Source organism: Streptomyces sp. AHU1 (genome assembly GCF_045343905.1).
GTDB lineage: Bacteria > Actinomycetota > Actinomycetes > Streptomycetales > Streptomycetaceae > Streptomyces > Streptomyces triticiradicis.
On sequence record NZ_CP174283.1, the window covers coordinates 2,624,221 to 2,681,891 of the forward strand.

The 57,671-nt window shown below is 71.7% G+C and carries 50 protein-coding genes (2 of these 50 only partly in view); 15 read left to right on the top strand and 35 right to left on the bottom strand.

Annotated elements, in window-relative coordinates:
• The 8 genes in view from hisF to hisD are tightly spaced (each overlapping or abutting the next) and all read right to left on the bottom strand, a layout consistent with a single transcriptional unit that may run on beyond the window.
• Nucleotides 1-692: the 5' portion of an imidazole glycerol phosphate synthase subunit HisF gene (gene hisF, locus ACICHK_RS11955; protein ID WP_151469767.1), read on the bottom strand. 64 nt of this gene lie to the left of the window's left edge; the window shows 692 of its 756 coding nt (coding positions 1-692); it begins with the start codon at nt 690-692; the stop codon falls past the left edge of the window.
• Nucleotides 689-1,123, bottom strand: coding sequence for a RidA family protein (locus tag ACICHK_RS11960; protein ID WP_406836879.1), 435 nt, complete (start codon nt 1,121-1,123; stop codon nt 689-691). Before ACICHK_RS11960 ends, hisF begins: the two co-directional genes overlap by 4 nt.
• Nucleotides 1,120-1,845 (bottom strand): bifunctional 1-(5-phosphoribosyl)-5-((5-phosphoribosylamino)methylideneamino)imidazole-4-carboxamide isomerase/phosphoribosylanthranilate isomerase PriA, encoded by a 726-nt coding sequence (priA, locus tag ACICHK_RS11965; RefSeq protein WP_151469765.1) that lies wholly within the window; start codon nt 1,843-1,845, stop codon nt 1,120-1,122. The genes ACICHK_RS11960 and priA overlap by 4 nt, the downstream gene beginning before the upstream one ends.
• A complete protein-coding gene (gene hisH / locus ACICHK_RS11970; protein ID WP_151469764.1) occupies nt 1,842-2,489 on the bottom strand; it encodes an imidazole glycerol phosphate synthase subunit HisH in 648 nt (215 codons plus the stop codon). The genes priA and hisH overlap by 4 nt, the downstream gene beginning before the upstream one ends.
• Nucleotides 2,480-2,644, bottom strand: coding sequence for a hypothetical protein (locus ACICHK_RS11975; protein WP_037623340.1), 165 nt, complete (start codon nt 2,642-2,644; stop codon nt 2,480-2,482). The genes hisH and ACICHK_RS11975 overlap by 10 nt, the downstream gene beginning before the upstream one ends.
• Nucleotides 2,641-3,234 (bottom strand): imidazoleglycerol-phosphate dehydratase HisB, encoded by a 594-nt coding sequence (gene hisB / locus ACICHK_RS11980; RefSeq protein WP_266757720.1) that lies wholly within the window; start codon nt 3,232-3,234, stop codon nt 2,641-2,643. The genes ACICHK_RS11975 and hisB overlap by 4 nt, the downstream gene beginning before the upstream one ends.
• Complete coding sequence (locus ACICHK_RS11985; protein ID WP_406836880.1) at nt 3,231-4,367, bottom strand: histidinol-phosphate transaminase; 1,137 nt, start codon at nt 4,365-4,367, stop codon at nt 3,231-3,233. Before ACICHK_RS11985 ends, hisB begins: the two co-directional genes overlap by 4 nt.
• Nucleotides 4,364-5,689 carry a histidinol dehydrogenase gene (gene hisD / locus ACICHK_RS11990; protein WP_406836881.1) on the bottom strand — a complete coding sequence of 442 codons (1,326 nt, stop codon included), beginning with the start codon at nt 5,687-5,689 and terminating at the stop codon, nt 4,364-4,366. Before hisD ends, ACICHK_RS11985 begins: the two co-directional genes overlap by 4 nt.
• 175 nt (nt 5,690-5,864) lie before the next feature.
• Here hisD and ACICHK_RS11995 point away from each other — a divergent pair, with 175 nt between their 5' ends.
• From ACICHK_RS11995 to ybaK, 4 genes are all read left to right on the top strand, one after another.
• Nucleotides 5,865-7,445, top strand: a complete 1,581-nt coding sequence (locus ACICHK_RS11995) for an oxidoreductase (RefSeq protein ID WP_406836882.1) — start codon at nt 5,865-5,867, stop codon at nt 7,443-7,445.
• A 381-nt stretch (nt 7,446-7,826) separates the two neighbouring features.
• A complete protein-coding gene (locus ACICHK_RS12000) occupies nt 7,827-8,870 on the top strand; it encodes a hypothetical protein (protein ID WP_406836883.1) in 1,044 nt (347 codons plus the stop codon).
• An 11-nt stretch (nt 8,871-8,881) separates the two neighbouring features.
• Nucleotides 8,882-9,622: an LON peptidase substrate-binding domain-containing protein gene (locus ACICHK_RS12005; protein WP_406836884.1), complete on the top strand. Its 741-nt coding sequence runs from the start codon at nt 8,882-8,884 to the stop codon at nt 9,620-9,622.
• 17 nt (nt 9,623-9,639) lie between these two features.
• Nucleotides 9,640-10,137 carry a Cys-tRNA(Pro) deacylase gene (gene ybaK / locus ACICHK_RS12010; RefSeq protein ID WP_406836885.1) on the top strand — a complete coding sequence of 166 codons (498 nt, stop codon included), beginning with the start codon at nt 9,640-9,642 and terminating at the stop codon, nt 10,135-10,137.
• Between the two features lie 330 nt (nt 10,138-10,467).
• Here ybaK and ACICHK_RS12015 read toward each other — a convergent pair whose 3' ends face one another.
• From ACICHK_RS12015 to ACICHK_RS12030, 4 genes are all read right to left on the bottom strand, one after another.
• On the bottom strand, nt 10,468-11,169 hold the full coding sequence (locus ACICHK_RS12015; RefSeq protein ID WP_406836886.1) for an AAA family ATPase: 702 nt from the start codon (nt 11,167-11,169) through the stop codon (nt 10,468-10,470).
• Between the two features lie 34 nt (nt 11,170-11,203).
• Complete coding sequence (locus ACICHK_RS12020; RefSeq protein ID WP_406836887.1) at nt 11,204-12,025, bottom strand: ABC transporter permease; 822 nt, start codon at nt 12,023-12,025, stop codon at nt 11,204-11,206.
• Between the two features lie 89 nt (nt 12,026-12,114).
• On the bottom strand, nt 12,115-13,089 hold the full coding sequence (locus ACICHK_RS12025; protein WP_406841203.1) for an ABC transporter ATP-binding protein: 975 nt from the start codon (nt 13,087-13,089) through the stop codon (nt 12,115-12,117).
• Between the two features lie 149 nt (nt 13,090-13,238).
• Nucleotides 13,239-14,456, bottom strand: coding sequence for an NYN domain-containing protein (locus ACICHK_RS12030; RefSeq protein WP_151469755.1), 1,218 nt, complete (start codon nt 14,454-14,456; stop codon nt 13,239-13,241).
• Nucleotides 14,457-14,680: 224 nt separating this feature from the next.
• Between ACICHK_RS12030 and ACICHK_RS12035 the strand changes: the two genes are divergently transcribed.
• Nucleotides 14,681-14,860: a hypothetical protein gene (locus ACICHK_RS12035; protein ID WP_151469754.1), complete on the top strand. Its 180-nt coding sequence runs from the start codon at nt 14,681-14,683 to the stop codon at nt 14,858-14,860.
• Between the two features lie 141 nt (nt 14,861-15,001).
• Here ACICHK_RS12035 and dnaE read toward each other — a convergent pair whose 3' ends face one another.
• Complete coding sequence (gene dnaE / locus ACICHK_RS12040) at nt 15,002-18,541, bottom strand: DNA polymerase III subunit alpha (RefSeq protein WP_151469753.1); 3,540 nt, start codon at nt 18,539-18,541, stop codon at nt 15,002-15,004.
• 267 nt (nt 18,542-18,808) lie between these two features.
• On the opposite strand from dnaE, the gene ACICHK_RS12045 reads away from it, so the two are divergent.
• The 4 genes from ACICHK_RS12045 to ACICHK_RS12060 all read left to right on the top strand — a co-directional run bounded on the left by ACICHK_RS12045 (nt 18,809) and on the right by ACICHK_RS12060 (nt 23,804).
• Nucleotides 18,809-20,140 carry a DUF2252 domain-containing protein gene (locus ACICHK_RS12045; protein WP_151469752.1) on the top strand — a complete coding sequence of 444 codons (1,332 nt, stop codon included), beginning with the start codon at nt 18,809-18,811 and terminating at the stop codon, nt 20,138-20,140.
• A gap of 120 nt (nt 20,141-20,260) precedes the next feature.
• The gene (locus ACICHK_RS12050) at nt 20,261-20,947 is read left to right on the top strand and encodes a hypothetical protein (protein ID WP_406836888.1); all 687 of its coding nucleotides are present in this window, start codon (nt 20,261-20,263) and stop codon (nt 20,945-20,947) included.
• A 172-nt stretch (nt 20,948-21,119) separates the two neighbouring features.
• The gene (locus tag ACICHK_RS12055) at nt 21,120-21,968 is read left to right on the top strand and encodes a DsbA family protein (protein ID WP_151469750.1); all 849 of its coding nucleotides are present in this window, start codon (nt 21,120-21,122) and stop codon (nt 21,966-21,968) included.
• 168 nt (nt 21,969-22,136) lie between these two features.
• Nucleotides 22,137-23,804, top strand: coding sequence for an alkaline phosphatase D family protein (locus ACICHK_RS12060; protein ID WP_406836889.1), 1,668 nt, complete (start codon nt 22,137-22,139; stop codon nt 23,802-23,804).
• 9 nt (nt 23,805-23,813) lie between these two features.
• Here ACICHK_RS12060 and ACICHK_RS12065 read toward each other — a convergent pair whose 3' ends face one another.
• Nucleotides 23,814-24,383, bottom strand: a complete 570-nt coding sequence (locus ACICHK_RS12065; RefSeq protein WP_103552161.1) for a dienelactone hydrolase family protein — start codon at nt 24,381-24,383, stop codon at nt 23,814-23,816.
• 99 nt (nt 24,384-24,482) lie between these two features.
• Here ACICHK_RS12065 and ACICHK_RS12070 point away from each other — a divergent pair, with 99 nt between their 5' ends.
• Nucleotides 24,483-25,610: a mechanosensitive ion channel family protein gene (locus ACICHK_RS12070; RefSeq protein ID WP_406836890.1), complete on the top strand. Its 1,128-nt coding sequence runs from the start codon at nt 24,483-24,485 to the stop codon at nt 25,608-25,610.
• A 386-nt stretch (nt 25,611-25,996) separates the two neighbouring features.
• Here the strand turns inward: ACICHK_RS12070 and ACICHK_RS12075 are convergent, their stop codons facing one another.
• From ACICHK_RS12075 to ACICHK_RS12095, 5 genes are all read right to left on the bottom strand, one after another.
• A complete protein-coding gene (locus tag ACICHK_RS12075; protein WP_406836891.1) occupies nt 25,997-27,583 on the bottom strand; it encodes a Na+/H+ antiporter in 1,587 nt (528 codons plus the stop codon).
• Between the two features lie 78 nt (nt 27,584-27,661).
• A complete protein-coding gene (locus ACICHK_RS12080; protein WP_406836892.1) occupies nt 27,662-28,165 on the bottom strand; it encodes a GNAT family N-acetyltransferase in 504 nt (167 codons plus the stop codon).
• Nucleotides 28,162-29,106: an RluA family pseudouridine synthase gene (locus ACICHK_RS12085; protein ID WP_151469744.1), complete on the bottom strand. Its 945-nt coding sequence runs from the start codon at nt 29,104-29,106 to the stop codon at nt 28,162-28,164. Before ACICHK_RS12085 ends, ACICHK_RS12080 begins: the two co-directional genes overlap by 4 nt.
• A gap of 157 nt (nt 29,107-29,263) precedes the next feature.
• Nucleotides 29,264-29,887 carry a signal peptidase II gene (gene lspA / locus ACICHK_RS12090; RefSeq protein WP_406836893.1) on the bottom strand — a complete coding sequence of 208 codons (624 nt, stop codon included), beginning with the start codon at nt 29,885-29,887 and terminating at the stop codon, nt 29,264-29,266.
• 126 nt (nt 29,888-30,013) lie between these two features.
• Nucleotides 30,014-30,910, bottom strand: a complete 897-nt coding sequence (locus ACICHK_RS12095; RefSeq protein WP_406836894.1) for a TraR/DksA family transcriptional regulator — start codon at nt 30,908-30,910, stop codon at nt 30,014-30,016.
• 582 nt (nt 30,911-31,492) lie between these two features.
• Between ACICHK_RS12095 and ileS the strand changes: the two genes are divergently transcribed.
• Entirely contained in the window at nt 31,493-34,636 is a 3,144-nt protein-coding gene (gene ileS, locus ACICHK_RS12100; RefSeq protein ID WP_406836895.1) for an isoleucine--tRNA ligase, read from the top strand.
• A gap of 410 nt (nt 34,637-35,046) precedes the next feature.
• On the opposite strand, the gene ACICHK_RS12105 is transcribed toward ileS, so the two are convergent.
• From ACICHK_RS12105 to rsmH, 16 genes are all read right to left on the bottom strand, one after another.
• Nucleotides 35,047-36,336: a DivIVA domain-containing protein gene (locus tag ACICHK_RS12105; RefSeq protein ID WP_151469740.1), complete on the bottom strand. Its 1,290-nt coding sequence runs from the start codon at nt 36,334-36,336 to the stop codon at nt 35,047-35,049.
• Between the two features lie 55 nt (nt 36,337-36,391).
• Nucleotides 36,392-36,679 (bottom strand): YggT family protein, encoded by a 288-nt coding sequence (locus ACICHK_RS12110; RefSeq protein ID WP_103552149.1) that lies wholly within the window; start codon nt 36,677-36,679, stop codon nt 36,392-36,394.
• A gap of 53 nt (nt 36,680-36,732) precedes the next feature.
• The gene (gene sepF, locus ACICHK_RS12115; RefSeq protein WP_103552159.1) at nt 36,733-37,374 is read right to left on the bottom strand and encodes a cell division protein SepF; all 642 of its coding nucleotides are present in this window, start codon (nt 37,372-37,374) and stop codon (nt 36,733-36,735) included.
• Between the two features lie 129 nt (nt 37,375-37,503).
• The gene (locus ACICHK_RS12120) at nt 37,504-38,223 is read right to left on the bottom strand and encodes a YggS family pyridoxal phosphate-dependent enzyme (RefSeq protein ID WP_151469739.1); all 720 of its coding nucleotides are present in this window, start codon (nt 38,221-38,223) and stop codon (nt 37,504-37,506) included.
• Between the two features lie 6 nt (nt 38,224-38,229).
• Nucleotides 38,230-38,967 (bottom strand): peptidoglycan editing factor PgeF, encoded by a 738-nt coding sequence (pgeF, locus tag ACICHK_RS12125; protein ID WP_406836896.1) that lies wholly within the window; start codon nt 38,965-38,967, stop codon nt 38,230-38,232.
• A complete protein-coding gene (ftsZ, locus tag ACICHK_RS12130; RefSeq protein ID WP_406836897.1) occupies nt 38,964-40,160 on the bottom strand; it encodes a cell division protein FtsZ in 1,197 nt (398 codons plus the stop codon). The genes pgeF and ftsZ overlap by 4 nt, the downstream gene beginning before the upstream one ends.
• 275 nt (nt 40,161-40,435) lie before the next feature.
• A complete protein-coding gene (locus ACICHK_RS12135; RefSeq protein WP_406836898.1) occupies nt 40,436-41,221 on the bottom strand; it encodes a cell division protein FtsQ/DivIB in 786 nt (261 codons plus the stop codon).
• Nucleotides 41,222-41,246: 25 nt separating this feature from the next.
• Nucleotides 41,247-42,338: an undecaprenyldiphospho-muramoylpentapeptide beta-N-acetylglucosaminyltransferase gene (gene murG / locus ACICHK_RS12140; protein WP_151469735.1), complete on the bottom strand. Its 1,092-nt coding sequence runs from the start codon at nt 42,336-42,338 to the stop codon at nt 41,247-41,249.
• A 6-nt stretch (nt 42,339-42,344) separates the two neighbouring features.
• On the bottom strand, nt 42,345-43,703 hold the full coding sequence (ftsW, locus tag ACICHK_RS12145) for a putative lipid II flippase FtsW (protein WP_406836899.1): 1,359 nt from the start codon (nt 43,701-43,703) through the stop codon (nt 42,345-42,347).
• Between the two features lie 68 nt (nt 43,704-43,771).
• On the bottom strand, nt 43,772-45,199 hold the full coding sequence (gene murD, locus ACICHK_RS12150; RefSeq protein ID WP_406836900.1) for a UDP-N-acetylmuramoyl-L-alanine--D-glutamate ligase: 1,428 nt from the start codon (nt 45,197-45,199) through the stop codon (nt 43,772-43,774).
• Nucleotides 45,181-46,254: a phospho-N-acetylmuramoyl-pentapeptide-transferase gene (gene mraY, locus ACICHK_RS12155; protein ID WP_192582406.1), complete on the bottom strand. Its 1,074-nt coding sequence runs from the start codon at nt 46,252-46,254 to the stop codon at nt 45,181-45,183. Before mraY ends, murD begins: the two co-directional genes overlap by 19 nt.
• Nucleotides 46,251-47,657, bottom strand: a complete 1,407-nt coding sequence (gene murF, locus ACICHK_RS12160) for a UDP-N-acetylmuramoyl-tripeptide--D-alanyl-D-alanine ligase (protein ID WP_406836901.1) — start codon at nt 47,655-47,657, stop codon at nt 46,251-46,253. Before murF ends, mraY begins: the two co-directional genes overlap by 4 nt.
• A gap of 4 nt (nt 47,658-47,661) precedes the next feature.
• Nucleotides 47,662-49,329: a UDP-N-acetylmuramoyl-L-alanyl-D-glutamate--2,6-diaminopimelate ligase gene (locus ACICHK_RS12165; RefSeq protein ID WP_406836902.1), complete on the bottom strand. Its 1,668-nt coding sequence runs from the start codon at nt 49,327-49,329 to the stop codon at nt 47,662-47,664.
• A gap of 56 nt (nt 49,330-49,385) precedes the next feature.
• Complete coding sequence (locus ACICHK_RS12170; RefSeq protein ID WP_406836903.1) at nt 49,386-51,338, bottom strand: peptidoglycan D,D-transpeptidase FtsI family protein; 1,953 nt, start codon at nt 51,336-51,338, stop codon at nt 49,386-49,388.
• A 5-nt stretch (nt 51,339-51,343) separates the two neighbouring features.
• Nucleotides 51,344-51,826: a hypothetical protein gene (locus tag ACICHK_RS12175; RefSeq protein WP_406836904.1), complete on the bottom strand. Its 483-nt coding sequence runs from the start codon at nt 51,824-51,826 to the stop codon at nt 51,344-51,346.
• A 215-nt stretch (nt 51,827-52,041) separates the two neighbouring features.
• Nucleotides 52,042-53,049 (bottom strand): 16S rRNA (cytosine(1402)-N(4))-methyltransferase RsmH, encoded by a 1,008-nt coding sequence (rsmH, locus tag ACICHK_RS12180; RefSeq protein WP_406836905.1) that lies wholly within the window; start codon nt 53,047-53,049, stop codon nt 52,042-52,044.
• Between the two features lie 362 nt (nt 53,050-53,411).
• On the opposite strand from rsmH, the gene ACICHK_RS12185 reads away from it, so the two are divergent.
• The 4 genes from ACICHK_RS12185 to ACICHK_RS12200 all read left to right on the top strand — a co-directional run.
• On the top strand, nt 53,412-54,023 hold the full coding sequence (locus ACICHK_RS12185) for a beta-class carbonic anhydrase (protein WP_406836906.1): 612 nt from the start codon (nt 53,412-53,414) through the stop codon (nt 54,021-54,023).
• Between the two features lie 264 nt (nt 54,024-54,287).
• Nucleotides 54,288-55,322 (top strand): MoxR family ATPase, encoded by a 1,035-nt coding sequence (locus ACICHK_RS12190; protein ID WP_151469727.1) that lies wholly within the window; start codon nt 54,288-54,290, stop codon nt 55,320-55,322.
• Complete coding sequence (locus ACICHK_RS12195) at nt 55,322-56,683, top strand: DUF58 domain-containing protein (protein WP_406836907.1); 1,362 nt, start codon at nt 55,322-55,324, stop codon at nt 56,681-56,683. The genes ACICHK_RS12190 and ACICHK_RS12195 overlap by 1 nt, the downstream gene beginning before the upstream one ends.
• Nucleotides 56,680-57,671: the start of a DUF3488 and DUF4129 domain-containing transglutaminase family protein gene (locus ACICHK_RS12200; protein ID WP_406836908.1), read on the top strand. It continues 1,396 nt past the right edge of the window; the window shows 992 of its 2,388 coding nt (coding positions 1-992); its start codon is at nt 56,680-56,682; the stop codon falls past the right edge of the window. Before ACICHK_RS12195 ends, ACICHK_RS12200 begins: the two co-directional genes overlap by 4 nt.

Here is a 57,671-nt window from a genome sequence, read left to right on the forward strand (position 1 = left end):
AAGTGGAAGACGGACGCGGCCAGCACCGCGTCGGCGCCCGCCCCGATGGCCGGCGGGAAGTGGTCGAGCCGGCCGGCGCCGCCGCTGGCGATCAGCGGAACGGTGACGTGCTTGCGTACGGCCTCGATCATCTCGATGTCGTAGCCGTCCTTCGTGCCGTCGGCGTCCATCGAGTTGAGCAGGATCTCGCCCGCGCCCAGCTCGGCGGCCCGGTGGGCCCACTCGACGGCGTCGATGCCGGTGCCCGTGCGACCCCCGTGGGTGGTCACCTCGAAGGAACCGCCCTCGGTCCTGCGCGCGTCCACCGACAGCACGAGCACCTGCCGCCCGAACCGCTCCGCGATCTCCCGGATGAGGTCGGGCCGGGCGATGGCGGCCGTGTTGACGCCCACCTTGTCGGCGCCGGCCCGCAGCAGCTTGTCGACGTCCTCGGCGGTGCGGACACCGCCGCCGACCGTCAGCGGGATGAAGACCTGCTCGGCCGTGCGGCGCACCACGTCATAGGTGGTCTCACGGTTGCCCGAGGACGCGGTGATGTCCAGGAACGTGAGCTCGTCGGCGCCCTCGGCGTCGTACACCTTGGCCATCTCGACGGGGTCGCCCGCGTCACGCAGGTTCTGGAAGTTGACGCCCTTGACCACCCGGCCGTTGTCCACGTCCAGGCAGGGAATCACTCGGACCGCCAGCGTCATGACTGCGCTTCTCCCTGCTGTGTACGGTCTGCCCGCCGCGTGTGGTCCGAGCGGAACGCCTCCACCTCGACCTCGACCACCAGACGCGGGTCCACCAGACCCTCGACGATGATCATGGATGCCGCGGGGCGGACGTCGTCGAACAGCGCCTTGTGGGCGCGGCCGACCTCGTCGACGTCCCGGGCATGGGTGATGTGCATATGGGTGCGGACCACGTCCTCGCGGCCCAGGCCGAGCTGCCCCAGCGCCTCGAACGCGACGCCGAAGGCGTTGACCGCCTGCTCGTAGGGGTCGCCCTCGACGACCTCGCCGTTGATGATCGAGCTGCAGCCGGACACCAGCACCAGGCCGTTCGGCAGCTCCACCGCGCGGGAGTACCCGAAGGCCTCCTCCGAGGGCGAGCCGGTCGAAAGACGGCGTACGGCGCTCACCGGGCTACCGCCGCCAGCGCCTCTTCGAGGGTGAACGCCTTGGCGTACAGGGCCTTGCCGACGATCGAGCCCTCGACGCCGAGCGGCACGAGCTCGGCGATGGCCCGCAGGTCGTCCAGCGACGACACCCCGCCGGAGGCGACCACGGGGCGGTCGGTCGCCGCGCACACGTTGCGCAGCAGCTCCAGGTTCGGGCCCTGGAGCGTGCCGTCCTTGGCGATGTCGGTGACCACGTAACGGGCGCAGCCCTCGGAGTCGAGGCGCGCCAGCGTCTCGTAGAGGTCGCCGCCGTCGCGGGTCCAGCCGCGGCCGCGCAGGGTGGTGCCGCGGACGTCGAGGCCCACCGCGATCTTGTCGCCGTGCTCGGCGATGACCTTGGCGACCCAGTCGGGGGTCTCCAGGGCGGCGGTGCCGAGGTTGACGCGGGTGCAGCCGGTGGCGAGCGCGGCGGCGAGGGTGTCGTCGTCGCGGATGCCGCCGGACAGCTCGACCTTGATGTCCATCGCCTTGGTGACCTCGGCGATCAGGGCGCGGTTGTCGCCGGTGCCGAACGCGGCGTCCAGGTCGACGAGGTGCAGCCACTCGGCGCCGGCGCTCTGCCACGCCAGGGCGGCCTCCAGGGGGGAGCCGTAGGAGGTCTCGGTCCCGGACTCGCCGTGCACGAGACGGACGGCCTGGGCGTCGCGGACGTCGACGGCGGGGAGGAGTTCGAGCTTGCTCACAGTGTTCCGATCCAGTTGGTGAGGAGCTGGGCTCCGGCGTCGCCGGACTTCTCGGGGTGGAACTGGGTGGCCCACAGGGCGCCGTTCTCGACGGCCGCCACGAAGGGCTTGCCGTGCGTGGACCAGGTCACGAGGGGGGCGCGCAGCAGCGGGTTGCCGACTTCGAGCGACCAGTCGTGGACGGCGTAGGAGTGGACGAAGTAGAACCGCGCGTCGGCGTCGAGGCCGGCGAAGGCCTCCGAGCCCTCCGGGGCGTCGACGGTGTTCCAGCCCATGTGGGGCACGACGTCGGCCTCCAGGGGCCCGACCGTGCCCGGCCACTCGTCCAGGCCCTCGGTCTCCACGCCGTGCTCGATGCCGCGGCTGAAGAGGATCTGCATGCCGACGCAGATGCCCATGACGGGGCGTCCGCCGGACAGCCGGCGGCCGATGATCCAGTCGCCGCGCGCCTCCTTGAGGCCCTGCATGCAGGCGGCGAAGGCGCCGACGCCCGGCACGAGCAGTCCGTCCGCGTTCATCGCGGTGTCGAAGTCGCGGGTGATCTCCACCTCGGCGCCCGCGCGGGCGAGGGCGCGCTCGGCGGAGCGTACGTTGCCGAAGCCGTAGTCGAAGACGACGACCTTCTTGGTCTCGCTCAACTCCACACCTCCAGCCGCATGACGCCCGCGACGAGGCACATCGCGGCACCGATGGAGAGCAGCACGACGAGGCTCTTGGGCATGTCCTGCTTGACGAAGGAGTAGATCCCTCCGGCGAGGAAGAGACCGACGACGATGAGGATGCTGGAGAGGCCTGTCACAGTGCGCCCTTAGTGGAGGGGAGGATGCCGGCTGCGCGCGGGTCGCGCTCGGAGGCGTAACGCAGGGCCCGGGCCAGCGCCTTGAACTGGCACTCCACGATGTGGTGCGCGTTGCGTCCGTAGGGGACGTGCACGTGCAGGGCGATCTGGGCCTGGGCGACGAAGGACTCCAGGATGTGCCGGGTCATCGTCGTGTCGTACTCGCCGATCATCGGCGCCATCTTCTCGGGCTCGGTGTGCACGAGGTAGGGGCGGCCGGACAGGTCGACGGTCACCTGGGCGAGCGACTCGTCCAGCGGGACGGTGCAGTTGCCGAAGCGGTAGATGCCGACCTTGTCGCCGAGGGCCTGCTTGAAGGCGGCGCCCAGGGCGAGGGCGGTGTCCTCGATCGTGTGGTGCGAGTCGATGTGGAGGTCGCCCTCGGTCTTCACGGTCAGGTCGAACAGACCGTGCCGGCCGAGCTGGTCGAGCATGTGGTCGTAGAAGCCGACACCGGTGGCCACGTCGACCTTGCCGGAGCCGTCGAGGTCGATCTCGACGAGGACCGAGGTCTCCTTCGTCACCCGCTCCACGCGTCCTACGCGGTTCATGCGCTCTGCTCCTTCGGGGTTGCGGGGCCGTCCCCCGCAGTGCCCAGTAGTTCACGTACCGCGTCGAGGAACGCGTCGTTCTCCTTCGGGGTGCCGGCGGAGACCCGAAGCCACCCCGGTACGCCGTTGTCCCGGACCAGGACCCCCTGGTCGAGGATCTTCCGCCAGGCCGCGTGGGTGTCGGCGAACCGCCCGAACTGCACGAAGTTCGCGTCCGACTCGGTCACCTCGCAGCCCATCGCGCGCAGTTCGGTGACCAGCCGGTCCCGTTCGGCCTTGAGCTGCTCCACGTATCCGAGCAGGGTGTCGGTGTGCTCCAGGGCCGCCAGCGCGGTCGCCTGCGTCACGGCCGACAGGTGGTAGGGCAGCCGGACGAGCTGGACGGCGTCCACGACCGCCGGGTCGGCGGCGAGGTAGCCCAGGCGCAGCCCCGCCGCGCCGAAGGCCTTCGACATCGTCCGGGAGACGACGAGATGCGGCCGTCCCTCCAGCAGGGGCAGCAGCGAGTCGCCGTGGCTGAACTCGACGTACGCCTCGTCGACCACGACCATGGACGGCTTCGCCGCCTGCGCGGCCTCGTAGAGCGCGAGGACCGTCTCGGGCGGGACCGCGTTGCCCGTGGGGTTGTTGGGGGTGGTGATGAAGACGACGTCCGGCCGGTGCTCGGCGATCGCCCGCTCGGCGGCGGCGAGGTCGAGCGTGAAGTCCTCGCCCCGGGGGCCCGAGATCCAGGTGGTGCCCGTGCCGCGCGCGATGAGCCCGTGCATCGAGTACGACGGCTCGAAGCCCATCGCGCTGCGGCCGGGTCCGCCGAAGGTCTGGAGCAGCTGCTGGATGACCTCGTTGGAGCCGTTGGCGGCCCAGACGTTCTCGGTGCCCACCGGGTGCTTGCCGGTCTTCGTCAGATAGGCGGCCAGCTCGGTGCGCAGTTCCACCGCGTCCCGGTCGGGGTAGCGGTTGAGGCCGCGGGCGGCCTCGCGGACCCGCTCGGCGATCCGCTCGACGAGCGGCTCGGGCAGCGGGTACGGGTTCTCGTTGGTGTTCAGGCGTACGGGGACGTCGAGCTGGGGTGCGCCGTAGGGGGTCTTGCCGCGCAGTTCGTCCCGTACGGGGAGATCGTCGATGCCGGTCACTTGCCCTCGGGTACCTTCCAGCCGAACCTTGCCTTGATCGCCGCGCCGTGCGCGGGCAGGTCTTCCGCCTCCGCCAGCGTCACCACGTGGTGGGCCACGTCGGCGAGCGCGTCCTTCGTGTAGTCGACGATGTGGATGCCGCGCAGGAAGGACTGGACGGACAGGCCCGAGGAGTGACAGGCGCAGCCGCCGGTGGGCAGGACGTGGTTGGAGCCCGCCGCGTAGTCGCCGAGCGAGACCGGGGCCCAGGGGCCGACGAAGACCGCTCCGGCGTTCCTGACCCGGTCGGCGAGGGCCGCCGCGTCCGCGGTCTGGATCTCCAGGTGCTCGGCGCCGTAGGCGTTCACGACCTTGAGGCCGTCCTCGACGCTGTCGACGAGGACGATCGCGGACTGCCGGCCGCCGAGGGCCGGGACGATCCGGTCGTCGATGTGCTTGGTGGCCGCGGCCTGCGGCTCCAGCTCCTTCTCCACCGCGTCGGCGAGGGCGGGCGAGTCGGTCACCAGGACGGCGGCGGCGAGCGGGTCGTGCTCGGCCTGGCTGATCAGGTCGGCGGCGATGTGCGCCGGATCGGCGGTGTCGTCGGCGAGGACCGCGATCTCGGTCGGGCCGGCCTCGGCGTCGATGCCGATCCGGCCGGTGAAGTAGCGCTTGGCCGCGGCGACCCAGATGTTGCCCGGGCCGGTGACCATGTCGGCGGCGGGGCAGGACTCGGTGCCGTGCGCGAACATCGCGACGGCCGTGGCTCCGCCGGCCGCGTACACCTCGTCGATGCCCAGCAGCGCGCAGGCGGCGAGGATCGTGGGGTGCGGAAGGCCGCCGAACTCCTTCTGCGCCGGGGAGGCCAGCGCCATGGACGGGACGCCCGCCTCCTGCGCCGGGACGGCGTTCATGATCACGGACGAGGGGTACACCGAGCGGCCGCCGGGCGCGTACAGCCCGACGCGGTCGACCGGCACCCACTTCTCGGTGACCGAGCCGCCGGGCACGACCTGGGTGGTGTGCGTCGTACGGCGCTGTGCGCGGTGGACGAGACGGGCGCGGCGGATGGACTCCTCCAGGGCCGCGCGCACGGCGGGGTCGAGCCGCTCCAGGGCCTCGGCGACGGCCCCGGCCGGAACGCGCACGGACTCCAGCCGTACTCCGTCGAACTTCTCCGCGTAGTCGATCAGCGCCGCGTCGCCCCGATGATGCACGGCCTCGCAGATCGGCCGCACCTTCTCCAGGGCGGCCGAGACGTCGAAGTCGGCTCGGGGCAGCAGGTCGCGCAGGGCGGGGCCCTCGGGGAGGGCGTCGCCGCGCAGATCGATTCGGGAGATCACGGACTCAATTCTCTCAGACCGCGGCCGGGCGCCGGACGCCCGTATCAATGGCTGATACGAGTCGGCTCCGGCTCCCGCGGAAGATCCCCTTCACCAGGAGCGTTCGGTCCGTCACTGAGCGGGCATTGCACGGACGTATGAACCCACGAGCAGGCCGGGAAGGGAGTGACGTGCCGTGACCGAGGGTGCCGACCTGCGCACCGGGGACCTGCCTGACCAGCTGACCGCCGCCGAGGCCGGGATGTGGCAGGCCTTCCGCAACGGCAGCGTGTACGACCTGCGCAGCGGGGACGCGGCCGTCGACGATCCGCACGGCGGCCACCCCTGGGGCTCCGAGCGCAGCGTCCGGGCCCGGACGGTGGCCTGGCTGCTGCTCGACGGGCCGCCCGCCCTCCAGGGCCGGGTCGCCTCCCTGAAGCTGACGGGCGTGCGGATCACCGGTGTGCTCGACCTCGCGGGCGGCACGGTGGTGCCGTACGTGGAGCTGAAGGGGTGCCGGTTCGAGAAGGAGGTGCTGCTGCCGGAGTCCCGGTTCACCACGCTGCGGCTGGAGGACTGCGCGGTGCCCCGGCTGGAGGCGGCCCGGCTGCACACCGAGGGCGATCTGCATCTGCCGCGCTGCCGCTTCCACAACGGGGTACGGCTGACCGACGCGCACATCGGCACGGATCTGCTGCTCAACCAGGCCGTGGTCCACCAGGACCGGCGCGGGCGCTCGATCACCGGGGACGGCATGACCGTCGGACAGGACCTCCAGGCCGAGATGCTGGAGTCGCACGGCGAACTCAGCCTGCGCAGCGCGACCGTCGGCGTGTCGCTGAGCCTGCGCGGCAGCAGGCTCAGCAACCCGTACACGCGGCTCGCCCTCAACGCCCCCCAGCTGACCGTCAACCGCACGCTCTACATGACCCCCGCGGGCCTCGGCAATCCGCCGGCGACCAGCGGCACCACACCGGCACGCGGCACCCTGGTGCAGCGGTTCGAGTGCCAGGGCGGGATCCGCCTGGACGACGGGCGCTTCGGCGACGCGGTCGACTTCGACCGGGCCCGCTTCACCTTCGACGACGACCAGGGGCTGTCGCTGCTGCGGATCCAGACGCCCGAACTGCGCTTCCTCGGCGAGCGGCCCGAGCGCGGCAAGGTCGTGCTGTCCGGCGCGCGGGTCGTCAACCTGGTCGACCGGGCGTCCAGCTGGCCGGGCCCCGGCAGCCTGCACATGGGCGGTTTCACGTACGAGAACCTGGTCCCGCAGGGCGCCTTCCCGCTGACCCGGCGCCTGGAGTGGGTGGCGGCGGCCACCGCCGAGTACGCCCCGGAGCCCTACGAGCGCCTCGCCTCCGTGCTGCGCGACTCCGGTGAGGACGAGGACGCCCGCGAGGTGCTGCTCGCCAAGCAGCGCCGCCGCCGCGAGACCCTGCCGCTGGCCGCCAAGCTCTGGGGCTACGCCCAGGACTGGACGGTCGCCTACGGGTACCGTCCGGGGCGCGCCGCCCTGTGGATGGCGGTGCTGTGGGCGGCGACCTCGGTCGCCTTCGCGCACGCCGGCCACCAGTCGGTCAACGGCGACGGGCACCCCGCGTGGAACGCCTCGCTCTACGCCCTGGACCTGCTGCTGCCGGTCATCGACCTGGGCCAGGCCGGCAACTGGCAGCTGCGCGGCGGCTGGCAGTGGACGGCCGCGGTGGTGGTCCTCCTCGGCTGGATCCTGGCGACGACGGTGGCCGCCGGGGCCACCCGGCTGCTGCGCCGCGGCTGACGCACGGGAGTGACGGCACCCGGGCGCCCCCGCGAGGGACACGGGAGCGGGGCGCCCGGGCCGCGGCGGTAGGGGGGCACCCTCGCCGTCCGCCCGCCGGACCGGGAGCGCCCTCGCCGTCCGCCGGACCGGGACCGCCCTCCCCGTACCGCCGGACCGGGAGCGCCGCCGGCGCGAGGGTGTCGAGACGTGGGGCGCACGGCGTCAGTCGTGCGCCGCGCCATCCTCCGGGCGAGCCCCCTCGCACAGCCGTCGCACACCTGACCCACATCACGCCTTTACTCGCCCTTGGCCTCACGGCGCACAACCAAACGGCTTTACCAAAGCGTCACCGAGCGCCTCTGGCACTGCTCCGACCTGCGGTTTTCAATGGGCGTCACCATGGCACTACTGAGCGCGTTCCTCCGTACCGCCCGGATGGCACGGCACACCTCACGCCTCGCCGCCGCCGGACTGCCGGCCGACGAGGAGGTGCTGCTCGACGCCCCCGACCACAGACTGGGCCCCGTGCTCGTCGCGGCGGCCCGGGGCGAGTACGCCCCCGCGGCCGACCTGCTGGCCGCCACCCGGGAGTCCGCCGAGTGGGAGGACCGCGACCGGTACGCCGTACGCCTCGCCGCCTTCGCGCGCTCCCGCGACGAATGGCTCAGGCAGTGGCAGGCCGCCGGCCCGCACGACCCGGACCTCCTGCTCGTCAGGGCCGAACTGGCGGTCCGGCGCGGATGGGAGTCGCCCGCGCGGGTGGAACTGCTGCGCGAGGTCGGCCCGCTGATCATGTCCGCCGCCCAGGGCGACCCGCACGACCCGGTGCCATGGCGGATCGCGCTCGACCACGCCCGCGGTACCAACGCCCGGCACACCGAGTTCGAGCGGCTGTGGGCCCAGGCCGTCCGGCGCTCCCCGCACCACTACGGCTGTCACGTGGCCGCCCTCCAATACCTCTCCGCCGCCTGGTACGGCTCGCACAGGGAGTGCTTCGACTTCGCCGAGACCGCCGCGCAGGACGCGCTGCCGGGCTCCCTGGTGCAGGCGCTTCCGGTGCGCGCGGCCTTCGCCTACCTGACCGAGGGCGGCGGTCCCGAGGTGCCGCGCGAGCGCCTGGACGCCGCCGCCGACCTCGCGGTCTCGGTCTCCGCGGCCTACGCCGCCGCCGACCCGTGGCCCGCCGAGGTGCGCAACCTGCTGGTGTACGTCCTGGTCCGGCTGGAGCGCCGGCAGGACGCGCTGGAACAGCTGCGCCTCATCGGCCCGTACGTGACCTCGTTCCCCTGGGCCAAGGTCTCCGACGACCCGCTCGGCCGGTACCTGGAACTGCGCGACGGAGTCCGTCGGGAGGCCGCCTCGGGGCTTCCGCCGCGGGATCGGGCCCCCGGCCGGCTCCCACGGATCGGGTACGGCGGACTCGTCCGCTCCGTCGACCATTAGGCTTTCCCGTCGTGACCACCGTCCGGCTCCCGCTCTTCCCCCTGAACTCGGTGCTGTTCCCCGGGCTCGTGCTTCCTCTGAACGTGTTCGAGGAGCGCTATCGCGCCATGATGCGCACCCTGCTCAAGACGCCCGAGGACGAATCCCGCCGATTCGCCGTCGTCGCCATCCGCGACGGCCATGAGGTCTCGCCCAGCGCGCCCGGCATGCCCGACCCGACCGCCGTGCCCGAGCGCGGGCCCGCCGCCGGCTTCGGCGACGATCCCCTCAAGGCCTTCCACGAGGTGGGCTGCGTCGCGGACGCGGCCACCATCCGGGAGCGCGCCGACGGCAGCTTCGAGGTGCTGGCGACCGGCACGACACGGGTCAGGCTGCTGTCGGTGGACTCCTCGGGGGCGTTCCTGACGGCGGAGCTGGAGGAACTGCCGGAGGACCCGGGCGACGAGGCCGGGGCGCTCGCCGAGGGTGTCCTGCGGGCGTTCCGCCAGTACCAGAAGCGGCTGGCCGGAGCGCGCGAGCGTTCGCTGTCGACCGGCGCGGACCTGCCGGACGAACCGGCGGTCGTCTCCTATCTCGTCGCCGCGGCCGTGATGCTGGACGTCCCCGCCAGACAGCGGCTGCTGCAGGCTCCCGACACGGCCTCCCGGCTGCGCGAGGAGCTGAAGGTACTGCGCGCCGAGACGGCCATCATCCGTAATCTGCCGTCGTTGCCCGCGTCGGACCTGACGCGCGGCCCGACGAGCCTGAACTGACGTTTGCGAGAAGACCGATGGCCAAGAAGGCGAAGAAGCAGTCCGGCGGCACACCGGCCACGGTGGCGCTGACGGAGGCGGGCGTCCCGTTCACCGTCCACGCCTACGAGCACGACCCCTCCCACCCGTCCTACGGCGAGGAGGCGGCCGAGGCGATGGGCGTGTCGCCGGAGCGGGTCTTCAAGACCCTGGTGGCGGACGTGGACGGCGCGCTCGTGGTCGCGGTCGTCCCGGTGGCGGGCTCCCTCGACCTCAAGGCCCTCGCCACGGCGGTGGGCGGCAAGCGGGCGGCGATGGCCGACCCGGCGGCGGCCGAGCGCACGACGGGGTACGTCCGCGGTGGCATCTCGCCCCTCGGCCAGCGCAAGAAGCTCCGCACCGTGCTGGACTCCTCGGCCTCCGGACACGCCACGATCTGCGTCTCGGCGGGCCGCCGCGGCCTGGAGGTCGAGCTCTCCCCCACCGACCTCTCGAAACTCACGGAGGCGGTGTCCGCCCCCGTCGGACGGACCTGACCGACCGCCGGGCACCGGCCCTCGCCGTACCACCGACGATGGCCCTCGGCGCGAAGGGCCCGTCGTACCGATGGCGGGCTCTCGACGGCGGCTGCCGTCATGGCCTGCGCGGCCCCTCGACGGATGCCTCTTCCTCGGTTAAGCACGAATGGCATGTCGAAGAAGACGCGGAAACGCAAGTGGCGCATCAAGAAGGGCCGCTCCAACCACGGCCGCCGTCCCGCGTGACCCACACCCCGCACCCGTGAGCCACGCACGCAGCGAAGGGCCGGCCGGACAGCCGGTCTCCCGGCGTCCGGCCGGCCCCGACTCCTTCGCGTCCGGCAGGACCTACGCGGCCGGAGGCCCCGGCGGCACGGCCGGGTAGGGGTGCTGCTGGTACGGGTCGGGGTCCCGGGGGCCGAACAGGGCCATGAGGCCGAGGTGGACCACCAGGGCGCTCAGGGACCACGCCAGCAGCGCGCCCTTGGCACCGAGCTTCAGCGGCGCGGAGAACGTCACGCCCTTGCCCACGGCCTTGGCGTGCGCGACCACGTTCTGCGCGGGACCGAGCCAGATCCCGACCCGCCAGGCGAGCAGCGATCCGAGCAGGCCCCCCAGGGCCAGCCCGATCACCAGGGGCACACCGCCACGCCGTCGTACGAGGAACACGACCAGGGCGCTCAGCGCTCCGAAGCCCAGCGCGAGCAGGGTGAAGGTTCCGTCGACCCCGATCGCCTGCTCCCCCTCGGTGTCCTTGATGTACACCGCGGTGCCGTCCGCGATCAGCGGCACGTGCGGCGTCAGCCACGACCAGAGGACCCCGAGCAGGGCACCCGCGAGGGCGAGCGCGACCGTGATGACGGCGGCCTCCCGCACTTCGGTCTTCATACCGGGGCCGTCCTGTCCGTAGGAGACCTCGTACGCGCCCGGGTACACGGGATGGCCCGCGGGGCCGGCGGCGGGACGGGTCCCCCAGTCGGGGTGCGGTTGCCGCCGGTCCTCGGGGGACTGTTCGTGCGGGGGCGGGGGTGGAGTCAGCGGAGCGGTCACCCTGCCATCGTGCCAGGCCCCGTCGGCGGCCGCGTCACCGGACGGCCGCCCTGCGGTAGGCCCAGGCCGCCAGCGCCAGCGAGACCGCCCCGACTCCGGCGCAGACGGCCAGATCACCGAGGACGGCGGCCCAGTCGGGACGCGCCCCGAAGGTGCGGGCGAAGGCCTCGACCCCGTAGGTCGAGGGCAGCAGGTCCCGGAGGTACTGCACCGGGGCCGGCATCCGGTCCGCCGGCAGGACGCCCAGCAGCAGGGCCGCGGACATGCCCATCTGGCCGAGCAGGGTGGCGAGCTCGGGCCGCGGCGCGAGCAGCCCGAACGCGGCCCCGAGCCCGGCGAGGGCCGCACCCGCGAGCGGGACGACCGCGGCCAGCACCCACAGATGGGCCAGCGGCAGCCCGAAGAGCAGACACCCGAAGACGGCGGTGACGACGGTGCCGGGCACCGTGAAGGACGCGTACGCGGCCGCGGCCCCGAGCACCACGGCCGCCGGCGGCACCGGCAGCGTCGCGTAGTGGTCGAGTCCGCCGCTCGCCCGCAGCTGCCCGAAGTACTGCGCGAGCAGGTTGAGGGCGACGAAGGCGACGACCAGGACCGTGGACCCGGCCACCACCGCACGCGCCTCGGCGCCGCCGTCCACCACCCCGCGCATCATGATCATGATGCCGAGGGACTGGAAGGTGGCCACGAACAGCAGCGGGATCCGGGCGACGCGGGCGCGGGAGAGCTGCGCCCGGTACACGGCGGCCAGCGAGGGCCACAGCCGCGCACGCGGTCCCAGCTCCGCGGCCGCGCCGGCGTCCTCGGCCAGGGGCAGCGCGCCGCCCGGCAGGACTCCCGCGGGTACGGCACTCACGTCGAACTGCTCCCCTTCGCTCCGGCGGCCGTCCGGATTCCGCACCCGCACGACGCCTCTGTCCCGTACGGATTCCACGCCCCGGGCGCTCACGCCTTCACCAGTCCCTGCGTCGCGTGGCCGCCGAGCGCCAGGTACACGTCCTCCAGGCTCGGCGTGGCCAGCGTGAAGTCGTCGAGCGCGGCGAAGGCGGCCCCGCCGGTGACCGTGGCCACCGCCGCGCGGGCCTCCTCCGGCGCGAGCCGCAGGGTCCAGCGGCGGCCCGACTCGACGGCGCGTGCGCGCAGCGCCGCGACCTCGGGGACGTGCAGCGGGGCGTTCTCGCGCCAGACGAGTTCGACCCGGACCTCGCCCGCCACCTGTTCCTTGAGCCCGGCCGGGGTGTCGCAGGCGATGACCCGTCCCTCGTCGAGGACGGCGACCCGGTCGAGGACCGTCTCGGCCTCGATGACGTTGTGGGTGACGAGCAGGACCGTGGTGCCCTGTTCCGCGCGGCGCCGGTCCACGGCGGCCCACACGGCGCGCCGGGCGACGGGGTCCATGCCGGTGGTGGGCTCGTCGAGGACCAGCAGCGGGCGCCGTCCGACGAGCGCCGCGGCGAAGCAGGCGAGCCTGCGCTGTCCGCCGGAGAGCTTCTTCAGCGGGCGGGAGGCGAGCGCGGTCAGGCCCAGTTCGTCGAGGACGGCGTCCCGCTCGGCCCGCGCCGTGCCCAGGTGGAGCCCGCGCAGCCGCCCGGTCGTCTCGGCGGCGAGGGACACGGTCAGCTCGTCCAGGGCGGTGGACTCCTGCCCGAGGTAGGCCAGGAGGCGGGCCGCCCGCTCGGGGTGGCGCACGATGTCGTGGCCGAGGATCTCGACGCTGCCGCTGTCGGGACGCATCAGCCCGGTCAGCTGGCGCACGAGGGTGGACTTGCCGGCGCCGTTCGGCCCGAGCAGCCCGAAGATCTCGCCCCGGCGGATGTCCAGCCGTACCCCGTCGGTGGCCCTGACCTCGGGCGCCGCCGGGGTGCCGCGACGGCCGCGGACGGCCGGGTAGGTCTTGGTGAGACCTCGCACGGCGCACACGACATCGCCCCTGTGTCCCGTCGGGGCCGCCTGTGCCGTGCTCGTACTCACGAAGGACGAGAGTACGTGGTCCGATGCCCTGTTATGCGCCCGGGGCCGTGGCGGACACCGGGCGAAGACCCCCGCGACCCCCTTCCGGCGGCCCCGGATCACTCCCCGACCGGCGCGTGCTCCGTCTCCGTGCGCACGTCGATCTCCCGCCAGAACCCGGCCCGGATCGCATAGCGGTCGTGCTCGTCGATCTGGTCGTCCTTGTGCGCGAGCAGGCCGAAGCGGGCCGCGTAGCGCAGCAGTTCGCCGTCCACCCGATGGGGGACCCGCGGATACATCGCCGACAGCTTCTGCAGATGGGCCGGGTCGGTCAGGCGTCCCATCCAGCGGCGCGCGAAGACCTGTCCGACCTCGTAGGGGTCGCCGCCGACCGTGGTGATGTCCTCCTCGCGGTCCGCCCACCGCTGCTCCGCCGAGGTGAGCTGGGCGAGCGTGGGCAGCGCGGCGGCCTCCGGGGACTCCGTGGCGGTGCCCGGCCGGTCGACCCAGCCCTTGTCCGAGGACCAGCGCAGCGTCGCGTTCGCGGGGTGCTGGGCGGGCTGGGTGCCCGGCCCGCGGAGCGCGGCCAGGTCCTTCGGGGTGGGGACCCCCTTGGAGGCGGGCACCCGCTCCTGGGAACCGTTCTGCGTCTCGGCCGCCTGGTGGTGCTCGGTCTCCTGGACGGAGCGCTCGGCCGCGGCGGCGAGCGCCGACTCGGGCAGCGGCGCGGAGAGGATGGCGGCGATCTCGGGGCGGGGCACCGGCGGCGGGGCGCAGATCCCGCTGACCTCCTTGGCGCGGACCGCCTTGGTGATCCAGGCACGGTCGAGCACCCGCCGCTCGTCGGCCTCGGCCACCAGGTCCTCGGACTGGTTGTAGTCGCCGTCCGCGGCCTGCACGGCCCACAGGTGGACGGCCACGCCGTGTTCCTTGGCGGCCATCATGCCCGGCAGCAGATCCCCGTCGCCGGTGACGAGGACGACGTCGGAGCAGGCGCGGTTGCGCGCCAGCTCGGTGAGCTCGGCGTGCATGGCCGCGTCCACGCCCTTCTGCGCCCACCGCCCGTCGCTGCGGGTCAGCGCGCCCAGCCGCACCGTCACCCGCGGCATCACGCGCAGCCTGCGGTGCTCGGGCTGCGGTACGCGGTCGGGGGCGCCGTCGAACCAGTAGATGCGCAGCAGGGGCCGCTCGGTGTCGGACTCGGCGCGCTCGCGCAGGCCCTGGACGAGGGCGGTGTGGTCGACGGTGATCCGGGATCGCGACGGCTCCCCGGCGAGGAGGCTGGCGGCGGCCCCGAGCAGATACCCGGCGTCCACCAGGACGATGCAGCGGTCCACGCGGTCCACCCTCTTTCCGGGAGGTTTGCTTCGGGCTTCCTTGGAGTCTGCCCGACCGCGCGGAGGTTAACGGCCGGAACTCGATCTTCGGCGTGGCGGATCGTAGGAACACCTGCCGAGAAGCCTTATTACGCACAGTAATTCTACGAAATGCGCCACTTGTCAGCCTATGTGAATCTGGTCGCGGCCCTGGCCCCTAGATCACCCTCAGGAGGCAGATCACCATGGCCAAGAACAAGAATCGCAAGCAGGGCGGCCATCAGGACCGCTCCTCGCCGGCAGAGCGTGCGCAGGAGCAGGCCCAGCGGTCATCGGCGCAGGCGCAGCAGTCGCCGATCTCGCAGGCCCAGGGCAGCCCCGCTGATGTTGCCCGTAAGCATCAGAGGCGTTTCGGCCACAACTGAGGCCGCCGCGCGGGCTGTCGAGGCCCGGTAACGCACCGAGGGGCGCATCCGGTACCGGATGCGCCCCTCGGTGCTTCTGCGTGTCCGCGTCGGTGTGCCCGCGTCAGTGTGCCCCCACGGCCCCCGCCGGGCCGTACGGCCTCAGCCGGCCAGGCAGGACGGGCCGAGCAGCACCTTCAGGTCGCCGAAGAGGGCCGGGTCCGGCTTCACCCGGTGGCGGTCGAGCCGCAGCACCGTGGTCCTGCTCGGGCCCTGGAGCCTGATGCGGACCTCGCTCTCCCCCTTGTGGTGGCTGAGGATCTCGCCGAGACGGCTGACCATCGGCGGGGTCACCTTGAGCGCCGGGATGGTGAGGATCACCGGTGCGTTGGTGCCCGCGTTCGACAGGTCCGGGACCTGGAGTTCCATCGCCACCAGCCGGGGCACGTCCTCGCGCTTGTCGAGGCGCCCCTTGACGAAGACGACCGCGTCCTCGACCAGCTGGGTCGACACCAGCTGGTAGGTCGCGGGGAAGAACATGCACTCCATGGAGCCCGCGAGGTCCTCCACGGTGGCGATCGCCCAGGCGTTGCCCTGCTTGGTCATCTTGCGCTGGAGGCCCGAGATGATGCCGCCGATCGTGACGACCGCGCCGTCCGCGTGCTCGCCGCCGGTCAGCTGGGAGATGCCCGCGTCGGCCTTGTCGGACAGGACGTGCTCCAGACCGAAGAGCGGGTGGTCGGAGACGTACAGACCGAGCATCTCCCGCTCCTGGGCGAGGAGGTAGGCCTTGTCCCACTCGTCGGTGGTGAACTCCACGTCGAGCCCGAAGCCGGGCTCGCTGGTGTCCTCGTCCCCCATGCCGCCGAAGAGGTCGAACTGGCCCTCGGCCTCCTTGCGCTTGACCGCCACCACGTTGTCGATCATCGGCTCGAACTGCGCGGTGAGGCCCTTGCGGGTGTGCCCCATCGTGTCGAACGCGCCCGCCTTGATCAGCGATTCCGTGGTGCGCTTGTTGCAGGCGACCGCCTCGACCTTGTCGAGGTAGTCGGGGAAGGAGGCGTACTTCCCCTTGGCCTTGCGGCTGCGGATGATCGATTCCACCACGTTCGTGCCGACGTTGCGGACGGCCGAGAGGCCGAAGAGGATCACGTCGTCGCCCTGGGCGGCGAAGTTCTGCTCGGACTCGTTCACGTCGGGCGGCAGCACCTTGATGCCCATGCGCCGGCACTCGTTGAGGTAGACGGCCGACTTGTCCTTGTCGTCCTTGACCGAGGTGAGCAGCCCGGCCATGTACTCGGCGGGGTAGTTCGCCTTCAGGTAGGCGGTCCAGTACGAGACGAGTCCGTACGCGGCGGAGTGGGCCTTGTTGAAGGCGTAGCCGGCGAAGGGGACGAGCACGTCCCACAGGGCCTGGATGGCCTCGTCGCTGTAGTCGTTCTTGCGGGCGCCCTCCTGGAAGAGGACGAAGTTCTTCGCCAGCTCCTCGGGCTTCTTCTTGCCCATCACGCGGCGCAGGATGTCGGCCTCGCCGAGCGAGTACCCGGCGATGATCTGGGCGGCCTTCTGGACCTGCTCCTGGTAGACGATCAGGCCGTAGGTGACCGCCAGCACCTCTTCGAGGGGCTTCTCCAGCTCCGGGTGGATCGGCGTGATCTCCTGGCGGCCGTTCTTGCGCTCCGCGTAGTTGATGTGCGAGTTCATGCCCATCGGGCCCGGCCGGTACAGGGCCGAGACGGCGGAGATGTCCTCGAAGTTGTCGGGCTGCATCTGGCGGAGCAGCGAGCGCATGGGGCCGCCGTCGAACTGGAAGACGCCGAGGGTGTCACCGCGGCAGAGCAGTTCGAAGGTCTTCGGATCGTCCAGCGGCAGCGCCAGCAGGTCGAGGTCGACGCCCTTGTTGGCCTTCACCATCTTGACGGCGTCGTCCATGATCGTGAGGTTGCGCAGGCCCAGGAAGTCCATCTTGAGCAGGCCCAGCGACTCGCACTGGGGGTAGTCCCACTGGGTGATGGTCACGCCGTCGGTGTGCCGCACCCAGATCGGGGCGTGGTCGACGATGGGCTCGCTGGACATGATCACGCCGGCGGCGTGCACGCCCATCTGCCGGACCAGGCCCTCGACGCCCTTGGCGGTGTCGATGACCTTCTTCACGTCCGGCTCGTTCTCGTACATGCTGCGGATCTCGCCCGCCTCGTTGTACCGCGGGTGCGAGGGGTTGGTGATGCCGTCGAGGTCGATGCCCTTGCCCAGGACGTCGGCGGGCATCGCCTTGGTGAGCCGGTCGCCCATCGCGTACGGGTAGCCCAGCACGCGCGCGGAGTCCTTGATCGCGTTCTTGGCCTTGATCTTGCCGTAGGTGCCGATCATGGCGACCTTGTCGGCGCCGTACTTCTCGGTCACGTACCTGATCACCTCGACGCGCCGACGCTCGTCGAAGTCGATGTCGACGTCGGGCATCGAGATGCGCTCGGGGTTGAGGAACCGCTCGAAGATCAGGCCGTGCGGGATGGGGTCGAGGTCGGTGATGCCCATGGCGTAGGCGACGATCGAGCCGGCCGCGGAGCCTCGGCCGGGGCCGACCGCGATGCCCTGCTTCTTGGCCCACATGATGAAGTCGGCGACCACGAGGAAGTAGCCCGGGAACCCCATCGAGATGATGGTGTCCATCTCGTACTCGACCTGCTTCATCCGGTCTTCCGGGATGCCGCCGGGGAAGCGGCGCTCCATGCCGCGCATGGTCTCCGCCCGGAACCAGGTGACCTCGGTGTAGCCCTCGGGGATGTCGAACTTCGGCATGAGGTTCTTCGCCTCGAACATGCCGGTGGTGTCGATCTGCTCGGCCACCAGGAGGGTGTTCGCGCAGCCCTCCTGCCAGGCGTCCGAGGAGTCGACGGCGTACATCTCGTCCGTGGACTTCAGGTAGTAGCCGGTGCCGTCGAACTTGAAGCGGTCGGGGTCGGAGAGGTTCTTGCCGGTCTGGATGCACAGCAGCGCGTCGTGCGCGGTGGCCTCGTGCGCGTAGGTGTAGTGCGAGTCGTTCGTCACCAGCGGCGGGATGCCGAGCTTCTTGCCGATCTCCAGCAGTCCGTCACGGACCCGGTGCTCGATCTCGATGCCGTGGTCCATCAGCTCCAGGAAGTAGCGGTCCTTGCCGAAGATGTCCTGGTACTCGGCGGCCGACTTCAGGGCCTCGTCGAACTGGCCGAGGCGCAGCCTGGTCTGGAGCTCGCCGGAGGGGCAGCCGGTGGAGGCGATGAGGCCCTCCGACCACTGGGAGATCGTCTCCTTGTCCATCCGGGGCCACTTCTGGAGCCAGCCCTCCGCGTACGCGTCCGAGGAGAGCTTGAAGAGGTTGTGCAGGCCCGTCCGGTTCGCCGCCCAGATCGTCTTGTGCGTGTAACCGCCCGAACCGGACACGTCGTCACGCTTCTGGTGCGGCTGGCCCCACTGGATCTTGCGCTTGTTGCGCCGGGACTCCGGGGCGACGTACGCCTCGATGCCGATGATCGGCGTGACGCCGGCCTTCTTCGCCGTGTGGAAGAAGTCATAGGCCCCGTGGAGGTTGCCGTGGTCGCTCATCGCGATGTGGGTCATGCCCATCTCGTTGCACGCGTTGAACATGTCCTTGAGCCGCGCGGCACCGTCCAGCAGCGAGTACTGGGTGTGGACGTGCAGGTGCGTGAACGGCGGCTTCGACACGGTTTCGGCCTCCAGGAAGAACCATCGGTTACAGGCTGCGGACAGTCTGGGGGGTCAGCGTCGAAGTCTATGCCGCGGCACTGACACCCGGCGGCGGATCATCCGTACCGTCGTACGGGGTGTGCTCCCCGGGGGTGAACGTTCGCCGCCGGGACCCGGGCACTCCCGCGTATGTTCGTCCGTTGGAAGTGGACGGACCCTTCGTCCCGGGGGCGGCGCGCCCGTCCCGTCATGTCACGCACCACCTGCACCAGGAGGCACCCAGCGATGTCGGTCCCGCAGCTCAGCGCCGAGCAACGCGGCGAGCAGATCCTCGCCGTCTTCGACACCGCCTTCGGCGAGCTCCTGGCCGCCGACCCGGCCGCGTTCCGTGTGAAGTTCCGCAAGATGGCGGCCTCCGCCTTCGCGTTCTACCGCGGCACCGCGGCGCTCTTCTACCACGACCTCGACCAGGAGCGGCGGGGCGGCCCGTACCTGGACGAGCGCACCTCGCGCGTGTGGATCCACGGCGACCTGCACGCCGAGAACTTCGGCACCTACATGGACTCCCAGGGCCGGCTGATCTTCAACGTGAACGACTTCGACGAGGCCTACGTCGGCCCGTTCACCTGGGACCTCAAGCGCTTCGCCGCCTCCGTGGCCCTCATCGGCTACGCGAAGGCGCTCAGCGACGGACAGATCACCGAGCTGGTGCGGGTGTACGCGGCCGCCTACCGCGAGCGCGTCCACGCGCTGGCCACCGGCGCCAAGAGCGACGAGGTGCCGCCCTTCACGCTGGACACCGCCCAGGGCCCGCTCCTGGACGCGCTGCGCGACGCCCGCTCGCTGACCCGTTTCGGTCTCCTGGAGTCGATGACCGAGATCCGTGACTTCGAGCGCCGCTTCGCGCCGGGCGGCGGCTCCATCGAGCTGGACGCCGCGACCCGGTACAAGGTCCTCGCGGCCTTCGACGGCTATCTGGAGACGCTTCCGGAGTCCTCGCTGGCCCGCCCGGACTCGTACCGCGTGAAGGACGTCGTGGGCCGCCGCGGCATCGGCATCGGCTCGGCCGGCCTGCCGTCGTACAACATCCTGCTGGAGGGCAACAGCGACGCCCTGGAGAACGATGTGGTGATCTACATCAAGCAGGCCCAGACCCCGGCCGTCTCCCGGCACGTCACGGACCCCGCGATCCGCGGCTACTTCCGGCACGAGGGCCACCGCACGGTGATCTCGCAGCGTGCCCTGCAGGCGCACGCCGACCCGTGGCTGGGCTGGACCGAGCTGGACGGCGCGGGCCAGCTGGTCGCCGAGGTCTCGCCGTACGCGGTGGACCTGGACTGGGGTGACATCGACGACCTCGAGGAGATCGCCTCGGTCGTCGCCGACCTCGGCCGGGCCACCGCCACGATGCACGCGGCGGCGGACGACCAGTCCGGCGAGTCCCTGGTGCCGTTCTCCACGGAGCGGGCCATCGACGCGGCCATCGCGGCCGACGAGGAGGGCTTCGCCGACCTTCTGGTGGACTTCGCCCACGACTACGGCGCCCGCGCCCGCACCGACCACCAGATCTTCGTGGACCTGTTCCGCAACGGACGGATCCCGGGCCTGGGCCTGTAGGGCACACGGCCGGTCACGGGGCCTCACGCCCCGCGACCGGCCCGCCCCACAACGCTCCCGTAACGCACAGGCCCCCTTTAGGGGGCGCTTACGGGAGCACGTGGGAGACTCACCTCCGCCATGGAGATATCCGGGATCCAGCTCAGAGCCGTACGCGCGGCGGTGTTCACGGCTGTCGTCGTGACGCTCTCCGCCGCGTCGCACGTGCTGCTCTCCCAGGTACCGCTGCCGCTCACCACCGTGGCCGCGATCGGCGCCGCCGTCTTCGTCCTCGCCTTCGCGCTCGCGGGCCGGGAGCGGGGCTTCGGCCACATCGCCGCCCTGCTCGTCCCGCTGGAGCTGGCCGCCGACACCGTGTTCACGACGGGCCAGCACGTCTGTTACGGCAGGGTGGGCGGCCCGGTCACGGGCCCGCTGCGCTCGGTCGGCCTCGATGTGCTGTGCGGCGGCGGCAGCGTGGGGACCCCGCTGTCCCGGGTGACCGGCGGCGCCCCCGACCGCGCCGCCGCCCTGCTCGCGCACGCCGATCCGGCCGCGGCCTGGCTGCTGCTCGGCGCGCACGTCGCCGTCGGCCTGCTCGCGGCCGCGTGGCTGCGCCGGGGCGAGCGCGCCCTGGACCAGCTGCTGCGCGCGGTGGCCGCCTCCACCTTCCGGCCGCTGCTGCTCGCCGTCGCCGCGGTCACCGTGCGGCTGGTCCCGGCCCGCCCGCTGCCGCGCACCGCGCACCGGCCGGCCGCCGCCCGGACCCTCCTGTTCGTGCACTCCCTCGGACGACGCGGACCTCCCCGCCCGGCCGTCACCGCCTGAGCCGCCCCGCACGGGCGACGGCCCCCGGGCCGACCGCCCCGGGCCGCGGCTCACCGGTCATCGCTTCCGGGCGACCGCGTGGACGGACGTTCCCCGGACAGCCCTGAGCACCAGCAGTCCCCCTTACGTATTCCGCGTACACGTGTGCGCGTCCCCGATGGAGAACACCACTATGAGCAAGCGGAACAGCCAGTCGGCCAAGACGGCGGCGCGCGAGAGGCTGCGCGTGGAGCGCGAGCGCCAGGCCAAGCGCGACAAGATCAAGCGCCAGGGGATCGTGGCCGGTTCCCTCGTCGCGGTCCTCGCGATAGCGGGCGGCGTCGGCTACCTGGTCGTGCAGAACAACAAGCCCTCCCACTGGGAGGCCGTCGCGAGCGACAAGGTGGTCGCCCCGGCCAACACCACGGGCAAGGACGGCGCGACCGTCGTCATCGGCAAGGACACCGCGAAGAAGACCCTCAAGCTGTACGAGGACCCGCGCTGCCCGATCTGCGCCACCTTCGAGCAGACCGTCGGCCCGACGCTGAAGAAGGACCTCGACGCCGGCAAGTTCAAGGTCCAGTACATCGGCGGCACGTTCCTCGACGGCGACTCCGACAAGAGCGGGAAGATCCAGATCGGCTCCCGCGGCGAGGGCTCGAAGAACGCGATGAGCGCCATGGGCGCCGCGCTGAACGTGAGCCCGGAAGCCTTCCTGGAGTACAAGAGCGCGCTCTACTCGGCGAAGTACCACCCCGAGGAGACGGCCGACAAGTTCAAGAGCGACGACTACCTGATCAAGGTGGCGAACACGGTCGACGCCCTCAAGAACAACACCGGCTTCCAGAACGCCGTCAAGAACGGCACGTACGACGCCTGGGCGCTGGCCATGTCCGAGACCTGGAACAACAACAAGGACGGCGTCAACGGCACGCCGAGTCTGGTCATGGACGGCAAGAAGCTCACCGGCTCGGACGGCCAGAACGCCCCGATGACGGCCGCCGACTTCACCAAGGCGATCGACGCGGCCCTCAAGGCCTGACCGGCGCCGCGGCGTCCCCCGGACCGTCCGGCGCGGCGGACGGGAGGGCGCGAGCGGCCCCTGTGACCTGTGCGACCCGTGTTACCCGAGCGGCGAAAAGCCGAAGAGCGGGCGAACTTTTCCAGTTCGCCCGCTCTTGGCTTGTACTGGTCGGTAGCCTCATCGCCCGTGACCAGTCGACACAGATCATCCGACCCCGCGGGCGCGCTCGACTCCCGCGCCCCGCGCCGCCGTTCGGTCGTCAAGGCCGCGGCCGCCACCGCCGTGCTCGCCGCCCCGCTCGCGGCCGCCCTGCCCGCCCGCGCCGCCGAGGCGCCCGTGTTCCTGCACGGAGTCGCCTCCGGCGACCCGCTGCCCGACGGCATCCTGTTGTGGACCCGGGTGACCCCGGTCCCGGAGGCGATACCCGGCTCCGGGCTCGGCCCGGACACCGAGGTGAGCTGGACCGTCGCCAGGGACAAGGCGTTCACCTCCATCGTCGCCAAGGGCTCCACCGTCGCGACCGCCGCCTCCGACCACACCGTCAAGGCGGACATCCGCGGTCTGCAGCCGGCCACCGACTACTGGTTCCGCTTCTCCGCGGGCGGCACCGACTCGCCCGTCGCCCGCACCCGCACCACCCCGGCCGCCGACGCCTCCGTGGCCGGCCTGCGCTTCGGCGTGGTCTCCTGCGCCAACTGGGAGGCCGGCTACTTCTCGGCGTACCGCCACCTCGCGGCGCGAGGCGACCTCGACGCCTGGCTGCACCTCGGCGACTACATCTACGAGTACAAGTCCGGCGAGTACGGGACCCGCGGCACGGTCGTACGGCCGCACGCCCCGGCCAACGAGATCCTCACCCTCGCCGACTACCGCACCCGGCACGGCCGTTACAAGACCGACCCCGACCTCCAGGCGCTGCACCACAAGGCGCCGGTCGTCGCGATCTGGGACGACCACGAGTTCGCCGACAACTCCTGGTCGGGCGGCGCGGTCAACCACACCGAGGGCGCCGAGGGGGCCTGGTCGGACCGTCAGGCGGCCGCGAAGCAGGCCTACTTCGAGTGGATGCCGGTCCGTCCGGCCATCGCCGGCACCACCTACCGCAGGCTGCGCTTCGGCAAGCTCGCCGACCTCGCGCTGCTCGACCTGCGCTCCTTCCGGTCGCAGCAGGCGTCCACCGCCAGCGGCTCGGTCGACGACCCGGACCGCACGATCACCGGCCGCGCCCAGCTCGACTGGCTGAAGTCCGGGCTCAAGGCCTCGGACACCACCTGGCGCCTGGTCGGCAACTCGGTGATGATCTCGCCGTTCGCGGTGGGCTCCCTCTCCGCCGACCTGCTCAAGCCGCTCGCCAAGCTCCTCGGGCTGCCGCAGGAGGGCATCGCCGTCAACACCGACCAGTGGGACGGCTACACCGACGACCGCCGCGAACTGCTCGCGCACCTGCGGTCCAACGCGATCCGCAACACGGTCTTCCTGACCGGCGACATCCACATGGCGTGGGCCAACGACGTGCCGGTGGACGCCGGGACGTACCCGCTGTCGGCCTCCGCCGCCACGGAGTTCGTGGTCACCTCGATGACCTCGGACAACCTCGACGACATCGTCAAGGTGCCCGAGGGCGTCGTCTCGGCGGTCGCCTCCCCGGTCATCCGCGCGGCCAACCGCCACGTCCACTGGGTCGACACCGACCGCCACGGCTACGGCGTCCTCGACATCACCGCCGACCGCGCGCAGATGGACTACTACGTGATCTCCGACCGCAAGGACCCCGGCGCGACCTCGTCCTGGGCCCGTTCGTACCGCACCCGCAGCGGCACGCAGACGGTGGAGCGGACGTACGACCCCGTGTAGGTCCCGGGGCTACAGCGTGTCGAGGAAGCCGAGTGCCACCTTCCAGGTGGCCTCGGCCGCCTCGGCGTCGTAGTCGGGCAGGTCCGGGTCGGTGTAGACGTGCCCCGCGCCCGGGTACCGGTAGATCTCCACGTCGGCTCCGGTCCTCTGCATCTGCAGGTACCAGGCGCTCAGCCAGTCGTCCGTCTCGAACTGGTCGGGCTCGGCGACGTGCAGCTGGACCGGCAGTTCGTCCACCGACGCGCTCTCCGCGATGTCCGACGTGCCGTGCAGCAGGAGCAGTCCGCGGGCCTTCTCGTCGCCGAGGGCCAGGGTCTGCCCGATCGAGGCGCCGAGGGAGAAGCCCGCGTAGACCAGGCCGCGCTCGGAGTAGGGCGCGGCGGCGAGGACCGCCCGCTTGAGCAACTCGTCCTTGCCGATCCCGTCACTGAAGGCCATGCCCTCCTCGACGGTCTCGAAGGTGTGCCCCTCGAAGAGGTCGGGGGTCCACACCTCGTGTCCCGCGGCCCGCAGCCGGTCCGCCGCCGCGCGCACCGCCGGCCGGAGACCGTAGGTCGAGTGAAAGAGCATGATGTTCATGGACTCCATGGTGCCAGCCCTGGAGCGGGTCCCTGGGATACCCCGTTCCGTCCCGAGAACACATGTTCATGACGTCGATGGCCGGTTAGCTTCTCAGGCATGGAGAACGTACTGCGCCCGGTGATCGTCGTCGGTGGCTCGGTCGTGCTCGCCCTGTTCATCGGATGGTCCGTGGACCGTCTGTTGCGCCGGGCCGCCGACCGGCACAGCGAGACCTCCCTGTGGAGTCTGCTCCGCCGCGGCCGTGTCCCCTTCCAGCTGGTCCTGTTCGCGGCCCTGCTCAGAGGCTCCTACGACCAGGCGAAGCTGCTGGTCGATCACCGGATCGGCATCGGCCGGACACTGACCCTGATCCTCATCGGCGCGGCCGCCTGGCTGGTGGTGGGCATCGCCACGGCGGTCGTCGAGACCTCGTACAACCGCTACGCGCACGCGCACCGCGATCCGGCCCGGATCCGCCGGGTCCGCACCCAGGTCACGCTGATCCAGCGAGTGGTCACCGCGGTCGTCGGCGTCGTCGCGGCCGCCGCGATGCTGCTCACCTTCCCCGCGATGCGCGCGGCCGGTGCCTCGCTGCTGGCCTCGGCCGGGATCCTCGGCATCGTCGCCGGTGTCGCCGCCCAGTCAACCCTCTCGAACCTGTTCGCCGGACTGCAGATCGCCTTCGGCGACATGGTCCGGCTCGGCGACACCGTGGTGGTCGACGGCGAGTGGGGCACCGTCGAGGAGATCACCCTGACGTTCCTGACGGTGCGGACGTGGGACGAGCGCCGGATCACCATGCCGGTCTCATACTTCACCTCCAAGCCGTTCGAGAACTGGTCGCGCGGCACGCCCCAGATGACCGGCATCGTCTTCCTGCACCTCGACCACACCGCCCCGGTGGAGGCGATGCGCGGGAAGCTGCGCGACATCCTGCGCGAGTGCCCGGCCTGGGACGGCCGCGACTACGGCCTCGCCGTCACCGACTCGACGCCCAACACCATGCAGGTGCGCGCCCTGGTCACCGCGAAGGACGCGGACGACATCTGGACGGTACGGGTCACGGTCCGCGAGCAGATGATCCGCTGGCTGGCCGAACAGCACCCCTACGCGCTGCCCCGCGTCAACACCGCCGAGGCGGTGCCGCTCCCCGGGCAGGGCCCGCGCACGGGCCGCTCGGAGCCGGCCCGCTCCCACACCCGCCCCACCCACGAACCACCCCGCACGGGCCCGGGCCGCGGCTGAGCCCGCCGACCTACCGGGCCGTGCCGGGCCTGCGTGGCATGCCTGGCCCGCCCGGCGGTGGCCGCCGTGTCGACGGGACCGTCGACACGGGTCGGGCCTGCCAGGCCGCCGGACCACGCCGAACCCGCCGGGTCCGCGTGGCGTGCCAGGTCCGCCCGGCCGGTGGCCGCCGGACCGACGGGACCTCCGGGTCCGTCCGGCCCGCGGCCACCGGACTCGGCGGGCGTCTCCCGTACGTCCGTCCCAGCTCGCCCTGCCGGGTCCAGGAGCCTGCCGAGCCGCCCTCCTCACGGCGGGACGCGGGCGGCCCGGGCAGCGCGCCCGGCGCCGGGCACAGGGAGGGGCGCCGGTGTGCAGGGCGCCGGGGGGGGAAGCGCCGGCAGGCGTCAGCGGAGGCTGCGGACGTCCAGGTGTCTGAGGACGCGGTCCACGATCTCCGGGTCGGCTCCGGGCTCGCTCCGCGCGGACAGCACCTCGTGCCGGGCCGCGCTCAGCATCTCCCCCTGGATCCGCCGCATCCGCTTCATCCGCCGGACCCGCTGCACGTGCGCCTCGCGCCGCTCCTCGTCCCCCATGTCGGGGCTGATCCGCACACCGATCTCGAAGGCCCGGCGCAGCAGCTGCTCGGACACCTCCTCCGGCAGCTCCTCCACCGCCTCGATCTCCCTGAGCCTGCGTCTCGCGGCCTTGGCGGCCCGTACCGCGAGTTCCTTCTCGAGGGCCTTCTCGACGTCCTCGTCGGCCCGCACCCCGAGTTTCCTGACCAGCCACGGCAGGGTGAGCCCCTGGAGCACGAGGGTCGCCATGATCACCCCGAAGGCGATGAACACGATCTCGTCCCGGTCGGGGAACGGCGACCCGTCGTCCATCTCCAGCGGGATGGCGAGCGCCAGGGCCACGGAGGCGACCCCGCGCATCCCCGCCCACCACATGACGACGGTCTCCCGCCACGAGGTCGGGATCTCCTCGTCGTAGTCGCGCTTGGCGTGCAGGCGCTTGGTCAGCCAGGTGGCGGGCAGCAGCCAGGCCAGGCGTACGAACACGACCACCACCACGATCGTGGCGGCCCAGCCCAGCATCTCGCCCCATCGTCCCGACGCCGTGCGGATCGCGTTGTGGAGTTCGAGGCCGATGAGCCCGAAGGCGACGCCGGTGACGAGCGTGTCCACGACCTCCCAGACGGTCGCCCCGGCGAGCCGGGTCATGACGTCGTCGGCGTCGGTGGCGTACTCCGCGAGGAAGAGGGCGGTGACGAGGACGGCGAGCACGCCCGATCCGTGCAGTTCCTCGGCGAGCACGTACGAGACGTACGGCACCAGCAGGGTCAGCCCGACCTGGAGGGAGGCCTCGCCGACCAGCGTCATCAGCTTGTTCGCGGCCCATCCGAGGGCCAGCCCGACGACGAGCGCGACCACGGCGGAGAGCACGAAGTCGAGTCCGGCCTTCCACGGCGAGAACGTCCCGCTGACGGCGGCGGCGATCGCGACGTGGTACAGCACGATCGCCGTCACGTCGTTGAAGAGCCCCTCCCCCTCCAGGATCGACACCAGACGGCGCGGCAGCCCGAGCTGCCCCGCGACGGCGGTCGCGGCGACCGGGTCGGGAGGCGCCACGAGGGCGCCCAGCGCGAAGGCGGCGGCGAGCGGCAGGCCCGGCACGATCGAGCTCGCGACGGCCGCGACGGCCAGGGTGGTGACGAACACCAGGGCCACGGCGAGCAGGAAGATCGGGCGCCTGTTCGCGGCGAACTGTCTCCACGAGGTGCGGCGCACCGCGGCGTACAGCAGCGGCGGCAGCAGCGCGGGCAGGATCAGCTCGGGCGGGATGTCCACGTTCGGGACGAATCGCAGCACCGCCAGCACCATGCCGAGCAGGGTCATCAGGACGGGTGCGGGAAGTCCCCACCGTTCTCCGACCGGGACGCTGATCACGGCCCCGAGCAGCAGCACGAACAGCAGGGCCAACTGATCCACGGGCAGCGCTCCGGCAGGTCTGGACGATCAAGGGCGAACCAGACCTCAAGCCTGCCACGCCTCGTGCCGGTACCCCGGTTACAGCGCCTTGCGCATCGCGCGGTGCGGCATTCCCGCGTCCGCGAACTCCGGGCCGTAGGCCACGTACCCGAGCCGCTCGTAGAACCCCAGCGCGTGGGTCTGCGCGTGCAGGTCCACGGCGGTCAGCCCCCGCGCGCGTGCCGCGGCCTCGATGGCCCCGACGAGCGCGGCGCCGACGCCGAGCCCGCGCGCCTCGCGCGTCACGGCGAGCCGCCCGAGCGAGCCGACGGCCGGATCGCCGCCGACCTTCGCCGCGGCCGCCTCGCCCTCGAGGAGGCGCCCGGTGCCGAGCGGCACGCCGTCCTCGGTGACCGCCAGCACGTGCAGGGCGCCGGGGTCGTGGGCGTCGTACTCGATGTCCTCGGGCACGCCCTGCTCGCCGACGAAGACGTCCTTGCGCACCGCGAAGCAGGCCTCACGGTCTCCGGCGCGCTCGGCGACCCGTACCTCGTAGACACCCGCCGGGGAGGCGCCGGCCGCCCCGTCCGGACCGCCGCTCACGCCCAGCTCTCCTCACGGACCTTGTCCAGCGCCCGCTGGAGGTCCTCGGGGTAGTCGGTCTCGAACTCCACCCAGCGGCCGTCCGCGGGGTGCTCGAAGCCGAGCCGCACCGCGTGCAGCCACTGGCGCTTGATCCCGAGGCGCTTGGCGAGCGTGGGGTCCGCGCCGTAGGTCAGGTCGCCGACGCAGGGGTGGCGGTGGGCGGACATGTGGACGCGGATCTGGTGGGTGCGCCCGGTCTCCAGCTTGATGTCGAGCAGGGAGGCGGCGCGGAACGCCTCGACCAGGTCGTAGTGCGTGACCGAGGGCTTGCCCTCGGCCGTGACCGCCCACTTGTAGTCGTGGTTCGGGTGGCGTCCGATGGGCGCGTCGATGGTGCCGCTGGTCGGGTCCGGGTGGCCCTGCACGAGCGCGTGGTAGCGCTTGTCGACCGTGCGCTCCTTGAACTGGCGCTTGAGCGACGTGTACGCGTACTCCGACTTGGCGACCGTCATCAGGCCCGAGGTGCCCACGTCCAGGCGGTGGACGATGCCCTGGCGCTCCGCGGCGCCGGAGGTCGAGATCCGGTACCCGGCGGCCGCGAGACCGCCGATGACGGTCGGACCGGACCAGCCGGGGCTGGGGTGCGCGGCCACGCCGACGGGCTTGACGATCACGAGCACGTCGTCGTCGTCATGGACGATCTCCATGCCCTCGACGGGCTCGGCGACGACCTGCACGGGCGCGGGGGCGCCGGGCATCTCGACCTCGAGCCAGGCACCGCCGTGCACGCGCTCGGACTTGCCGACCACCGAGCCGTCGACCGTGACCTTCCCCGCCGCGGCGAGTTCCGCGGCCTTGGTACGGGAGAAGCCCAGCATGCGGGAGATGGCGGCGTCGACGCGCTCGCCCTCCAGGCCGTCGGGCACGGGCAGGGTACGGATCTCGGGAATCGTGCTCACCCGTCGAGTATGCCGGACCGCTCGGACACCACCGGACCACCGCCCGAACGCCAGTGCCCGGCCGGGGCCGCCCCGAGGCGTCGTACGGGCCGCGGGACGGGCCGTGGGACGGTCCGTACGACGGGCGGGCGGGCCGGTCCGGGCCAGGCCGGGCCGGTCAGTCCTTGTGGACCGTGCCGTCCGGGTCCAGGCCCCGGAAGGACAGCAGCACGATCAGGATGCCGCCGCAGACGATCGCCGAGTCGGCGAGGTTGAAGACGGCGAAGTGCTTGGGTGCGATGAAGTCCACGACCGCGCCCTCGAAGACGCCGGGCGAGCGGAAGATCCGGTCGGTCAGGTTGCCGAGCGCGCCGCCCAGCAGCAGGCCCAGGGCGATGGCCCACGGCACGCTGTAGAGCTTGCGGGCGAGCCGGGCGATGACGACGATCACCGCCGCCGCGATCACCGTGAAGATGACCGTGAACGCCTGGCCGAAGCCGAAGGCGGCACCCGCGTTGCGGATCGCCTCGAACCTCAGCCAGTCCCCGGCGATGTCGATCGGGTCGTGGTGCTCCAGCTTCGCCACCACGACCATCTTGCTGACGAGATCGAGGGCGTACGCCAGTACGGCCACCGTGAAGAGCACGGCGATCCTGCGCTTGCCCCTGGGCCGCTCGGCCGGGGCCGGCGCGTCGGCCCCGGACCGGTCGCCGGACGCCGCGTTCCCGCCGGACTGCTCCGGTTCGGTCCCCGCCGCCCCTGGAATGTCCGGCGTACCGATGATGCGCTCCGCCTCTGCCACGTGAGTGAGTCCCTCGACCTAGGTTCCTGACTGAGGACGAGGGTACGGCACACGCTCGCGGGCCCGGCCGCTCAGGAGCGCCCACGTCCGCGGTGCGGTGGCCGCTCCCCCGCGGCGCCCGGGGGCTCAGTGCCTGCGTTCCTGCTTCTGCTTGCACTCGACGCACAGGGTGGCGCGCGGGAAGGCCTGCATCCGGGCCTTCCCGATGGGGTTGCCGCAGTTCTCGCAGAGCCCGTAGGTGCCCGCGTCGAGGCGGTCCAGGGCGCGCTCGGTCTGTTCCAGCATTTCGCGCGCGTTCGAGTTGAGCGCCATCTCGTGCTCGCGTGTGATGTTCTTCGTACCGGTGTCCGCCTGATCGTCGCCCGCGCCGTCGCCGGAGTCCCGCATCAGGCCCGCGAGGGCCTCCTCCGAGGAGGAGATCTCGGCGCGCAGCCGCAGCACCTCCGACTGGAGCTCCGCGCGGGCCGCCCCGGCCTCCTCCGGTGTCCAGGGGTCCTCCCCCGGCCGCACCGCGAGCTCACCGGGCTCCACCGCGGCGATCCTCGCCTTCGGTACCGCGGTGGCCTTCTTCGCGGCCGTGGCCGCGCCACGGGTCTTCTTCGCAACCACCGTCGTGGCTCCCGTCGTCTTCGCGGCCTCGGCCGCGCCCTGGGCCGCCGAAGCGGCCGCCTTCCTCGCCGTACCGGTGCTCTTGCCCGCCGTGCCCGTGCTCTTCCCCGCGGTGGAGCCCGCGGACCTCCCGGACCCGGGTTTCCGCGCCGCCGCGGCCGCCTTCTTCGCGCCGGTCTTCCTGGCGGCCGTCTTCTTGCCCGTGGCCTTCGAGGACGCGGTCCTGGAGGACGCCGCTCCCGTCCCGGCCGTCCTCGCGGACGCCGTCGCCCCGGACGCCGTCCTCACCGGCTTCCCGCCGTCCGTGGAGGCCGCCCGCGCCTTCTTCTTCCCCTTCCCACCCGCGTCCCTGGCCGCCGCATCCGTGGATCTGCCCGACGCCGACTGCTGTACGGCGGTCTTCTTCGCCACCATGGCCGCGGCCCCTTCACATATTGTGATCTTGCTCGCGAATCGTGCTGGGACGATAAATCGACTCCAGGCCCGCGGCAACGGGGCCTGCCCACGATTCGCCCGCCCCGCGAGCCCCGCGCGGCGGGTCTGCCTGCGTTGTGCCCAGCTCCCCGCCGGGTAATCCGCCGGGTCCCGCGTCCCGGGATCCGGACGCGGGCGCCTCGCCATTCGGGTCACCGCGCAGGCCACGGCGGCACCCCGGGAAAACCGGTCGGCCGCCGTCCCCGGGGCGCCGTACACTGGGCGCAGCGAGAAGCGTGGATGGGGACGAGTAGCGGCGTACGCGGCCAGGAGCGACCCGGGGACGGTGGAAGCCCGGGGGCGAGCGCGACGTGAAGATCACCCCGGAGCCGCCGGCAGAACACCCTCAGGGGCCAGTAGACCCGGCATCGCGACCCCAATGAGGGGGCTCACCGGCGCGAACGGCGCGTCGGGGGGCCAAGGAGGGTGGTACCGCGGGAGCGCGCCGCACACGGCGTCCGTAGCAAGACGGCTCTCGTCCCTCCGACGGAAGGCAGAAAGTCCGTTGGAGGAAGCTCGCCGATGACAGCGCCGACGTACCGCCAGGTGCCCGCCCAGGTCGACCTGCCCGCACTCGAGCACGCCGTGCTCGACTTCTGGCGTGAGCAGAAGATCTTCGCCAAGAGCCTCGAGCAGTCCGAGGGCCGGCCGGAGTGGGTGTTCTACGAGGGCCCGCCCACCGCCAACGGCATGCCGGGCGCCCACCACATCGAGGCGCGCGTCTTCAAGGACGTCTTCCCGCGCTTCCGCACCATGCGCGGCTACCACGTGGCCCGCAAGGCCGGCTGGGACTGCCACGGCCTCCCGGTGGAGCTGGCGGTCGAGAAGGAGCTCGGCTTCACCGGCAAGCAGGACATCGAGGCGTTCGGCATCGCCGAGTTCAACGACCGGTGCCGCGAGTCCGTGACCCGCCACACCGACGCGTTCACCGAGCTGACCAACCGCATGGGCTACTGGGTCGACCTCGAGGACGCCTACCGGACGATGGACCCCGAGTACATCGAATCCGTGTGGTGGTCGCTCAAGGAGATCTTCAACAAGGGCCTGCTGGTCCAGGACTACCGCGTGGCGCCCTGGTGCCCGCGCGACGAGACGGGCCTGTCGGACCACGAGCTGGCCCAGGGCTACGAGACCATCGTCGACCCCTCCGTGTACGTCCGTTTCCCGCTCACCTCCGGTCCGCTGGCCGGCCGCGCCTCGCTCCTGGTGTGGACGACCACGCCGTGGACGCTGGTGTCCAACACCGCGGTCGCCGCCCACCCGGGCGTCACCTACGTCGTCGTGACGAACGGCGAGGAGCGGCTCGTCGTCGCGCAGCCGCTCGTGGAGAAGGCGCTCGGCGAGGGCTGGGAGACCACGGGCGAGTCCTTCACGGGTGCCGAGATGGAGCGCTGGACGTACCAGCGCCCGTTCGAGCTCGTCGAGTTCCCCGAGCCCGCCCACTTCGTGGTCAACGCCGAGTACGTGACGACCGAGGACGGTACGGGTCTGGTCCACCAGTCCCCCGCCTTCGGCGAGGACGACCTCAAGGTCTGCCGCTCGTACGGCCTGCCGGTGGTGAACCCGATCCGCCCGAACGGCACCTTCGAGGAGAGCGTCCCCCTCGTAGGCGGCGTCTTCTTCAAGAAGGCGGACGAAAAGCTCACGGAGGACCTCCAGAACCGCGGCCTGCTCTTCAAGCACGTCCCGTACGAGCACAGTTACCCGCACTGCTGGCGCTGCCACACCGCGCTCCTGTACTACGCGCAGCCCTCCTGGTACATCCGCACCACGGCCGTCAAGGACCGTCTCCTGGAGGAGAACGAGGGCACCAACTGGTTCCCGGAGTCGGTCAAGCACGGCCGCTTCGGCGACTGGCTGAACAACAACATCGACTGGGCGCTCTCGCGCAGCCGCTACTGGGGCACCCCGCTGCCGCTGTGGACCTGCGAGGAGGGCCACCTCACCTGTGTCGGCTCGCGCGCGGAGCTGTCCGAGCTGACCGGCACGGACCAGTCGGAACTCGACCCGCACCGCCCGTACATCGACGCGGTGACCTTCCCGTGCCCCGAGGGCGGCTGCGGTCTGACGGCGACCCGCGTGCCCGAGGTCATCGACGCCTGGTACGACTCGGGTTCGATGCCGTTCGCGCAGTGGGGCTACCCGTACAAGAACAAGGAGATCTTCGAGAGCCGCTACCCGGCCCAGTTCATCTCCGAGGCCATCGACCAGACGCGCGGCTGGTTCTACACGCTGATGGCCGTCGGCACCCTGGTGTTCGACAAGTCCTCGTACGAGAACGTCGTGTGCCTGGGCCACATCCTCGCCGAGGACGGCCGCAAGATGTCCAAGCACCTGGGCAACATCCTGCAGCCGATCCCGCTGATGGACCAGCACGGCGCCGACGCGGTGCGCTGGTTCATGGCGGCCGGCGGCTCCCCGTGGGCGGCCCGGCGCGTGGGCCACGGCACCATCCAGGAGGTCGTCCGCAAGACGCTCCTCACCTACTGGAACACCGTCGCCTTCCAGGCGCTGTACGCCCGCACCAGCGACTGGGCGCCCAGCGCGGCCGACCCGGCCCCGGCGGACCGCCCGGTCCTGGACCGCTGGCTGCTCTCCGAACTCCACGCGCTCACCGACCAGGTGACGCAGGCTCTGGAGGCGTACGACACCCAGCGTGCCGGAAAGCTCCTGTCGGCCTTCGTCGACGACCTCTCGAACTGGTACGTGCGCCGCTCCCGCCGCCGCTTCTGGCAGGGCGACAAGGCCGCGCTGCGCACGCTGCACGAGGTCGTGGAGACCGTCACGCGGCTGATGGCACCGCTGACCCCCTTCATCACGGAGCGGGTCTGGCAGGACCTGATCGTCCCGGTCACCCCGGACGTCCCGGAGTCCGTGCACCTGTCGACCTGGCCCGAGGCGGACCTGTCCGCCATCGACCCGGAGCTGTCGCGCCAGATGGTGCTGGTGCGCCGTCTCGTCGAGCTCGGCCGGGCCACCCGCGCGGAGTCGGGCGTCAAGACCCGTCAGCCGCTGTCCCGCGCGCTGATCGCCGCGACCGGCTTCGCGACGCTCGACCCCGAGCTGCACGCCCAGATCACCGAGGAACTGAATGTGAGTTCCCTCGCCTCGCTCTCCGAGGTCGGCGGTTCACTGGTCGACACCACCGCGAAGGCGAACTTCCGCGCCCTGGGCAAGCGGTTCGGCAAGGGCGTCCAGGATGTGGCGAAGGCCATCGCCCAGACCGACGCCGCCGCCCTGTCCCTCGCCCTGCGCGAGGGCACCGCGTCGGTCGAGGTCGGCGGCGAGAAGGTGACCCTGGCCCCGGACGAGGTCATCATCACGGAGACCCCCCGCGAGGGCTGGTCGGTGGCCTCCGACTCCGGCGCGACGGTCGCGCTCGACCTGGAGATCACCGAGGAGCTGCGGCAGGCGGGCCTCGCCCGTGACGCGATCCGGCTGATCCAGGAGGCCCGCAAGAACAGCGGCCTCGACGTCGCCGACCGCATCGCGCTCCGCTGGACCTCCACGGACCCGGCGGTCGTCGCGGCGCTCGGCGAGCACGCCGGCCTCATCGCCGACGAGGTCCTCGCCACGGACTTCGCCCAGGGAGAGGCCGACGGCACGTACGGCGAGCCGTTCTCCGACGAGGGCCTGTCCCTGGTGTTCCGCCTCCGCAAGGCGTGACGGGGGCCCCACCCGCGCCGAAGGCCCGGGGCCGCCAGGATCTCCTGGCGGCCCCGGGCCTTCGCCCTTCCCGGGCCCGCGCCGCGACCGGCCCCGGATCACGGCGGCCCCTGCCCCCGCTCGGCGGGACCACGGGGACTCCGCCGCGGTTCCGCCCACTGTTTCGCCCCCCCTCCGCCCCGGACCCCGCTCCTCGAACGCCGGAGGTGCTGGGCTTTCTCACGCCGGTGCCGCAGGGTGCTCGTACGGGGCCTCCGGGGCTCGCGGGTCACAGAAGGGCCGCTCGTTGCCGTCGGCGCCTCCTGGGCCCCGTGCAGGCCCGTGGCGGGCATGCAAAAGGGCGGGGCCCCCGGATCTCTCCGGGGGCCCCGCCCTGAATGCTGCCGACGCCTACGGCGTGCGGGCCGCCGTCAGTTGTCGTCCTCGTCGATGAGGAACCCGCGCATCGGCGAGGGCGCCTGCTGCATCGGCGACGGGCCCTGGGGCCGCACCGGAGCCATCGGCTGGGTCATCGCGGGCGACATCTGCTGCTGACCGCCGTAGGACGGTCCCGCCTGCGACGGCGCGCCCATGCCCGGGTTGCCGCCGTAGGACGGCGCACCGGCTCCCGCGGGAGCCATCGAGGGCGCGGAGGCCGCCGGCAGGGACGCCGCGGCCGGGGTGCGCGGCGGGGCGAGCGAGTCGTCCGCCTGCGTCTCCAGCTGGCGCAGCTGCGACTCCAGGTAGGACTTCAGGCGCGTGCGGTACTCGCGCTCGAAGCCGCGCAGGTCCTCGACCTTGCGCTCCAGCGTGGCGCGGGCGGACTCCAGGGAGCCCATCGCGACGCGGTGCTTCTCCTGCGCGTCCCGCTCCAGGGCGTCGGCCTTGGCGCGGGCGTCGCGCTCCAGACCCTCGGCACGGCTACGGGCCTCACCGACGATCTTGTTGGCCTCGGAGCGCGCCTCGGCGATGGCCTGGTCGGCGGTCTGCTGAGCCAGCGAGAGGACACGGGCGGCGCTGTCGCCACCGGGGCCCTGCTGCGGCATCTGCTGACCGGGGCCGCCCATGGGGCCACCCATCGGACCGCCCATCGGACCGCCCATGGGGCCACCCATCGGACCGCCCATGGGGCCGCCCATCGGACCGCCCATCTGCTGCATCTGACCGGGACCCTGACCCATGGGACCGCCCTGGCCCATCGGGCCCTGACCCATCGGGCCACCCTGACCCATCGGACCCTGACCCATCGGGCCGCCCTGGCCCATGGGGCCGCCCTGACCCATCGGACCCTGGCCGCCCATCGGACCGCCCTGACCCATGGGGCCGCCCTGACCCTGCTGACCACCCTGGCCGCTGGGGCCCGCGGGCAGCGCGGGGGCACCACTCGGCAGCTGAGGCGGGCCGCCCATGGGGCCGCCCATGCCCTGCGGCGGGCCTGATATCCCGGCGGGCACGGGAGCGCCGGGCCCTCGCATACCCTGCGGCGGGCCCTGCTGGTCCTGCTCGGGCGGTTTGCGCATACCCTGCTGCTGCTGGTTCTGCGCGGCCGCGCGCGTGGCGGCGGCCAGCTTGGCGCGCAGGTCCTCGTTCTCGCGGAGCAGGCGAGTCAGTTCGGCTTCGACCTCGTCGAGGAAGGCATCGACCTCGTCCTCGTCATAGCCTTCTCGGAGGCGGACGGTCGTGAACTGCTTGTTCCGCACGTCCTCGGGGGTCAACGGCATCTCTTCACCTCAACGTAGTCGTCGGCATTCGGCAAGACCGTATCGTTCACATCGCTCACATCATGTTCTGCGTAAGTCTGATCAAGATGAAGACGATGATCATCAGCACGAAGAAGGACAGGTCAAGCGCCACGCCCCCGAGACGCAGCGGCGGAATGAACCGCCGCAGAAGCTTGAGCGGTGGATCGGTGACAGTGTAGGTGGCCTCCAGAACGACCACCATCGCCTTGCCGGGTTGCCATGAGCGGGCGAACTGGAAGACGTAGTCCATGACCAGCCGGAAGAACAGCACGATGAGGAAGCACGTCAGCGCGATGTAGAAGACCTGCCCGACCACGCTCATGATCCGCGCTTCCCTCTCCCCTGTTTTCCATACGATGTTCCCGGTCCTGCGTCTCAGCTCTGGTTGAAGAACCCGCCCTCTGCGATGCGGGCCTTGTCCTCCGCCGTGACATCGACGTTAGCAGGCGACAACAGGAACACCTTCTGCGTCACCCGCTCGATGCTGCCGTGGAGACCGAACACCAAACCGGCGGCGAAGTCGACAAGTCGCTTCGCGTCGGTGTCGTCCATCTCCGTCAGGTTCATGATCACCGGGGTGCCCTCACGGAAGTGTTCCCCGATGGTACGGGCCTCGTTGTAGGTCCGGGGGTGCAGCGTGGTGATCCGGTACGGCTCTCGTTCCGACACGACCTTGGGCATGATCACCGGGGCGTTCTTCTCCAGGCTCTGACGTTCTTGTGTGATGGACGCCACGGGGGCGATGCGTGCCGGACGCCCGGACTCCACGGCGAGCGAGGCGGAATGCGGCACCGGATCCCGCGGCGCCGAGGGCTGCACCACTCGTACCGGTTCATCCCTTTGGGACGAGTGCGCCTGATGTGACTGGTGCGGCGGCTCGTGCCGCCGCCGGTCCCGCTCGGGCTCCGGGTCGAGCTCGGGTTCGAAGTCGTCGTCGGGGTCGAATCCTCTGCCGTCGTACCCATCGTCCTCCACGAGGCCGAGGTAGACCGCCATCTTGCGCATCGCGCCGGCCATGCTCTGAGTCCTCCGCTCTGTGGTGGATCGGCTGACGAATTGCCAAGTGCCTGCGATCCACGAGGTCGTTATGCCCGCATTTGGCGGTAATGACCATATTTTCTGCTGTGGTCCGACTTCTTGGCGACGTTACCGGAGGCCGGTTCGGACTCCGAGTACCGCAGTACCGACGCGTACATGTGTCGCTCCGGCCGCCACGGCCTGTTCGAGATCCGAGCTCATCCCTGCCGAGACCATGTTCGCAGCCGGATGGGCCCGGCGCACGACAGTCGACAAATCCATCAGCCGCTCGAAGGCGTCCTGTTGACGCCCCGCGTATGCGCCGGCGAGCGGGGCGACGGTCATCAGCCCGTCGAGCCGCAGCCCCGGGGACTGCGCGACGAGGTCGGCCAACTCCTCGACCCCGCCGACCCCCACGCCTCCCCGGTCACCCCGGCCGCCCTCCTGCGCGTCCAGTGCGACCTGGACCAGGCACCCCACCTCGCGCCCCGCCCGCACCGCTTCCTTCGAGAGGGCCGTGACGAGCCGGGAACGGTCCACGGACTGTACGAAATCCGCGTAATCGACCACGGAGCGCACTTTATTGGTCTGCAATTGACCGACAAAATGCCACGACAGGGGCAGATCCGAGCACTCCGCGGCCTTGGGCGCAGCGTCCTGGTCCCGGTTCTCGGCCACGTGCCGCACACCGAGCCCCGACAGGATCCGCACATCACTCGCGGGGTAGGTCTTGGTGACCACGATCAGGGTCACCTCTTCGCGTTCGCGCCCGGCGGCCCTGCACGCCGCCGCGATGCGCTCTTCCACTTTCGCCAGGTTCGCGGCGAGTTGAGCCTTACGGTCCGTCATGTCCCATCAGTCCAGCCAGACGTAACCCGCGAGCCGCCCGGTCGTGCGGTCCCGCCGGTACGAGAAGTGGTCCCCCGATTCGAGCGTGCACACCGGCGACCGCTCCCGGTCGCGCACTCCGAGCCGTTCCAGCTGCGCGTGCACCCCGGCGGTCACGTCGACCGCGGGCGTCCCCCACGACGTCTCGGCGTACGCCGCGGGCTCCACGGCGGCGACCTCGGCGCGCATCGCGCCCGGCACCTCGTAGCACCGTCCGCAGACGGCGGGGCCGGTGCGGGCGACGATCCTGGCCGGGTCGGCGCCGAGCTCCACCATGGCCCGCACGGCCGCGGGAACCACGCCGGCGACCATGCCGGGCCGTCCCGCGTGCGCGGCGGCCGCCACCCCGGCGACGGGGTCGGCCAGCAGGACGGGCGTGCAGTCGGCGGTGAGGACGGCGAGCGCGAGCCCGCGCCGCGTCGTGACGACCGCGTCGACCGCGGGGATCTCCGAGGCACCCCAGGGTGCCTCCACGACCGCCACGTCCGGCCCGTGCACCTGGTTCATCCAGACGACCCGCTCGGGATCGATCCCGAGCTCCTTGGCGGCCAGTTCCCGGTTGGCGCGTACGGCGTCGGGGTCGTCGCCGACCGCTCCGCCGAGGTTGAGCTCCTCGTACGGAACGGCGCTCACCCCGCCCCACCTGTCGGTGAAGGCGAAGTGGGCGCCGCTCACGGTGCTCGCCGCGGAGCGCTGTCCTATCACTTCAGGAAGTCCGGCACGTCCAGTTCCTCGGCCGCGCTGTCCGAGTAGGAGCGGGACGGCGGGACCGGCGGGGGGGACACCGGCAGCTCGCTGACCGGCTCCGGAGCGGGCTCCGGGGCGGGCTCCTTGGGCGTGACGCTGCCGAGCGTCCCGAAGGACGGGCGGCTCTCGGCGGGACGGGACGGAGCGGGCTCCTCGCGCCGGGCCGTGGCCGAGCCGAGGACGTTCTCCCGCTTGGCCGGCGGCTGCCCGCCGTCGAAGCCGGCGGCGATGACGGTGACCCGGACCTCGTCGCCGAGGGCGTCGTCGATGACCGCGCCGAAGATGATGTTGGCCTCGGGGTGCGCCGCCTCGCTGACCAGCTGGGCCGCTTCGTTGATCTCGAACAGGCCGAGGTCGGAGCCGCCGGAGATGGAGAGCAGGACACCGCGGGCGCCGTCGATGGACGCCTCGAGCAGCGGCGAGGAGATGGCCATCTCGGCCGCCGCCACCGCGCGGTCGTCGCCGCGGGCGGAGCCGATGCCCATGAGCGCCGAACCGGCCTCGGACATGACGGACTTGACGTCGGCGAAGTCGAGGTTGATCAGACCGGGCGTGGTGATCAGGTCGGTGATGCCCTGGACACCGGAGAGCAGGACCTGGTCGGCGGACTTGAAGGCGTCGAGGACGGAGACCTGGCGGTCCGAGATGGACAGCAGCCGGTCGTTCGGGATGACGATGAGGGTGTCGACCTCTTCGCGGAGCTCCGCGATGCCGTCCTCGGCCTGGTTGGCGCGGCGCCGTCCCTCGAAGGTGAACGGGCGGGTGACCACGCCGATGGTGAGGGCTCCCAGCGAGCGGGCGATGTTGGCCACGACGGGCGCGCCGCCGGTGCCGGTGCCGCCGCCCTCGCCGGCCGTCACGAAGACCATGTCGGCCCCCTTGAGGACCTCCTCGATCTCCTCGCGGTGGTCCTCGGCGGCCTTGCGGCCGACCGCCGGGTTCGCTCCGGCCCCGAGGCCGCGCGTGAGTTCCCGGCCGACGTCGAGCTTGACGTCGGCGTCGCTCATCAACAGCGCCTGCGCGTCGGTGTTGATGGCGATGAACTCGACGCCCTTGAGACCGACTTCGATCATCCGGTTGATGGCATTGACACCACCGCCGCCGACACCGATGACTTTGATGACTGCGAGGTAGTTCTGCGGTGCTGCCACGTCGAAGGCCTCTCGCCTCGAGTTACGTGTCGCCGCCTCGCACGCTCGCGATCCGACGACTGATGCCGAACGGGACGGTCCGAACACCGACCCGAACCCTAACGCTGAAGTTTAGGGTTACCAGTGTGTCTGTTCCTTGGACTCTTCCGAACAGGACACTAAGTCGACAAGCGGCGCGCGTTCAACGAACACGCCGAACCTCCCGTTTTTCTTTTCACCCTATGTGATCAGGCGCAGCACTGCCCAACCAGGGTGCTGGCCTGCACCGATGCCGGTCAACTGCCCGACGAGGCGGGGGCTGTGGGAGCACTCACGTCGAAGTGCCGGGCCCCGGGATCGGCTTTCATGAGAGCAAGGAGCGTCCTGGCCTTCGCCCGGCCCCTCTCGGCGCTGCCCCACTCGACGGTCCGGCCGCCCCCCAGTTCCAGCGAGACGGCGTCGTAGGAACGGACCTTGACGGTACGGGTGTCACGGGCGACTTCGCCCGGGATGTCCCCGGCGATCCGCACCGCCTCGCGCACCAGGCGGTCGGCGGGGAAGCGACGCGCGGCGGCGCCCTTCGACACCGCCAACTCCAGGACGGGCACGCCCTTCGGGGCTTCGGGAACCGTGGCGAACCGGACGCCCTCGGCGTCCACTTCGACGAACTTCGCGCCTTTTCCGACGATCAGCACCGGAGTCCGTTCGGTCACTTCCAGACCGATTCCGTGCGGCCAGGACCGGACGACCTCGACCGAGTCGATCCGGGGCAACTCCCTGAGCAGGCGCGCCTCGATCGCGTCCGTGTCGACGGAGACCAGCGGGGACCCGACCGGCACGCCGGCCGCCTCCCGCACCTGCGCGGCGGTCAGCACCCGCACCCCGGAGACCTGCACGCCCTCCGTGCGCAGCCAGGGGGAACCGTAGAGGGTCCACACCGTGGCGGCCCCGGCCAACACCACGGCGGACAAAAGGATGATGAGCCTACGAAAGCGGCGGATCCGCCCGACGAGGGGCGGCCGGGGCGGGCCGGACTCCGGCTTCTGCCGTTCACCGCGCTCGGCGGTCGTCGGTCCGGCCACGCTCCCTGCCTTCCCTCATGCGGTCCTAGTGGTGGCGCGAGGCGATCGCCTCGTACACCATGCCGACGAGCAGGTCGTCGGCGTCCCGGCGGCCGAACTCACCGGCGGCGCGCGACATCTCGTACAGCTTGTGCGGGTCGGCGAGCACGGGCAGCACGTTCTGCTGCACCCACTGCGGGGTGAGTTCCGCGTCGTCGACCAGCAGTCCGCCGCCGGCCTTGACCACCGGCTGGGCGTTCAGCCGCTGTTCGCCGTTGCCGATGGGCAGCGGGACGTAGGCGGCGGGCAGTCCGACGGCGGAGAGCTCGGCGACGGTCATCGCTCCGGCGCGGCAGAGCATCATGTCGGCCGCGGCGTACGCGAGATCCATCCGGTCCACGTACGGTACCGGGATGTACGGGGGCATCCCCGGCATCTGGTGCACCTGCGGCAGTTCGTTCTTCGGGCCGACCGCGTGCAGGATCTGGATCCCGGCCTGCTGGAGGTACGGAGCCGCCTGCTGGACCACCTCGTTGAGGCGGCGGGCGCCCTGCGAGCCGCCCGACACGAGGAGCGTCGGCAGGTTCGGGTCGAGACCGAACGCGGCGCGCGCCTCGGGCCGTACGGCGGCCCTGTCGAGGGTGGCGATGGAGCGGCGCAGCGGGATGCCGATGTAACGCGCCCCGCGGAGCTTGCTGTCGGGCGTGGAGACGGCGACCTGGGCCGCGTACCGCGAACCGATCTTGTTGGCCAGTCCGGGCCTGGCGTTGGCCTCGTGGATGACGATCGGCACGCCGAGGCGCTTGGCCGCCAGATAGCCGGGCAGGGCCACGTAGCCGCCGAAGCCGACGACCGCGTCCGCCTTGGTCCGCTCCAGGATCTGCTCGACGGCCTTGATCGTGCCGCGCAGCCGCCCGGGGACGGTGATCAGCTCCGGGGTGGGCTTGCGCGGCAGCGGCACGGCCGGGATGAGCGCGAGTTCGTAGCCGCGCTCGGGTACGAGCCGGGTCTCGAGCCCCCGTTCCGTGCCCAGGGCCGTGATCCCCACGGTCGGGTCCTGCCTGCGCAGGGCATCCGCGAGGGCGAGCGCGGGCTCGATGTGGCCGGCGGTCCCCCCGCCGGCGAGTACGACATGCACCGAAATTCACCGCTCTCCGGACGAACGCGCCGCAGAGGCACGCCGTCGCATCGTGTTCCATCTCCGGGGCCCCGCGGCCCTTGCGGACTCTCTCACCGCACCCCGCTTTCTGCCAAAGCGGGGTTGCCGCATCGCGAGAGCCGCCCGCGCAGCGGGATCCTCACGCGCGAAGGCGATCAGCAGCCCGATGGCGAACATGGTCGGCAGCAGGGCGGACCCTCCGTAGGAGAACAGCGGGAGCGGGACACCGGCGATCGGCAGCAGACCGAGCACCGCACCGATGTTGATCACGGCCTGGGCCGTGATCCAGGTGGTCACGCCTCCCGCGGCATACCTCACGAAGGGGTCCTCCGTGCGTCCGGCCACGCGGATACCCGCATAGCCTAGAGCCGCGAAGAGGGCGAGCACCGACAGCGTCCCCGCGAGGCCCAGTTCCTCCCCAGTGATGGCGAAGATGAAGTCGGTGTGCGCTTCGGGCAGTTGGCCCCATTTCTCCACGCTGGCACCGAGACCGGAACCGAAGAATCCGCCGGAGGCGAGGGCGTAGATGCCGTGCACGGCCTGCCAGCAGGTGTCGTTCGGCCCCGGCTCCGTCGCACCGATGCAGGCCAGCCTGGACATGCGGTTGGGACTCGTCTTGATGAGGACGAAGCCGATCGCCAGGGCGACGGACAGCACGCCCACGAACAGCCGGGTGGGCGCCCCGGCCAGCCACAGCAGCCCGAACAGGATGGCCGTGAGGATGATCGCGGTGCCCATGTCGCCGCCGAGCATGATCAGGCCGAGCAGCATGAAGGCGGCGGGCACGAGCGGGACCAGCATGTGCTTCCACTGGGTCAGCAGCCGCCGCTCCTGCTTGCGGGCGAGCAGATCGGCTCCCCAGAGCACGAGCGCGAGCTTGCCGAACTCGCTGGGCTGGATCTGGAACGAGCCGCCCAGCGAGATCCAGTTCTGGTTGCCGTTGACCGAGAGCCCTATCCCGGGCACCTGCACCAGGACCATCATGAAGACGGCACCCGCCAGGATCGGGTAGGCCAGGGCCCGGTGCAGCTTCACCGGCATCCGTGAGGCGGCGAACAGCAGCGCACCGCCGATCAGCGCGGCCAGGAACTGCTTGCGGAAGAAGTACGACCCGGGCAGCGACAGCTGGAGCGCCGTGATCTGCGAGGCCGAGTAGACCATCACGAGCCCCAGCACGGTGATCAGCAGGCTGCCGCCGAGGATCAGGTAGTACGCGGTCAGCGGCCGGTCCCAGGCCTTGCGGGCACGCAGGTGGAGACGGCGTACGGGATTGTCGCGCGGCACCCGTGCGGCGGGCCGGCCGGCCTTCCGCGCGGGAGGGCGGCCGGTCCTGCTAGTCGGCATCGGAGTCTCCGGGCCACAGCGATGTCACGCGTCCGTCCCTCCCAGGTCCGCCCGGCCAGGCAACCGGGTCAGGCGCCGAGTTCGCGGACCGCCTCCGCGAACGCGTCACCGCGCTTGTTGTAGTTGGCGAACATGTCCATGGACGCACAGGCCGGGGCCAACAGCACCGTGTCCCCGGGCTCGGCGAGCCTCCTGGCCTCCTGGACAGCCGCGAGCATCGCCCCAGTGTCGGTCCGGTCGAGGTCGACGACCGGTACCTCGGGGGCGTGTCGCGCCAGGGCTTCACGGATCAGCACGCGGTCCGCGCCGATCAGGACGACGCCCCGCAGCCGCTTCGCGGACCGGGCGACCAGCTCGTCGAAGGCCGCGCCCTTGGCGAGCCCGCCGGCGATCCACACGATCGACTCGTAGGCCGCCAAGGAGGCTTCCGCGGCATGCGTGTTGGTGGCCTTGGAGTCGTCGACGTAGGCGACCTCGTCCACGTCGGCGACGTGCGCGATGCGGTGCGCGTCCGGGGTGAAGTCCCGCAGTCCGTCCCGTACGGCCCTCGGAGGCACTCCGAAGGCGCGTGCGAGGGCCGCCGCCGCGAGGGCGTTGGCGATGTTGTGCGGGGCGGGCGGGGTCACGTCGGAGACCTCCGCCAGCTCCTGGGCGTTGCGCTGCCGGTTCTCGACGAAGGCGCGGTCGACCAGGATGCCGTCCACGACGCCGAGTTGGGAGGGCCCCGGGGCGCCGAGGGTGAAGCCGACGGCCCGGCAGCCCTCCTCGACGTCCGCGGCGCGCACCAGGTCCTCGGTGGCCTTGTCGGCCACGTTGTAGACGCAGGCGACCCGATTGCCCTCGTAGATACGGCCCTTGTCGGCGGCGTACGCCTCCATGGAGCCGTGCCAGTCCAGGTGGTCGGGCGCGAGGTTCAGCACCACTCCGGAGTGGGCGCGCAGCGAGGGCGCCCAGTGGAGCTGGTAGCTGGAGAGTTCGACCGCGAGGACGTCGTACTCCTCCTCGCCGAGGACGGCGTCGAGGAGGGAGACGCCGATGTTCCCGACCGCAGCCGTGCGCAGGCCCGCCGCCTTCAGGATGGAGGCGAGCATCTGGACGGTCGTGGTCTTGCCGTTGGTGCCGGTGACCGCGAGCCAGGGAGCCGGCTCCCTGCCGTCCAGCCCCCGCAGCCGCCAGGCGAGTTCGACGTCGCCCCAGACCGGGACGCCCGCCGCGGCGGCCGCGGTGAACAGCGGCTTGTCCGGCTGCCAGCCGGGCGCGGTCACGATGAGCTCGGTGCCCTCCGGCAGGGTCGCGCCGTCACCGAGGCGCACGGTGACGCCGAGTGCCTCCAGCTCCGCGGCCTGCGCCCGGGCCCGTTCGTCGTCGCCGTCGTTGACGACGGTGACGATCGCGCCGAGGCCGTGCAGGACCTTGGCCGCCGGGATCCCGGAGACACCGAGGCCGGCGACGGTGACGTGCTTCCCCTGCCAGTCGGTCACTTCTTGGCTGCCCATCCTGCGTAGAAGAGGCCGAGTCCGACGATCACGCAGATGCCCTGGATGATCCAGAAACGGACCACCACGAGGACCTCGGACCAGCCTTTGAGTTCGAAGTGGTGCTGGAGCGGTGCCATCCGGAAGACGCGCTTCCCGGTGAGCCGGAACGAGCCGACCTGGATGACGACCGACATGGTGATGAGGACGAACAGGCCGCCCATGATGGCCACCAGCAGCTCGGTGCGGGAGAGGATGGCCAGGCCGGTGAGGACACCGCCGAGGGCGAGCGAACCGGTGTCGCCCATGAAGATCTTGGCGGGTGACGTGTTCCACCACAGGAAGCCCAGGCAGGCGCCCATCAGCGCGGAGGCCACCACGGCCAGGTCGAGCGGGTCGCGCACCTCGTAGCAGGCGCCCGGGTTGGTCAGGGTCGTCGCGTTGGCGCAGGACTCCTGGAACTGCCAGACGCCGATGAACGTGTAGGCGCCGAAGACGAGCACGGAGGCGCCGGTGGCGAGACCGTCCAGACCGTCGGTGAGGTTCACGCCGTTCGACATCGCGAGGATCATGAACAGCGCCCAGAGCACGAACAGCACCGGGCCGATCTTCCAGCCGAAGTCGGTGATGAACGACAGCTTGTCCGAGGCCGGGGTGTTGCCCCGGTTGTCGGGGAACATCAGGGCCAGCACCGCGAAGCCGATGCCGACGATGAGCTGGCCGGCCATCTTCGCCTTGGCCCGCAGACCGAGCGAACGCCGCTTGACGATCTTGATGTAGTCGTCCAGGAAGCCGACCAGGCCCATGCCGAACATCAGGCCGAGGACCAGCAGACCCGAGTAGGTCGGCGGGTAGCCGGTGATGAGCTTGCTCAGGAAGTACGCGGCGATCGTCGCCAGGATGAAGGCGATACCGCCCATGGTCGGCGTACCGCGCTTGCTGGCGTGCTCGCGCGGGCCGTCGTCGCGGATGTACTGGCCGTAGCCCTTGCGGGCCAGCAGCTTGATCAGCAGCGGCGTGCCGGCCAGGGTCAGGAACAGACCGAGGACTCCCGCGAACAGGATCTGCTTCATCATCGGGCGGAAACCTCACCCTCGGTACCGTCGGCGAGCAGCGCGAGCGCCACCCGTTCCAGCCCGACGGACCTGGACGCCTTCACGAGCACGACGTCCCCTGGGCGCAGCTCGCTGCGCAACAGGTCGACAGCCGCCTGTGCGTCGGACACGTGCACCGACTCCTCACCCCACGAACCCTCGTTATATGCGCCCAGTTGCAGCCAGGACGCTTCCCTGCCCCCGACCGCGACGAGCTTGCCGACATTGAGCCGGACGGCAAGCCGTCCGACCGCGTCGTGCTCGGCGAGCGCCTCGTCCCCGAGCTCGGCCATCTGACCGAGCACCGCCCACGTACGACGTCCCTTGCCCATCGCCGCGAGCGCGCGCAGGGCGGCCCGCATGGACTCGGGGTTCGCGTTGTAGGCGTCGTTGACGACCGTCACGCCGTCCGGACGCTCGGTGACCTCCATCCGCCAGCGGGAGAGGGAGCCCGCCTCGGAGAGCGCGCGGGCGATCTCGTCTGCGGACATGCCCAGCTCATGGGCGACGGCGGCCGCGGCGAGCGCGTTCGACACGTGGTGCTCACCGTACAGGCGCATGGTCACATCACTGCACCCGGAGGGTGTGCGAAGACTGAAGGAAGGCTGTCCGCTCTCCGTGAGCCGGACGTTCTCGGCCCGTACGTCCGCTTCGTCGGACTCTCCGAAGAGGATCACGCGCGCCTTCGTGCGCGACGCCATGGCGCGTACGAGGGGATCGTCCGCGTTGAGGATCGCGGCGCCGTCCTCGGGGAGGCTCTCGACGAGCTCGCCCTTTGCTCGCGCGATCTGTTCGCGGCCGCCGAACTCGCCGATGTGGGCGGTGCCGACGTTGAGGACGAGACCGACCCTCGGCGGGGTGAGCTCCGTCAGGTAGCGGATGTGGCCGATGCCGCGGGCGCCCATCTCCAGCACGAGGAACTTCGTCTCCTCGGTGGCGCTGAGCGCGGTGAGCGGCAGTCCGATCTCGTTGTTGAGGGAGCCGGGGGTGAAGACGGTCGGCGCCTTGCTCCGCAGGACCTGGGCGATCAGGTCCTTGGTGCTGGTCTTGCCCGCGGATCCGGTGAGGGCCACGAGGGTCGCGCCGAGCCGTTCCACGACGTGGCGGGCGAGGGCGCCGAGGGCCGTCTGCACGTCGTCGACGACGATGGCGGGCACGCCGACGGGGCGGGACGCCAGGACGGCGGCCGCGCCCGCCTCGATCACCGCCTCCGCGTAGTCGTGGCCGTCCACGCGTTCGCCGACGAAGGCGACGAAGAGGCTGCCGGACTCCACCTCACGGGAGTCCCTGACGACCGGTCCGGTGACCTGTAGCGCCGGATCCGGTATGTCGTACGTCTGCCCGCCGACGACTGCTGCGATCTCGGCGAGGGAGAGGGCGATCACAAGTTCATCCCTGGGTCTGCTGGATAGCTTCGCGAAGTACCTGGCGGTCGTCGAAGGGACGCACCACCCCGGCGATGTCCTGGCCCTGCTCGTGGCCCTTGCCGGCGACCAGCACGGTGTCCCCCGGCTTTGCGCGCGCGACGGCCGAGGCGATGGCGGCGGCCCGGTCCTCGAAGACCTGGACCTCGCCGCGCTCGTGGGCCGGTACCTCGGCGGCTCCCGCGAGCATCGTGGCGAGGATCGCCAGCGGATCCTCGGAGCGGGGGTTGTCGGAGGTGAGGACGGCGGTGTCGGCGAGCCGGGCCACGGCCGCGCCCATCGGCTTCCGCTTGGTCCTGTCCCGGTCGCCGCCGCAGCCGAGCACCACGTGCAGTCTGCCCTCGGTCACCTTGCGCAGGGCGCGCAGGACCGATTCGACGGCGTCCGTCTTGTGGGCGTAGTCGACGACGGCGAGGTACGGCTGCCCCTCGTCCACCCGCTCCAGCCGGCCCGGGACCCCCGGGACGGCGGCGATGCCGTCCGCGGCGGTCTGCGCGTCGATCCCGGCGGCCGTGAGGGCGACGATCGCGGCGAGGGTGTTCGCCACGTTGAAGGGGCCCGCGAGCGGCGAGCGGGCGGTGATCCGCTCGCCCTTGGGGCCGACCGCGGTGAACGTGGAGTCCATCGGCCCGACCTCGACGTCCTCGGCGCGCCAGTCGGCGTCCGGGTGGCCCTCGGCGGAGAAGGTGACGACCGGGACGGTGGCCTCCCCGGCGAGCCTGCGGCCGTACTCGTCGTCGAGGTTCACGACGCCGAGCCGGCTGCGCCGGGCCGTGAACAGCTGGGCCTTGGCCTGGAAGTAGTCCTCCATGCCCGTGTGGAACTCCATGTGTTCCGGGCTGAGGTTGTTGAAGACGGCGACGTCGAAGACGCAGCCGTCGACGCGGCCGAGGACCAGCGCGTGGCTGGAGACCTCCATCGCGACCGAGTCGACGCCGCGCTCGCGCATGACGGCGAACAGGGCCTGGAGGTCGGTGGCCTCGGGCGTGGTGCGCTCCGACTTGATGCGCTCGTCGCCGATGCGCATCTCGACGGTGCCGATCAGGCCGGTGGAGCGGACCGTCTTCAGGCCGCCCTCGACGAGGTAGGCCGTCGTGGTCTTGCCGGAGGTGCCCGTGATGCCGATCTGGAGGAGGTCGCGTCCCGGGTGGCCGTAGATGGTGGCCGCCAGCTCGCCCATCGATCCGCGCGGGTCCTCGACGACGAGGACCGGCAGACCGGTGGCCGCGGCGCGCTCGGCGCCGGTCGGGTCGGTGAGCACGGCGACGGCGCCGAGGCCGGCCGCCTGGGTCACGAAGTCGGCGCCGTGCAGACGGGCACCGGGCAGGGCGGCGTACACGTCGCCGGGGCGCACCGCCCGGGAGTCATGGGTGATGCCCGTGACCCCGGCGTCGCTCTCCGGCTGCTCGGCACCCAGCTGATCAGCCAGCTCCGCGACGGGGGTGGCGGAGACGTGAACCGGACGCGGCGGCCCCGGATAGGTCACAGGGACGTCCTTCTGGGTGGTTTGGGACTGATCAGCTTGTGGCACGGCGGTGAGCGTACCGGGCTCACCCCCGCCGGGGCGAAGCGAGGGCTCGGACGGGGTCTGCTGGGGGTTCTGGTTCCCGGGGTCCGGGGTGATCGTTGTCACGAGTGGTTCCTGGTCCGTTGTGCGGGGTGCTGATCACGGAGTGCGGTCGGGGGCGGTCACGGCGTGAAGTCGACGGGCAGCCGGGCCGCCTTGGCCCCGGTGGGCGGGACCTGAAGGGTCTTGAGGGCGAACTCCATCACCTGCTTGAAGACGGGCCCGCAGATCTGGCCGCCGAAGTAGAGGCCCTTCGTGGCGTTCTGGATCGCGCAGTAGACGGTGATCCGGGGCTTGTCCGCCGGGGCGAATCCGGCGAAGGAGGAGGTGTAGCCGTGATACTTGCCGGTGGCCGGATCCACGCGGTTGGCCGTACCGGTCTTGCCCGCGACCCGGTACCCGGGGATGCGCGCCTTGATGCCGGTGCCCTGCTTGTCGTCCACCACGGACTCCAGCATCTGCGCGAGCGTCTTCGCCGTCTTCTCGCTCACGACCCGGTTCTTCTTCGGCGCGGGCGCGGGGGTGAAGCGGCCGTCGGGCCCCTTCGTGCCGCGCACCAGGGTCGGCTCGATCCGCACGCCGCCGTTGGCGATCGTCGAGTAGACGGAGGCCGCCTGCATCGCGTTGATCGACATGCCCTGGCCGAAAGGGATCGTGTACTGCTGCGAGGTCGACCACTTGTCGGCGGGCGCGAGGATGCCCGCCGTCTCGCCGGGGAATCCGAGCCCGGTGGGGCTGCCGATGCCGAACTTGCGCAGATACGAGTAGAGGACCTGGTTGGCCTGTTTCTGGGTCTTGCCGAGCTGGCCGGTCGCCAGGATGGTGCCGATGTTGCTGGACATGGCGAGCACGCCGTTGAGCGTGAGGTTCCAGGTCTTGTGGTCGACGTCGTCCTGGAAGAGCCGGTCGCCGCGGTGCAGCCGGTTGGGCACGACGACATGGGTGCCGGGCGTCGCCGCGTTCTCCTGGAGGACGGCGGCCATCGACATCACCTTGGCGGTGGAGCCGGGCTCGTAGGCGTCCTGGAGGGCCGCGTTGCCCATGGCCGCCGTGTCGGCCCGGCTCAGGTCGTTGGGATCGAAGCCGGGCGCGTTGGCCATGGCGAGGACCTGGCCGGTCCTGGTGTCCTGCACTATCACGTAGCCGCGGTCCGCCCTGGACTTCTTCACCTGCTGGGTGATGGCGTCCTGCGCGGCCCACTGGATGTCCCGGTCGATGGTGAGCTCCACGTCGGAGCCGGCCACGGCCGGTGTCTCGGTGGAGCCCACGGTCGGCACCTGGCGGCCCCCGGACTGGGCGTAGCGGATCTTGCCGTCCTTACCGGTGAGCGCCTTGTCCAACTGCTGCTCGATGCCGCCGCCGCCCTTGCCGTCGGCGTTGACCCAGCCCAGTATCCCGGCGGCGAGATCGCCGTTCGGGTACACGCGCTTGCTGGCCGGGACCGCGAGGACGCCCGCGAGGACGTTGACCGTGCCCTTGTCGGTCTCGGCCTTGGTCCCGAGCGTGCTCTTCAGGTCCTTGATCTGCTGCCAGACCTGGGGGGTGCGGCGGTGCGCGAGGAGCGTGTAGCGGGTGTTCCTCGTCCGCAGCTTCCCGGCGACGGTGTCCACGTCCTGGTCGATGATCGGGCCGAGGAGGGCCGCGGCCTGTTCGGGGGCGTCCCCCACCCCGGTGGCCTCGCGCGTGAACATCGTCGGGTCCGCGGTGATGTCGTACGCGTCCACGCTCGTCGCCAGCTCGACGCCGTCGCGGTCGGTGATCCCGCCGCGCTCGGCGGCCAGGGTGCGCCCGACGTACCGGTTCTGTTCGGCCTTGGCGGCGTAGGTGCTCGCGTCGACGGCCTGCACCTGGAGCAGCCGCACCACGAACGCGGTCATCACCAGGGTCAGCGCGAGGCTGACCATGCGCAGACGCGGGCGGGGGCTGCCCAGCCGGATGACGCGCGGACCGTCGGAGCGGGCCGCGGCCGGGCGGCGCACGGGGCGGGCGCCCGGACCCGGGCGGTTCCGGCCGGCCGGGCGCGCGGGCCTGGCGGGGCCGGGCACTCGGCGGCGCGGCGGTTCCCTGTCGGACACTTCCGTCACCTGCCGGGGGTCGTGGAGGGCTGTGCGGACGACTGCCGCGACGAGGCGGACGGTGCCCCGGACCGGGCCGGGGCGAGGACCTCGGGCGGGGTGATCATCGGGGACCGCGCGGCGGAACCGGCGGCTCCGGGAACGCCCTTGACCGTGCCGTCGGGACCCAGGAAGGCCGGGTCGCCGCCGGGGACCATGCCGAGTTCGCGGGCACGGCGCTGGAGCGCGTCGGGGGCGGAGTAGGCGTCCACGTCCCGCTGGAGGGCCTGCTCCTCGTCGGTGAGGCTCTTGGTGTCCTTCTGGAGGTCGTCGAGGCGGAACGCGCCTTCGCTGAGCGCCGAGTTCAGCACGAGGAGCCCGATGAGGCCACCGCCGAGGAGAAGGACGACCAGGAGGACGAAGGGGGTGCGGGCGGCCTGTCCGGCCCCGGCCGGAAGGAGCCGCGCGAGCCGGGCGGCCCGTCCCCTGAGTTCGGGTCTGCCGCTCACGCGCCCTCCCTGTGGCTCTGGTGTGCCGGCCTCACGGCCGCTCCATGGGTCCGGTTCCCTTACTCACGAAACCGCCGGGGATCCGGTTCCCCGGCCCACCGGACCGCAAGGGTCCCGGACGCCCGGCCGCCGCCGTCCGGCGGGTCCGGGGAACGGGTCCGCGGCGCCGCGCGGGTCCGGGTTCCCGCCTCACGGCCCCTCCTTCTCCCCGCGCCTCACTCGGCGGACTCCTCGCGGACGCGCTCCGCCCCCCGCAGCCGGGCGGGGGCCGCTCGCCGGTTCTCGGCGACCTCTTCCTCGGTGGGAAGTTCGGCACCGCGGGTGAGGAGCTTGAGCCGGGGCTGGTAGCGCTCGGGGACGACCGGCAGTCCGGGCGGCGCGGTGTTGGCGGCACCGGCCGCGAACACCTGCTTGACCAGCCGGTCCTCCAGCGAGTGGTACGACAGGACGGCGATGCGGCCGCCGACGGCGAGCGCCTTCACGGCCGCGGGGATCGCCCTCTCCAGGACGCTCAGTTCGCCGTTGACCTCGATGCGCAGCGCCTGGAAGGTGCGCTTGGCGGGGTTGCCGCCGGTGCGCTTGGCCGCCTGGGGCAGCGCGTCACGGATCAGCTCGACGAGCCGCGCGCTGTTGGTGAAGGGCTCCTTCTCGCGCTCGCGCACGATCGCGGAGACGATCCGCTTGGCCTGCTTCTCCTCGCCGTAGGCCCGCAGGATCCGCACCAGTTCGCCCGGCGGGTAGGTGTTGAGCACCTCGGCGGCGCTCACGCCGGTCGTCTGGTCCATGCGCATGTCGAGCGGGGCGTCCTGCGCGTACGCGAACCCCCGGTCCGCCTCGTCGAGTTGCATGGAGGAGACGCCGAGGTCGAACAGGACGCCCTGGACGCGGGGGATGTCCAGGCGGTCGAGCACGTCGGGGAGTTCGTCGTAGACGGCGTGCACCAGGGCGGCGCGGTCGCCGTAGGGGGCGAGCCGCTCTCCGGAGAGGCGCAGCGCCTCCTTGTCGCGGTCCAGGGCGACGAGCCGCACTCCGGGGAACCGGGTGAGCAGTGCCTCGCTGTGACCGCCGAGCCCGAGCGTGCAGTCGACGACCACGGCTCCCGGCTCGGCGAGGGCCGGGGCCAGCATGTCCAGGCACCGCTCGAGCATGACCGGGACGTGTCGGCTCCGCCCCTCCGGTCGCCCGTCGTCAGCCTCGTCGGGAAGCGCTTCGCGCCCTTGCATTCCGGGCCCTCTCAGGTCCGGCGCGGCCATACGCACTGCCGGGTCCCCACCCGCTCGGGAAGGGGAGGCCCGCCGGCGCCGGATGAATGGCGTCGGCCGACCGGGAGCGGGAGGAGGCCGAGCCGTACGTACGCGCCGCGCACGCGGGGAGAGCCCGGAAGGTCGCCGGGTCTCCAGGGAAAACAGTCCAGCGGGGAGAGCCTCGCCTCCCGCTTCGCGCCACTTTAGTCCACGGTGTCTCACGGTCAATCAACCGGCTTGCGCGTCGCGGACGAGGCCCGGACCGAAGCCGCGGATCCGGAAGAGTCACCCGAACGGGCAGGTCGTCACCGCCCGTGTGGATTACCTCACAACAAGCTGCGATGACATTTTTTGTCCCCTCTCACGACACGCTCGGCCCCCACGTGACCAGTAACGTCATGGGTATGACGACTTCCGCATCTGTTCCCACCGAGCCCGAAGACGCCATAGACACGGGGCACTCGGTCACCGACCGCCTCGTCGAGGCGAACGGGAAATACGCCGCCGCCTTCACCGACCCCGGGATGGACGCCCGCCCCGTGCAGCGGGTCGCCGTGGTCGCGTGCATGGACGCCCGCCTCGACCTGCACGCCGCGCTCGGCCTCAGGCTGGGCGACTGTCACACCATCCGCAACGCGGGCGGCGTGGTCACCGACGACGTCATCCGCTCCCTCACCATCAGCCAGCGGGCCCTCGGCACCCGCAGCGTGGCCCTCATCCACCACACCGGCTGCGGCCTGGAGTCCCTCACGGAGGAGTTCCGGCACGACCTGGAGATGGAGGTCGGCCAGCGCCCCGCGTGGGCGGTCGAGGCCTTCCGGGACGTCGACCAGGACGTACGGCAGTCGATGCAGCGCGTGCGCACCTCCCCGTTCCTGGTGCACACCGACGACGTGCGCGGCTTCGTCTTCGACGTCACGACCGGTCTGCTGCGGGAGATCGACCCCTCCTGACCTGCCCCGCCCGACGTCCCCGGTCGCCGGCCCTCCGCAGCTCGTGGGACTCTCTTCTCCACAAAAACCCCGGCCGTCCGGTGCCCAAAGAGCCGTAAGAACTGACATATCGCGGCCACTTGTCCACAGGCGGATGACACGAACCGGTAACGGCAACAAGAATGCGGGTGTGGCGTCACGCGGAACCTTTCGCGCGTGGTGCCCGTGTTTCGGGGTGGGCCGGTCCGCACAGGGCGTCGGCCCGAACGGGCCGAGGAGGGCCGGGTGACGACCTATGACGATCGAGCGAGCCTCACTGATCTGACCGCCACTGCGGAGCGTGTCCGCAGTTCGGTGGAAGGAGTGATCGAGGGCAAGCCTGAGGTCGTACGGCTTTCGCTGACCGTGCTGCTCGCCGAGGGGCATCTTCTGATCGAGGATGTCCCCGGCGTCGGCAAGACCATGCTGGCCAAGGCGCTGGCGCGCTCCATCGACTGCTCGGTGCGGCGCATCCAGTTCACGCCCGACCTGCTGCCCTCGGACATCACGGGCGTGTCCATCTGGGACCAGCAGCGCCGGGACTTCGAGTTCAAGCCGGGCGCGATCTTCGCCCAGATCGTGATCGGCGACGAGATCAACCGCGCCTCGCCCAAGACGCAGTCCGCACTCCTGGAGTCGCTGGAGGAGCGGCAGGTCACCATCGACGGACAGACCTACGAGCTGCCCAGTCCGTTCATGGTGGTGGCCACCCAGAACCCGGTCGAGATGGAGGGCACCTATCCGCTGCCGGAGGCCCAGCGCGACCGCTTCATGGCCCGTGTCTCCATCGGCTACCCCAGCGCGGAGGCCGAACTGCAGATGCTGGACGTCCACGGCAGCGTGAACCCGCTGGACGACCTCCAGCCGGTCGCCCACGCGCACGACATCGTGAAACTGATCGACGCGGTCCGCACGGTCTACGTCGCCGACGCGATACGCCGCTACGCGGTGGACCTGGTGGCGGCCACGCGCACCCACCCCGACCTCAGACTCGGCGCCTCGCCCCGCGCCACACTGCATCTGCTGCGCGCGGCCAAGGCGGCCGCCGCTCTCGGCGGCCGGGACTACGCGCTGCCGGACGACGTGCAGGCGCTCGCCGTCGCGGTCCTGGCCCACCGTCTGCTGCCCACGGCCCAGGCGCAGCTGAACCGGCGCACGGCCGAGCAGGTCGTCCAGGAGATCCTGCAGCGCACCCCGGTACCGGCCGATCACCAGCGGTCCGGCCTCTCGACGGGCCGGGGCGCGCCCGCCTACGACCAGCAGCCGCCCCGGAGGCTGTGATGGCGCAGGCGAGCGCGGGACACACCGCCGAGGACAAGGGCGGGCTGCGCACCGCGCTCGCCGGCCTCACCACACGCGGCCGCTCGTTCCTGGCCGCCGGAGTGGCCGCCGCGATCTGCGCGTACGTCCTGGGGCAGAGCGAACTGCTCCGGGTCGGGCTGCTCCTCGCGGTACTGCCGCTGATCTGCGCGACCGTGCTGTACCGCACCCGCTACCGGGTCGCGGGCAGCCGCAGGCTCTCCCCCGGACGCGTGCCCGCCGGTTCCGAGGCCCGCGTGCATCTGCGCATGGACAACGTCTCGCGGCTGCCCACCGGTCTGCTGATGCTCCAGGACAAGGTTCCGTACGTCCTCGGTCCGCGCCCCCGCTTCGTGCTGGACCGGGTGGAGGCGGGCGGCCGCCGCGAGGTGTCCTACCGTGTGCGCTCGGACCTGCGCGGCCGCTACCCGCTGGGCCCGCTCCAGCTGCGGCTGACCGACCCGTTCGGCATGTGCGAGCTGACCCGCTCCTTCTCGGCGTACGACACCCTGACCGTCATCCCGCGCGTGGAGGCGCTGCCGCCGGTGCGGCTGACCGGCGAGGCGAAGGGGTACGGCGACGGGCGGCAGCGCGCCCTCGCCCTGGCCGGCGAGGACGACATCATTCCGCGCGGCTACCGCTACGGCGACGACCTGCGCCGCGTGCACTGGCGGCTGACCGCCCGCTACGGCGAGCTGATGGTCCGCCGCGAGGAGCAGCCCCAGCGCTCCCGCTGCACCGTGCTGCTGGACACCCGGGGCGCCGCCTTCCAGGGCGCGGGCCCCGACTCGGCCTTCGAATGGGCCGTCTCGGGAACGGCGTCCACGCTGGTGCACATGCTCGAACGGGGCTTCTCCGTGCGCCTCCTGACGGACACCGGCAGCTCGGTGCCCGGCGAGGGCGCCGACGGGTTCGCGGGCTCCGGCCAGGAGTCGGCGGACGCCGCCGGGATGATGATGGACACGCTCGCCGTCGTCGACCACTCGGACGGCACGGGCCTCTCCCGGGCGTACGAAGTGGTGCGCGGCGGCAACGAAGGACTGCTGATCGCCTTCCTCGGCGATCTCGACGAGGAGCAGGCGACCGTGCTCGGCAAGATGCGCCGGCGCAGCGGCGGGGCCGTCGCGTTCGTGCTGGACAGTGACTCCTGGGTGCGGGAACCGGCCGATGTGCCCGGCCCGCCGGACAGGAGCACGGACCCGTTGCGCATGCTGCGCGAGGCGGGCTGGACCGCCGTGCGGGTACCACGGGGGGCGTCGCTCGCCGACCTGTGGCGCGAGGCGGACCGTCAGCGCACCCACGCGCCGACGGCGGGGACTGTCGCGGGAGGTGGCGGCGTATGAGCGGACGAGCCCGGCTGGCGCTGTGCGCGGCGGCGGCCACACTGATGACGTCCTGTGCGCTGCTGCCGCTGGTGAGCCCGGCGACGTGGATCTTCCAGGCGGTGTTCCTGCTGGCCGTGCAGACCGGTGTCGGCGCGCTGACCCGGAGGGTCCCGCTGGCCCGGCCGCTGACCGTGGCGGCACAGGCGCTGGTGACGCTGATGCTGCTGACGCTGGTCTTCGCCCGGCATCAGGCCCTCGCCGGGATCGTCCCCGGGCCCGACGCCTTCCAGCACTTCTCGGCGCTGCTCCGGGCGGGCGCCGACGACGTCGGCAGGTACTCGATCCCGGCCCCGCTGTCGGACGGGATCCGGCTGATGGTGGTCGGCGGTGTCCTGGTGATCGGACTCGCGGTGGACGCCTTCGCGGTGACCTATCGCAGCGCCGCGCCCGCCGGCCTTCCGCTGCTCGCCCTGTACGCGGTCGCCGCCGGCCTCTCCGGCGGCGGCGCGGCCTGGCTGTGGTTCCTGCTCGCGGCCGCCGGCTATCTGATGCTGCTGCTGGCCGAGGGCCGGGACCGGCTCTCGCAGTGGGGCCGTGTCTTCGGCGGCGCGGCCCGCACGCCGGGCCCGCCGCCCGCGAGCGGTGCCGTCGCGCCCGTCCGCACCGGGCGGCGGATCGGCGCGGTCGCGCTGGGCGTCGCCCTGTTCGTTCCGCTCGCCCTGCCCTCGCTCGACGGCGGTCTGCTGGACAGCGCGGGACGGGGCATCGGCAACGGCACCGGGGTCGGCGGCGGGTTCTCCTCGGTGAACACGCTGGTCGCGCTCCAGGACAGCCTGAAGGCGGACGAGGACCGCACGGTCATGACGTACCGCACCACTGCCTCGGACACCCAGGGCCTGTATCTGCGGATCGGCTCGATGGACGACTTCGACGGCACGCGGTGGAAGTCGACGGAGCGCCGGACCGTGGCCGTGCCGGCGACGTTCCCGGCGCCGGTCGGACTCTC

Coding starts and splice junctions, on each gene's coding strand:
- ACICHK_RS12045 (WP_151469752.1), top strand. CDS start 18,809: ATGTCGGTCCCGCAGCTCAGCGCCGAGCAACGCGGCGAGCAGATCCTC.
- mraY (WP_192582406.1), bottom strand. CDS start 46,254: ATGATGAAGCAGATCCTGTTCGCGGGAGTCCTCGGTCTGTTCCTGACC.
- ACICHK_RS12050 (WP_406836888.1), top strand. CDS start 20,261: ATGGAGATATCCGGGATCCAGCTCAGAGCCGTACGCGCGGCGGTGTTC.
- ACICHK_RS12095 (WP_406836894.1), bottom strand. CDS start 30,910: ATGGTGGCGAAGAAGACCGCCGTACAGCAGTCGGCGTCGGGCAGATCC.
- ACICHK_RS12065 (WP_103552161.1), bottom strand. CDS start 24,383: ATGAACATCATGCTCTTTCACTCGACCTACGGTCTCCGGCCGGCGGTG.
- sepF (WP_103552159.1), bottom strand. CDS start 37,374: ATGGCCGGCGCGATGCGCAAGATGGCGGTCTACCTCGGCCTCGTGGAG.
- hisB (WP_266757720.1), bottom strand. CDS start 3,234: ATGAACCGCGTAGGACGCGTGGAGCGGGTGACGAAGGAGACCTCGGTC.
- ACICHK_RS12070 (WP_406836890.1), top strand. CDS start 24,483: ATGGAGAACGTACTGCGCCCGGTGATCGTCGTCGGTGGCTCGGTCGTG.
- murD (WP_406836900.1), bottom strand. CDS start 45,199: ATGGGCAGCCAAGAAGTGACCGACTGGCAGGGGAAGCACGTCACCGTC.
- ileS (WP_406836895.1), top strand. CDS start 31,493: ATGACAGCGCCGACGTACCGCCAGGTGCCCGCCCAGGTCGACCTGCCC.
- ACICHK_RS12105 (WP_151469740.1), bottom strand. CDS start 36,336: ATGCCGTTGACCCCCGAGGACGTGCGGAACAAGCAGTTCACGACCGTC.
- ACICHK_RS12185 (WP_406836906.1), top strand. CDS start 53,412: ATGACATTTTTTGTCCCCTCTCACGACACGCTCGGCCCCCACGTGACC.
- ACICHK_RS12110 (WP_103552149.1), bottom strand. CDS start 36,679: ATGAGCGTGGTCGGGCAGGTCTTCTACATCGCGCTGACGTGCTTCCTC.
- ACICHK_RS12195 (WP_406836907.1), top strand. CDS start 55,322: ATGGCGCAGGCGAGCGCGGGACACACCGCCGAGGACAAGGGCGGGCTG.
- ACICHK_RS12035 (WP_151469754.1), top strand. CDS start 14,681: ATGGCCAAGAACAAGAATCGCAAGCAGGGCGGCCATCAGGACCGCTCC.
- ACICHK_RS12120 (WP_151469739.1), bottom strand. CDS start 38,223: ATGACGGACCGTAAGGCTCAACTCGCCGCGAACCTGGCGAAAGTGGAA.
- rsmH (WP_406836905.1), bottom strand. CDS start 53,049: ATGCAAGGGCGCGAAGCGCTTCCCGACGAGGCTGACGACGGGCGACCG.
- ftsW (WP_406836899.1), bottom strand. CDS start 43,703: ATGCCGACTAGCAGGACCGGCCGCCCTCCCGCGCGGAAGGCCGGCCGG.
- ACICHK_RS12055 (WP_151469750.1), top strand. CDS start 21,120: ATGAGCAAGCGGAACAGCCAGTCGGCCAAGACGGCGGCGCGCGAGAGG.
- ACICHK_RS12000 (WP_406836883.1), top strand. CDS start 7,827: ATGGCACTACTGAGCGCGTTCCTCCGTACCGCCCGGATGGCACGGCAC.
- ybaK (WP_406836885.1), top strand. CDS start 9,640: ATGGCCAAGAAGGCGAAGAAGCAGTCCGGCGGCACACCGGCCACGGTG.